Genomic DNA, 57,671 nt, shown 5'->3' on the forward strand with positions numbered 1-57,671 from the left:
GAATTGCTAAGCAAAACAGATATGCTCAAAGCAAGCCCCTTTCGACCATTGCAAACATTGGGAAAGAGTTTGACAAATTGGCTGACTGCTATAGCACGCATGTTCCGTTATTATAAAAGCAATGGAATTGTAGAAGGGTTTCATCGAAAAATGAAATTGATTCAGCGCAGAGCCTACGGATTCAGAAACTTTGAAAATTATCGGTTGCGGGTTAGAGTGTTGTGCGGTTAAAACAGAATAGAAATTTGATCGGTTTAAGTGGCGGGATATTTGTCCATCCCCTTTCTTTGGTGTAGACCCCCTTAATCTCAAGTCAAAAAAATAATCCCAACAACCTAAGTTATTGGGATTATTAATTTTGATGGTACCCGGGACGAGAATCGAACTCGTACAGGATTACTCCCGAGGGATTTTAAGTCCCTTGCGTCTACCAGTTCCGCCACCCGGGCTTGGATTTGCTATCTTAGTGATTCTTGACCATCTGTCAACTTTATTTTTTTATTTAACCGAGGGTCAGCCATTTTTATGGTTTTTCACAATCATCACCGATTCCCAACTTAGACAAACGATACCTGATGGAGCGAAAATTGATCCCTAATAGCTCTGCAGCGCGCTTTCTGACCCCACCAGCTTTTTCGAGGGCTTGCAACAGGATAGCTCTTTCCATATTTTCCAACCATTTTTCGAGATCGAACCCCTCTTCGGGAAGATCACCTAACGGTTCGCAGATATGATGTCGTTTATTTTTGATCTGATCGGGGAGGCAATCGATGGTCAATTTATCTGCTTCACCAAGAACGACACAACGCTCAACCAGGTTTTCCAACTCACGAACATTGCCTGGCCAATCATAATTGAGCAGGTACTCTAAAGCACGTTTTTCAATTGGATATCCATCTTTCCCTGTCAATCTTGCATAAAAACTCTGAATAAGCAGGGGGATATCGTCTGATCTGGTTCGCAGTGGTGGAAGTTCGATGGAGACGACATTTAAACGATAATAGAGATCTTCGCGAAACTCACCATCTTTGATCATGGCGGATAAGTCCTGATTCGTAGCCGCAACAAGACGGATATTCAGAGGAATGTTCTGCGTCCCGCCAACCCGACGAAACTCTCTTTCTTGAAGAACGCGCAGCAATTTAACCTGCATTCCCATAGGTAATTCGCCAATTTCATCAAGAAATAGAGTTCCATGGTCGGCAGATTCAAACAATCCTTCTTTACGTTTATCAGCACCGGTAAAAGCACCTTTTTCGTGTCCAAACAATTCACTTTCAAGTAAATTTTCCGGGATAGCACCACAGTTGATAGGGACAAAGGCATGCCCTTTGCGACCACTATTTAAATGCAATGCTTTGGCTACCAGTTCCTTCCCGGTACCACTTTCCCCGGTAATTAGAACATTGACCTGACTGGGTGCAATGCGTTCAAGCAAGGAGATTAACTTTAACATCGCCGGACTATGACCAATCAAACTTTGAAACGAAAAGCGTTGTCCAAGTTGCTGTTTAAGTTGTCGGTTCTCCTGTTGCAACTGCTCCCGTTCAAGGGCATTTTTTATGACCAGTCGAATTTCATCATTTTTAAACGGCTTGGTAATGTAATCATATGCCCCTAACTTCATAGCTTCAACCGCTTCTTCCGTCGAAGAGAAAGCCGTCATCATAATCATGGTGACATGATTGTCTTGTGATCGAAGCTGACGCAACAGCTCAATACCGGTCATCTTTGGCATCTGAATATCGGAAATAATAAGATCGTAACCGTTTTCTTGAGCCATAGAGAGAGCTGTGCTGCCATCAGCTGCCTGGTCAATCTGATACCCCTGCCGTTGCAATAAAATAGAAAGCATCTCCCGCAAGCTGTTTTCATCATCAACAACAAGAATATTGTATTTATTATTTTTAACGGACATATTCAATCTTCCCCCACAGCAAACCTCAACGTAAACCTGGCTCCTCCAGCAGTCCCTTTATCGACAGCGACAGAACCACCATGTGACTCGAGAACCGAGTAGACAGAAGCTAATCCCAAGCCAGTCCCCTTCTCCTTTGTCGAAAAAAATGGCTCAAAGATCCGCTCTATAATCTCATCTGCAATCCCAGGGCCACTGTCTTCAACAATAATAGCAGGAGCAGGCACAGTTGTGGTGTCAAAAACAAGCTTTCCTTCACCTTGCATCGCTTCAACAGCGTTGACGGCCAAATCCCATAAAGCCTGTAATATCTGACCTTGGTCCAGAGAGATGATACATTCTTCAGGATAGTTATGAACAATCTCTACTTTGTTAAATCGGGGATCGATCGCAAGCATCTCGGTCAGTTGATTCAACATCGAAGCCACATTGACTGGTTCTTTAACCAGCTTTTTAGGCCGTGCAAAGCCAAGGAAATCGGTCAATAAATGATTGAGTCGGTCTGCTTCTTTGACCACGATCTCCATAAGTTTGAGATCATCGAGCTGAACATTTTCAGCTTCCATAAGCAACTGGACCGAACCGCTAATTGAAGCTAGGGGGTTACGGATCTCATGTGCCATCCCTGCAGCCAAACGACCTACTGCAGCGAGGCGATCAGTCCGTTTCAATTCATCTTCAATTTTTTTAAAATCAGTTAAATCCTGAAATGTGACTAACACCCCGAGATCTTCGCCAAAATTTCCTTTCGCAGGGGTTGTAGCGTAACCGAGAATCAACCTTTCCCCGGTTTTTTTAATCACATATCCCTCCGACCGTCGCAGAGGTTTTGAATCAGCATTGGCTCTGACTGGCAACCCTGGAAACAGTTGCGCTGCATCCTGATCGTAGACATCCTGCAAGGTCAAACCAGTAATCATGGTGGCAGCCCGGTTGAAGGAACGAATCCGCCCTCGTGGATTAATCAACATAAGACCACTGGCAATATGAGCCAGAATCGTCTGGTTCATCTTTTCCAGTTCATCATAATCGATTGTTTTGCGCTGTAGCTGCTCTTCACTCTGACGCAATCTTTCAGCAAGAGTTCCGCTGAGTACAGCTATAATAAAAAAGGCGACAGCATGGACAAATAAAGCAGAAAAGAAGGTTCCATCTGAGGCAGAACGAACCAAATTAAGGAAATGGAGATAGTTAAAATATTGCAGATCAAGAATGCCGCCAAAGAGGATGACAGCGCAGGCGGCAGCAAGAACAGTCAGTCGTCGTGACAATAAGAAACTGGCGGATATAATCACGAGCAAATAAGCGAAAGAGAAAACACTTTCAACACCACCGGTAAGGACAATCAAAGCAGAGACAAACAACAGGTCCCAAACAACTTGAACCTGAGTGAAGAACTGAGTGTTGTCCATTTTTTGCAGCAGCAGTGCTGACACTAATGCTTCTGCATAAGAAACGCCGATCAGTAGAAATAATGGCGGAATAAGCGCACGATTAACACTTCCCTGCAGATATAAAATTGCAGCTCCGCCGAGCAGAAAAGTAATAACCGCAGTTCGACAGACTAAATACCATGTCAAACTGCGGTTATCGACGTTCAATTTTTGCTTTTTAAAAGGGTCGACTGTGGTCATTAACCGCCAACTGTTCCTGCCAACTTGAAGATTGGAAGATACATAGCGATAACCAACCCACCGACAGTTGTTCCCAAAAACAACATCAGCAAAGGCTCCATCATTGCGGTCAAATTGCCAACCGCATCATCAACCTCGTCATCATAAAAATCGGCAATTTTGCTCAACATCGTATCTAATGCACCCGCTTGTTCACCAACTTCAATCATCTGACAAACCATCGGCGGAAAGACACCTGAGGCCTTCAATGGCTCAGCAATTGTCTTACCTTCACTGATACTTGACCTGACTTGAGCTACCGCCTTTTCAACCGTGCGATTACCAGCTGTTTTCTGGACAATCTCAAGACCATCAAGAATGGGGACACCGCTGGAAATCATCGTCGACAGGGTGCGCGCAAACTTGGCAACAGCAACTTTACGAATTAAGATACCGAACACGGGAAGCTTTAATGCCCAATTGTCAATTTTATCCCGCCCCTTATTTGATGCATAGATCTTTTTGAAAGAAAAAATAAGTAAGACAATCAGCCCGATGATAACCAGAATATAATCCTGGATAAAATTACTGATATTAATGACTATCTGGGTCGGGGCAGGTAGAGCACCACCGAAATCGGCAAACATTTTTTCAAAAGCGGGGATAACAAAAACCAGAATAACGGCAATAACTACAAATGCGATACCAATGATCGTGGTCGGGTAGGTCATCGCACTCTTCACTTGCTTTTTCAGTTTCAACGCTTTTTCAATATAAACAGCTAAACGGTTGAGAATTGTATCAAGAATACCGCCAACCTCACCAGCTGCGACCAGATTGACATAAAGCTCATTAAATGCCTTTGGGTGTTTCTTCAAAGCATCGGCAAATGTCGATCCTGATTCCACATCGTCTTTAACTTTGAGTAAAATTTCTTTAAATGTCTTGTTTTCCTGCTGGTTAGAAAGGATATCCAAACACTGTACCAAGGGTAAGCCAGCATCAATCATGGTGGCAAACTGACGGGTAAAAACAACAATGTCCTTGGTTGTTATCTTAGGCTTAAGAAAGCTTATATTCAGTTCCGCATTAAGCCCTTTACCCGCCTCTTTTATTTTATTTGCTTGCACCCCCTGGCGGCGCAAATTTGCCTGAACTGCTGCTTCACTAGCAGCTTCCATGGTCCCTTTGGCGCTTTTACCGTCTCTTCCGCGCCCCGTCCAAGCGAATGTTGGCATGATTTACCCCTTTCCACTGACTCTATTCGTTAAATGTTTACTATCGTCCCTGCCCTGGATTGATGGTCTTTTTCCGACCGAGAATTGCACCAGGGTTGGCAAACATTTGTTTCAATTCATCCAAGTCATGAGAACGCATCATTGCATCCTCTTGAGTAATCTGTCGTGAGTGGGCCAGAAGGAATAAAGATTGGTTTAACGTCTGCATTGAAAATTTATCCTGCCCAACTTGCATCTGTGAATAGATCTGGTGAATTTTATCTTCTCGAATCAAGTTTCGGATGGCTGCGTTTGGCACCATGACTTCCAAAGCCATGACCCGTCCCTTGCCGTTAGCATGCGGCATCAGGCTCTGAGACAAGACCCCTTCCAAGACAAAAGAGAGTTGGGTCCGCACCTGAGATTGTTGCGTATCAGGGAAAACATCAATGATCCGATTCATGGTCTGGACACAAGAGTTCGTATGTAAGGTTGCAAAACAGAGGTGACCTGTTTCTGCAATGGTTAAGGCCGCTTCAATTGTTTCAATATCCCGTAACTCACCCAATAAAACCACATCGGGATCTTGGCGTAAGATATATTTTAAGGCTTTTTTAAACGATTGAGTATCGGCACCGACTTCACGTTGATTCACCAGACATTTTTTGTGCGGGTGTAAATACTCAATAGGATCCTCAATGGTAATAATATGTTCACTGCGCTCGCGGTTAATTGCATCAATGATTGCCGCGAGAGTAGTTGTCTTGCCGCTCCCTGTCGGACCGGTGACAAGAACCAATCCTCGCGGTTTTTTTGATAAGCTTCTGACAACGGGTGGCAAACCAAGATCGTCGAAAGTCTTAATTTCAAATGGGATAGCTCGAAATGCCCCGGAAACAGCGCCCCGCTGTACAAATATATTGCCACGAAAGCGAGATAACCCCTTAACACCAAAAGATAAATCCAACTCACTTTCTTCTTCGAACTTGCGCTTCTGAGCATCCGTCAACACACTATAGCAAAGCTGTTTGGTTTCCGCAGAAGTCAAATTGGCGCCGCTGGTAACGGTCATTTTCCCATCAATTCTGATCTGAGGAGCTGACCCTGTTGAGATATGCAAGTCTGAAGCACCCTGCTCAATCATTGTTTTGAGCAATTGATGCATATTAGCCATAAAGAGATCCTTTCAAAAAGTCCAAATATGCAGGTACGCAAAGAAGCACTGAGAATGACTTATTCTTAAACAACACGAGAAGATTAATCATCAGAGACTGTTGTTCGCAAAACTTCTTCCAGAGTCGTCATCCCTTCCATTAACTTGGTTATCGCCGACTGGCGCATAGTCTTAACTCCAAGCCGCATTGATTCCTGTTTGATTTCTGCTGTGTTTGCCCCTGACAAGATCATCTCTTTAATATCTTCGAACATCGGCATCACCTGATAAATACCGATTCGGCCTTTGTACCCGGTATCATTGCAAACACTACAACCACGCCCTTTGTAGGTTGTAAATTTACCGATTTGATTTTCCGGTACACCTGCAGCAATCAGTGCCTCTTTAGAGTGCTTTTCAGGCTCTTTACATTCAGAACAAACCCTCCGTCCCAGACGTTGAGCTGAGATCAGATTGACAGCCGATGCGACCAGAAAGGGTTCAATCCCCATATTCAAAAGACGATTGACAGTACTGGGAGCATCATTTGTATGCAACGTTGAGAGGACCATATGACCAGTCAAAGCAGCTTTGACACCAATCTCTGCGGTTTCAAAGTCACGGATTTCCCCAATCATGATAATGTCGGGATCCTGGCGCAGAAAAGCTCTAAGCGCTGCCGCAAAATTAAGGCCAATTTCTTCGTGCATTTGCACTTGGTTGATACCCGCAAAGTTAAACTCTACCGGATCCTCGGCCGTTGAAATATTTTCTGTCGTTCCATTCAACTCAGAAAGAGCCGAATAAAGAGAAACTGTTTTCCCGCTCCCCGTCGGCCCAGTCACCAGAACCATGCCAAAAGGCTTGTGGATTTCTTTTTTAAACCACTCCAGAGCTTTTTCTTCATACCCTAACTTGGTCATATCCAGTTGCAGATTGCTTTTATCCAGTAGCCGCAGAACGATCTTTTCACCAAAGAGGGTTGGTAAACAGTTGACGCGATAGTCCATTTCCTGATTACGGCCCATCTTGATCTTGATCCGACCATCTTGAGGCAGCCGTCTTTCGGCAATGTCCATCGTCGCCATAATTTTAATCCGCGAAGTAATGGCATTTTTCAATTTACGTGGCGGTTTCATCACCTCATACAGCACCCCGTCAATCCGGTAACGTACTCGAAATGCATGTTCATAAGGTTCGATATGAATATCTGAAGCTTTTTTCTTGATCGCATCCGTAAGAATCAGGTTGACCAGTTTAACAACAGGAGCGTCCTCACTGGCACGCTCCAGTTCGCTAACATCGTCATAACCGACGTCATCAACTAGTTCCAGATCATCAAAATCCTCAAGACCCTCCAAGGCATCTGCCATACTAGAACTTTGATCATAAAGTTTATCGATAGCGTCCTTGATGGCCGCTTCTGCAGCAACCACAACTTCCACGTTGAAGCCGGTCATGAACTTGATGTCATCGATAGCAAAGATATTTGAGGGATCGGCCATGGCAACAATCAATGTTGCTCCAGCTCGATTAATAGGGACGAGTTGGTATTTTTGTGCAACTTCAGCAGGAACTAAAGAGACAATCGCCGGATCAACGTCAAATTCGGCAAGATCAATAGAGGGGACACCATAGTGTTTCGATAAAAATGAAGCGAGATCGTGTTCCTGGACATAACCAAGTTTCACTAAAGCGGCACCCAAGCGAGTGCCTTCTTTCTTTTGTTCGGAAATGGCATTAGCCAACTGGGTATCAGAAATTAATTGGTTACGAACCAGCAACTCTCCAAGACGACTAGCACTCATCGAACAACAATCCCTTCCTATTTACATTTAATCTGCGGTGACACTGATTTAACAAATTTAGCCTGAGACCAATGTTTTCCGCATAAAACCAGATGGGGGGCGAATCCCGGTCCAAAGAAAAAAAGCATCTTCTCCTTGAGCGGCCAACATTCCCAGGCCATCGGCACAAAGATGCCCGGCCAAACGGGCGTTTTTAAGCAGCGGTGTTTCAGATGGGGAATATACCATATCAAATATTAATGCGCTACACTTAATGTTCTCCAATGGTAGAAAATTCACAGATTCACCGTGCAAACCAACCGATGTTGTATTCACGATTAAATCTGCAAGTGATAATGATTGGCGATAAAAAGGATCGAGATAGTCTGCGGCATAAAAGTCAACGGTGGGAAAATGGAGCTGTAGATCGTTGACAAGTTCCACAGCTCTGGACTTATGTCTGTTGGCAACGGTTATAGATTTCACTCCAGCGGAGACCAAGGCGACGACACATGCCCGACAAGCCCCACCGGCACCTAATACGACGACATTTCGACCAGTGGGACAAAACGTTAACTCCTGCTGGACCGCCTTGATAAAACCGCTGGCATCGGTATTGTAGCCGCTCAATATGCCATTTTTATTCACAACAGTGTTGACAGCCCCAATCAGTTGAGCAGCAGGATCTATACGGTCGAGAAGCGGTAGAATAGCTTCTTTATGCGGGATTGTGACATTAACACCAGCGATATCTAATGCACGTAACCCGGCAACAGCAGCGGGCAAATCATCAGGGGCAACATGAAAGGGGGTATAGACCGCATCAATTGCATGAAATTGAAAAGCATGATTTTGCATTAAAGGAGAAAGAGAGTGGGCAACAGGATCACCCAAAAGGCCATAAACACGACTTTTCCCAGAGATATCCATTGTATCCTTACTTCAAAGACAGATATTCACGGTATTGAATGATTTGCGTAGATTGCAGAATCTGCCGTGCTTGCAACACATCAGCTGCAATGGCGCTCACCAGCTCCTCAGAACTGGAAAACTTCACTTCTCCGCGCAACCGTTCGACAAAATAAATGCGCAAGGTCTGGCCATATAATTGCCCCGTATAGTCGAGTAAATGAACCTCAATGGTCGAAGTTTTACCACCAAAAGTCGGCCTATTCCCAAGACTAACAACCCCGCCGTACTCCTGCGAGCCGTTTCTAACCTTGACGACATAAACACCCGGAGCTGGCAACAGTTCTTTGTCAGTCTGCAAATTAGCAGTTGGATAGCCGAGCTCTCGCCCGCGCTGATCTCCTGGCACAACCTGACCTTCTAAATTATATTGCCGCCCAAGCAGTCCGACCACCCCAGCCATATCACCTGCAGCAACCAGGTTACGAATTCGGGTTGAACTGTATGCCAAGCCGTCCGCGCCAACGGGCTGGAGAACTTCAACCGAAAACCCATACTTGACTCCGCAAGCTTGCAGAAAATCAGCATTCCCACGCCGCCCCTTGCCAAAAGCGTAATCATACCCAACAACCAAGGCCTTAATGTGCAGCTTTGCCAACAAGATATCTTCGACAAATTGCTCTGGTGTCATCGCTGCAAACTCAGCAGTAAACGGGGTCTTAATCAGGTAATCAACATGGGATGCCGCAATGAGACGTTCTTTTTCCGCAGGGGTATTGAGTAACTTCGGAGCTCTGTCAGGAGCTAAAAATTTAAGGGGATGGGGGTCGAAGGTGTAAACAACAGCTGGACAATTCAATTGTCGAGCCGTCTTAACCAGATGACGAAACAACTCACGATGGCCAAGATGGACACCATCAAAATTACCTAGAGTTACTGCACAAGGGGCAATAGCATCAGGAAGATCGACAAGAGACTCTATAATTTGCATAACTGGCTAAATCCACTACGTACTAGGGTACTAAATTAATCAACAAGTTCAATAGTAGCGGAACACACGGTCAAGAAACAAGGGCAAAGAATCTTTCCTGGATTGCAAACATATCGGTCTAATGCAACTGCTGGAGACAATCCTGTTAGTAAACTTCATTCCCTGATTTTAACGCTTGACTGTCCTGATTCGTCCGGTAACAGCGATAATTATATCGATTTCTCTGTCACCAGAGTCAACAATGATGGTTCCGTTACCAACCCCGGGAAGAAAACCGTCAGCCCCATAGCTGATGCTATTACGGACATGAAAATTTCCCTCAATGGTAACATCTCCAGCAATACGATCAACGACACGTAACCTTTCTATAGTGCCATCTTCAGCTTCGTAATAGACCTTCCACCCTTGTTGCCACCCCGTTGAACTCAGATCACAGTTGATACCATCACCACTTTTGCATATTGTAACTTGAGTTGCACGACTCACAGCCTCATTCCGAGCATAGTTCAGATGAGAGATAAGGTTATTCACAGCACTAACCGCGCGTGAATTTTGTCTGAGAGATTGCAGTGATGGGATAGCAATGGTCATAAGGATACCGGCAAGAACCAAAGCTGTGATAAGTTCCAGTAGAGTGAAGCCAGCAGTTTTAGATGGATTTGAAGATAAATTGACGTGCAGATTTCGATTAGACATCGCCCCTCCCCGAGTCGAATTATCGATCCCTTGCCCCTGAATAGACATCAGGTTGTTTAGATGGTTTTATGGATTCTTGCCCATTATATCAATAAAAAAAACCTCAAAAACAGTGTAAAAGTGGGCTCAATAATCCATTGAACCCACCAGATTATCATTCAATTTCCCCGTCAATAATCACCAAGAGTCACAGTTCTCAGATGTTTTTGCTCCAGTCTGATCAATCTGCAACCAACCACACTTAGGTTCTGAAAAATTGGGAGTCGCTCTAAGAACAAAAGTGTCCATCGTCGGATCCCCAACCCAATTAAGGTTGTATTTCCCTCCTGGTGATGTCGCTGGTACGGTGTCACCATCATTAAGATTGCCAATAGTGGCATTTTCATAGCCGTCAGACTCTCGATTAAAGTGTCGTTCCATATTCTGTGCCGCTTCCACAAGAGTCGCTTGAGCTGCTGAACGTATGGCCGTTGCTTTATGAGACGTGTATGCAGGGATGGCAATTGCCGCCAAAATCCCCAGTATCGCCATGACCACCACAAGCTCAATCAGACTGAATCCCGCACAACTTTTAAATACCTTCTGCACCATCCTAAATCCTCATTTCTTAGCGTAGTTGGCGCCATGAACGCCGACCAAAATCTTCAGAGTCTCCCGCATCTTCAGTGACAACCTCAATACCACCATCTGAACCACCGAGGTACTTATATTCGAGTTCGCCCGCTCCAATAACAGCAGGAGTTTTAGTGATACCGACAGTTGATTGCACACCGCCGGTTGATTTAGGATCATCATCATCATCATCATCATCAATTGTCACTTTATCATCATCATCAATCTGACCATCTTCGTTGACATCAAATGGTGAATCCTCTAGGCGGCCACCGCTCATGGCATCAAGCTCCATGATCCAGCTGGTCCCCCCTGCGGAGCAAGGATCTTCCAGTGGGATGAGTGTCGTAAAAATCACCCGTTCATACCTTAACAGCGGCGCACTGACGACCCTTTCACCTGCAGCGTCACCATCATACACCAGATCCATATACCAACCATCAGCAGGATCAGCGGACAAATAATCAACAGGTTCATCAGAGATCACCCTATAGTTATCATCAGATTCAGCTAATTGTCCCTCCGCGATAATGGTTTGTTCCACTAAAGTACTCCGATCAGTCGTTGTAATCGCAGCTCCATTATCCCAGACACCATAAAAAGACTGAATTGATGGGGTGCCAGAAACATCATTATCTCCCACCTCAAAATACTGACCTGTTCCAAAATAGATCATCTTACCGCCATTGTCATGGCTGCCAACTTCCACCGGGGCGGTAATCGGCTGTACTTCACCTGAAGCATTACGGGCAGTAAACAAAGGTTGAGGGTTATCCGATCCATCCACATATGCTGAAACCCAATCACTGCTATCGCTACTACTTAGGTCAAATTTCCACAAATTGCCTTGCAGATCACCGGCATAAGCAGTCGTAATAGTACGTCTGCTATTAGCCAGCAATACTGGCGCAGAAAGTCCATTCGGGTTCCCAGAGCTACCGACTCCAGTCGGAATTTTCCGAATCAATGTCCCATCAATCGCATTGACAATATAGAGATAAGCCTGATCATTGTCGCTCTCTGGACCATTACCAAAAATGACGGCCCAGTCGCCATTCTGCATCCGTGCAATAACCGACTTACCCAGATTAAATCCAAGATCCGTATCCGTATACTCCCAGAGAACATCGCTCGCTTCAAAGTTATCCGGGTCGGTTATATCCAAAGCAAAAACACTCTGCCCACCAGCTCCCAAGGAACCCGCAAGAATTGTGCGCCAACCGGAAGAATAAATATCACCAACTGACGAAGAACCATCAACATAGTAACGATGAGTATAATCGGGATCAGACAAGTCTGCTAAATGGTCATAAACACCTGCAGGGACATAGGCAAAGCTCTCAACGCCACTCGACGCATTAAAAGCGTGTAGCATTCCGTCGTTAGCACCAATGTAAAGCATTCTCGGTCGAGAGGCTTGGCTCGCCCGATAAATTAGATAGTCTGTTCTCCCAGGGGTCCCGCTCGGTAAACGCTCATAACTGAAGTTAGGATTGCCAACAACGAGAGGATCAGAATTAACAACATCCCCCAAAAGAGAGGTTCGAGCCCTCAACGTACCGCCATCATTACCAACTTCTAAACTTTGGTCCCCACGCAACCATTCCAAACGATCGGTGTCAATTAAGTCCTCTTGCTGCTCTGTGGATAAGTTTCCCCACTGATCTGTAGTGAATTCGATACCTGTAGAAGCTCCCATAGTAAAAATGTTACGGGACCCATGATCGGGGATACTCCCAGTATCGTTCGTGTTCCACTGCACATCACCAACTGAACCATCACTCTCTATGAGGTAAGCCCGAATTTCACCGCTCCAATCACTACTATCAAAGCGTGCCTGAAAAATTAAAGATTCATCCACCAGTCGGGTTGAGTTCGTCGCTATAGCTGCTGCTGAAGACTCGGTCCGTGCGACAATATCCGATAAGGTATTTGAGAGTTCTGTCGCAAAAGTTTGTGGATCAGCTGCGCTGAAAAAGCCCCCGCGACTATTAACCGATGCATGGAGAAGATCATCCAGACGGGCGCCACATTCAGATCCGTTACAGTTTGTCGAGCCGGGATTCGTGTAAGGCCAAGAGATAGGACTGCCTGTCACAACAGCCGTCCAGGCATCGTCTGGATCGATGGTTCCAGAGACCCCAAGACCGATGCCAAAAGTCACCATATGTTGCCAAAAAGCTGGATTGGTTGCCGAGATGGGGACATTATTCTCAAGATCTGATTGCAGATCACGCTTCCAGTAATACATAGCGACATCGGCTAGCGTATTAGAACGGTTGTCTTGAAAGGGGTCTGTAGCTTCATATTGATAACTGTTAGTTGCTGAACTAATATTTGGACCATCAGAGCCATCAACATTATTACGTGCAGCAGATGTATCAGCATCGTATGAACTACCTCCGGACCAATAACCATCTGTCATCAAAATGGTATAGCTGTTCCGGCAGGAGTAATCAGAACCACCAGATTCTCCTGGGGCAGAACTCCATGGACCACGGCTTCCAGAATACTCATAATAACGTCCTGCTGCATCCAATGCCTTGCGCAAAGGGGTACCACCGCCGGGCATATCGCGAGTATACAATTCCTCATAGAATTCGGCTCTGTCATCTCCAGAGAAAGAGCGTACACCACGGATGATGCTGGGGAGACTTATTCCATCAGTCCAATTAGAACTAGCATTAATGGCACCATAGCCGACCCGAATATTCTCATCCTGTGAGGCAAAAGCCTGACCTATAGCTGCTCTGGAAGCAAGTATTCGCGACCGATAGTACGTATACCAGTTTGCAAAGTTCTGAATTTCTTCAGCATAGCTACAAGTCCCACTAGCAGCGTCAACACAATCCGTACGACTTTCCCGCCCATGCCCAGTATAACTTGACATTGAAGAGCGTATCTCCACCTGGGTATAGTCATCCCAAGACCAGCCATCCCCACCAATCTGCCAGTAATAAGTTGCCGGCCAGAATATTTTATTATCCGTAGAGGCAGAACAAGAATCAGAGCTATTACAATTAGTCCACCAGTTATTGTTATATCTATCATTATTTATTGTCAGGTTTCGCGCTAAATTATTAACATCACCAGTGGGGCAATTACCTGTATTTTCAGGATTGTGCCAAGCACATGTCGGCGAAGCCGCCGGATATAAAGTATTATCATATTTTGTCCAAGGGACATATGTGACTGAAGGATTATAATAGGTGGTATTAAACTGAGGAGAACGGGTTCTTGCTGTGTAGGCTTCCCCGTCCTCAACCGTTGTGACCCGAACCGTGCTTTGACCATAGTCTGTATCTCCATAGACATTATTAGCCCGAGGAAAAACATAACCATTCCAAGAAACAGCCAAGTCGTCCGGTGTCACCTCAAAAAACATTGACCCTGAATCATCAAGAATAAACATGATATTGGGATCGATTGAAGATGTTAGAAAAAGGGGCAACTGGGAAAGCTCAGCACGTACGGGCACACAAGTTATAGCTATCAACCCTAACGATAACAACAAGTAATTGGACATCAATAAAAAATACTCATATATTCTTTTTTGCATTTTATTCCTCCATCATCCCAACTATTTCTAATGCCAATTACCTATCCAACACAGCCAAATATTTGAGTGTTATCTCTCCTGAATCAGAAGTGTAAATATTAAAGATAACCTGCTTCCCCACCAAGTTTTTGTCCAGCAATAAGCTCACGGAAGTATCATTCTGTAGATATATTTTCGCATCATCAGCCAATTGATATCTGCTCTGATTTATAATCACAGAACGAATATCGGGATAGACTTCCTGAATAGTGCCACGCAAAACAACAAGAGAAAAAACATCCGTCGTGACAACAAAAAGTAACAACAATACAATTATTTTTTTCATCGCTTCCTCACAGTTGTCCTATCGAATATAGGTACTTTGCAAAATCACAGTACTCCGACCATTGGGGCTATCCCCTCGACTAGTAATCCGGTACATTCCGGGTAGATCTTCTGGTGCAGCGTCAAAGATCTCTGAATCATTTCCGGAGTTATCAACATCAGTCAAATACTCCAGATAATACACAGCCTCGACATCTTCTGCGCTGCCGATATCACCAATGTTTTGACTCCGTGTTTCATCATCCCACCAGTCATCATCATTCTGCCAGAGAGTTGAATCTACCAGGTAAAGGCCATTAGTATCAGCGAAAATAGGAACCGGAATCTGGCTATCCAGCCAGTTTTCCCCAATGCGCAAACCTGCTTCTGCAATTTGGAAAGCACTCCCCTGCTGCTCCATATTACCGACCATTTTTTCTTGTAACAGGGTGCTCTGCATGGCGGTGATGCCCAAAATGCTGAGGACAATGAGAATCAACAATCCTGTAATCAGCGCCGTCCCTTGTTGACTGTTTACACTATGGTTAAGAATCTTCTTCATTATAACCTCTCATCGTAGGCGATTGCGGAGCCCAATTGTGGTGCTCATGACCATGCGAAAACGGCGGTCATCACCAGGAGCATCAATATCGGTATCATCAACCCTATAAGTAGAATTATTGAATTCAGCATGGGTCATGTCATTAGGAGAACGCAATAGCAAACCAATGCGTACACTGACGACATCAGTCCAGTCCGAAACATCATTTGCTGCGTCATAATCATCGGCAGCACGGTCACCGTCGGTATCCACACCATAACGAACCTGCATATTTTCGACCCCTTCCACCAACTCTTCAGGATCTGCTGCATCCGTCACCCGACGATAAAGTGCCGGTTCACCAGCAGAATTAGTTCTAATATAGAACGAGGAGGTCCGTGGCAAATAGAGTTGTGCTCCCTCAGCGTATGCCTTCGACAGATCACCATCAGGATTAACAACTCCGGTTGCATCATCATAATGATCCACTCGGAACAATGTTGACGCTTCACAATCAGCGATTAACATCAGTTGGTCATCTTGCAACCCAAGGTCATCTTCTGTCGAGATATTGGCACTGGGTCCCCCCATATCTGCCGATAAATCAAATGCTTGACCTGTTATGACATGACGAACCGTTAAAATATCACTCCCTGTTAATGGATCAGTTAGATTAAATTCATCAATCGTCGCCGGATCAACAACCCCACCATCATCCTCCCAAGCACCATCGATCAATTCATCAGCAGTACCGGGATTATCTGGTACCCATTCTAAGCCCTGTATCGGCACCGCATAATTAATATGATAATCGTCTTCATCAGAGAGGATTGATGTATAATTTGCCGGCTCCTGTGAGCAACCGAGGAATCCGGCACCAACAACCGCTTCGCGAATAACATGCATGGCAAAGCGCCCATTCTCCTGCACTCGACTCAGGCTTTCATTGCGTGAATAGGCGTTGGTACTCGAGATAAAGACCTGATAGATGCCACCCAGCAAGATCATGGTGATAGTCATTGCCACCAGAAGTTCAATTAGCGACAAACCACGAGGCTGTTTCAGTATTATTTTCATAAGCGTGTCCCTACCACCACCGAATCAGCACCAAAAGAATCTTGCCATTGAACTGTTACGGTTACAATGTTATCAACGGTCGCTATTGATCCATCCCCTTGTGGGAGATTGGTCTGTAAAGCTGTTTTCCACTCATCTAAATCTGTCTCAACCATCCCCGTATAGGTTGGTGCTGCAGGAACAATGGTCAAAGCGACATCGTAATCACCATCCACTGCTGCTGCTCTATTGGCGCGCATCCGATCCATAATATCTTCACAGCTCTGGACCGCTTTAGAGTGCAACAAAGCATTATTGCCGCTGCGTAGACTGTTGGTTTGCAACCCGGCGACACCAAGCAATCCAATCGACAAAACCAGCAGGGCTACCAACGCCTCAACCAAAGAAAAACCATCGGCACCCAATCTTCTTTGAATTTTTTTAACCACGCTCTTCACCTCTTAGTTTCTCTCAGTACGCACTCTGCCAGTTTTAGCGAAAACGATATCCATTTGATTTGAATCCGATGTGACTTCAATCGTGCGGTCGGCAACATCGTCGTCGTTTAAGTCAAGGAAGCCGGTTCTTGCATAAGTCAAGAAGTCGTCGACAGTACCTCCACCGTCCATAGTCACGCCACCAATGGCAGCCTGGACCCTAAGAATAGTATCGTTACCAGCGGTAATAGCACCATCAGCATTCAGATCAACAAACACTATCCAACCTTGTTGCCAACCGGTTCCATTGGTCACACAAGCCGTGTTAAGAGCATTGCTTTTACATATTGTAACGGGTTCTGAGCGAGTGACCGCTTCACTGCGTGCGTAGTTACAGGTTGACACCAACTCATTCACCGCGCTGGTCACCCGCGAACTCCGATTCAAAGCAATATAACTTGGTATAGCAATTGTCGCCAGGATTCCAACAACAATCATAACGACAATCACTTCGATCAAAGTGAATCCACTGGAGTTATATTTACGACGACAACATTTCATCCGCATTGGTTTTTTCATATTCTCAATTCCTCACTTAAAGTAAAGAGACAGCAAAAAACAAGCCAATTCATAAATGCAGCAAAAACTTTTGATATTCAGAGTTTAAGTCCACAATCAGTAAATGGAACAATAATCATGTAAGTTTTGCACAACCACAACTATGTATTTTTTGCAGAGTTATACGGAAGCCACAATCGGTAGCGTGACAGTAAAAGTCGTTCCGACCCCAGTCGTGGAATCCACATTAATGTTTCCTCCCGCTTCTTCGATGATGCGCAAGCTGATCGTTAATCCTAGTCCAGTCCCTTGCCCTAAAGGTTTAGTTGTGAAAAATGGATCAAAAATCATCGCCAGCGACTCGCGTTTTATCCCATGTCCATTGTCAGAAATTGCAATTTGAATTTTATCCGTGAGTACAGTTGTGACAATCTCTATTTCACCACAGTCTGGACAGGCCTGAACCGCATTCAATAATAGATTTATAAATACTTGTCGCAATTTCTGCTGGCCGATTCTTACAAATGGCACACTGTCTGGCGACACCAGCTGAAGAGCCATGGTCTTCACGTGTCCCTGATTTTTAATCAGCTCAAGACAGTGTCTCATCTCATCTGAAACATTGACATCTATCGGCGGGTCATTACAGTCAGAGCGGGAAAAATCAAGCAGCTCGCGCACCAGAAAATCAATACGACTAGTTTCCGCCAGAGTCCGTTTCAAAATATCTTGTTGAGGATCATCTCTCAACGATTGTTTGAGAATTTCCAGATAACCAATCACTGCTGCTAGCGGATTGCCAAGCTCATGAGCGAGTCCGGCAGCAAGTTGCCCTATTGATGCCAGCTTTTCACTGCGGATTAATTCGTCACGCGTCTGTTGCAACTGTTTATTAGTTTCACAAAGGGCCTGAATGTGATGATTGGTTTGTTCCTGGCTCCATTGAAGTGCTGATGTCATCTGATTATATGCTGCAGCCAACTCAGCTATCTCTCTGGGGCCAGAAACTGTTAAGCGAACATCCAGTTGTCCTTTAACAATATTTTCTGTTGCTGCCAATAACAATTGAGCCGGTCTGATGACATTGCGGCGCAATAGATAATCACCAATCAGAATAAGAACCACACCATATAAAACAACAAAAACCAATAAAAATTTGATGGATTGTTGCAATTGTAGACGGATATCATCCAACGCAAAGTGAAATTCAACGAGTCCGTTGTTTGTATTATTTACCTTCACAGGTGCTATAAAATGAACTCTTGTTTCGATGTCATTATAGAGCATGAGCAGATTCGGAAACGAAATTATGCGAATACTCTCACCCGTCAAACGCACCTGCTGCAAACGAGAAGAAGTGGCCCATTCCCCATTCCCATGCTTAATTGATTCCAGAAGAGCGAGGTCTTTATCATAGAGTTGCCAACCTTGGCAGCTTGGATGAGCAGAACACAGGTCGGCAAGGAATTCAGCGACAGGAAACCTATTGTCTTGAACTTGTGCTGGGGCAAAGTTACCTGCGGAGCGCGTCGCTAGATTGACGAGACCATCAAGATTTCTCAGACGCTCTTCGAGGAGGGACTTTTCCATTAAACGGATCATCATTACCCCGCCTAACAACAAAGCAGCTCCAAGAAGAAGAGTGAGTGTTAACATGATTTCAGTTCTTAATCCGCTGGACTTTTTCACGCCAAAACTCCACGTTTATCGATCAGCCCTAATATCAATACCACTTGATAATGAGAAGGAATCAGACCTTTCGTATTAAACACCTACAAGTACGATTTAAATATCGTGTAGGGAGTCAATCGTCGACTCAAACTCTACCCAGTATTGAAATTTGTTTTTCCTAACTACCATGTCCCTTATAAAATAACTATAAATTTGTCAAATGGGGTCGGAATAGTAAATAATGGTCAGGTGTTTAAACTGTACACTATTTGATAATCATGAAAGGAAAACCTATGCCACGAATCCCTTACCTCGACCAAAGTGCTTGCATTGGTTGTGAAACCTGTACTCGCATCTGCCCCAAAGTCTTTACGATGGTCTCAGAACACTTAGCTGGAGTCCATGATCCGACCGGCGATACCGAAGAGAAAATTGAAGAGGCGATGGATAACTGTCCAGTTGCCTGTATTAACTGGGAAGATTAGCCGTGTTGCAACAACGTTGTCTTACGGCGTTACGTCAACTTTGCAGAATCCTGACTTGCGTTTGGTTGCCGCGTGTTGCAGACATACGACAGCGCCTGGCTGGACATTATTTTTGCTACGCCGTCATTATCTCTGTCCCCTTCGCCCTCTCAGGCTGCCAGTCATCGCTACTTGATAATGTGCACATGAATGAGTTTCGTGAACAACTCTACATTGATGCCAAATTGAACTTTGCGATTAAACATCCACAAAACTGGAAGCGGGTCATCGTACCGGTATCTTCGCCAAGCTACAGGGCTGACACAGTCAACTGGAGCGCAGACAACCCGCGCAAAGAAAATGATAATGGCGGACACATGCTGATCAGGAGTTTGCCCCGCGAAACGGCCTCTAATCTCCCTGACCTGCTCAGCAACTACCTGATAGATAAACCAGAGCTTAAAACCGGACAAGCTGCCCCCTTTGACCACCCTGCCGGCCCCGCTTTAAAATTTGTGGGACATGATCAAAATCATGGATTGCTGATAATTGCGGTCCTGGGGAAACAGCGTAATTTCATTATTTCGCTGGATTACCCATCCTCAAGGTTTGCTGAATTATTACCCATCTTCAAAGACATTGTTGCCAGTTTTACCGAAATTGTCCGCCCTGAGGACAGCTCTGAGGTTGCACCAGAATGAAACGGATTTGTCATCCCATCGAGATTATCAACAAATATTACGCAAAGAACCCGCAAGCGCGACAAATCCTCCTCGATCACAGTCGCCTCGTCACCCGCAGAGCCCTCAAGATTGGTCGTTATTTGCAGACACAAGGTGAACCTGTGGATTTGCAATTTCTGGCACAAGCGGCCATGTTGCACGATATCGGCATGATCAAGACCAACACACCTGAACTGGGATGTCATGGCAAAGCTCCCTACCTGCAACACGGGATAAGGGGCAAAGAGATTCTGGAAGAGGAAGGCCTTTTTCAACATGCAAGGGTGAGTGAACGCCATACTGGAGTCGGACTCACAGCCAAGGATATCAGCAAACAACATCTCCCCTTACCGGTCCAGGACATGCGTCCAGAGACACTGGAAGAGCAGATCATCTGCTACGCTGATCTATTTTATTCGAAAGGGGTAAAAAATCGCAATCGCGAGAAAACTCATCAACGAGTTCGTGATAAACTGATCAAGTACGGCAAGAGTAAAGTCAATATTTTTGATCAATGGCACAAAAAGTTTGAGCCGGAATAAGGTCGTCATGGAAAACTGGCTACAACAGTTTATCGAGTTTTTACCTACCGGGATTGCTTACCTCTCTTCTCTTTTCCTTGTCTGCTTCTTGGAATCATTACCCATCGTTGGATTACTTATCCCAGGAAGTACACTCGTTGTTTTGGCAGGGTTTCTCGTCTTGGTTGGCAAGTGCACATTTAGCTTAGTCGCGACATTGGCAATCGCTGGTGGTTTATTGGGAGATCTCTTCAGCTTCTGGCTAGGTTATTATTACGGTTCGAAATTTCTCAAGATGAGAGGCTTTCAAAGGCATCGCAATCTAGTACACCGATCAGAACGTTTCTTCGTTGATCATGGCGGTAAAAGTATCTTTTTTGCCCGGTTTCTTGGCCCAATTCGCGGCATTACCCCTTTTATTGCCGGTCTCTCCAGTTTCCCCGGAAAATCTTTTTGTGGCTACGCTTTGGTCAGCTCGATCTTATGGGGAATCTGTTACCCGGGGATTGGCTATTTAGGGGGAAGCAGCTGGCATCAGGCGCAAAGTTTAACAGCCAAGTTCGGACTCATTATTTTCGGGCTGTTATTGATCACCATTCTTAATGTTTGGATTCGGCGTAATTTCAAGAAAGCTAAAATAGATACTGAAGACCAGTAGTCAAGGCATAAGAATCCCACTCCACTTGATTTAAGCGTGCCTTGCCGACGCTGCCGTCAGCTAAATAGGTCGTGTCACAACCACTATCAGCGTTCCAATTCTGGATATTGCCGTTAAATACCCAGGACCATTTTTCATTGATGACATATTCACCTTGCAAGTCATAGACGACACCTGTTCCACGAGATTCATGCTCAAAACTGACGGGATGCATAAAATCCGAACGTAAATTCCAGTCGGCCTGAGCAAAATATTCAACCCAGTGATACTCAATCCCGAAGATAACTTTAAATTGATCATTGGCATGATAAGCGATATTCGCCCCCAACCAGGGGCCATACCAATATGCAGTATAGGTACTGTCCAGCCCCATCAACGGTCCAATCGCAGCGGGATAAGAACTCCCTTCAGGACGAAGTTCCGGCTTTGAGATCACCTGTTGTCCATTCGTCATTGTCAGTGCTTGGACATTAAAGGCGTAACCAACTAATGGCGTAATAGAAACCCCGCTGAGGGCATTGCACTCAAATATGGGCCCCAAGGCGGCAGATAAGTCAACCGTTAGACCATCATCAGCGTCACTCACAGACCGAGACCATTCGTCACTTCGGTTATCCGCAGCATAATCGGAATCCTGAACCTGACCAGCAACGATTTTACCAAAGGCAATGTTGGCGATTGCAAACGCATTTTTGTTGATTAGAGGAAGTTCTTCTGATTTAAACCACGTGTGGAGATGAAGTTGTACAATTTCAAGGTCATCCCAACTCAACTCAGAGATAATATCGGGTTGTTCAAGAGCAGTGACAGCAGAGATCCCCCAATTGAATTGGTCTGTGCGATAACCAATCCCGACACTGAAACCTGAAGATTCAATGTCCGCAAGATCAAATGCAAGTGCCGAACTCAGCAGCCATGGACTTAACAGCACAAAGAAGGATAATACATAAAGAAAACGGCACATTTGCTTAGCGTTCCTGACAGTTTTGTTAAAAAAGGCCACTCATTTCTGAGTGGCCTTAAAGATACAAACAACTAAAGATGGTGCAACTTAAATATCACAACGCTTATAAACGTTATCAAATTCACCCAACTCATCAAACTGCAGATAGTCGTACACTTCTTCCTTGAAGGGGGCAATTTTCTCTTTATAAATTGCAAGATACTCTTCTGGAGTCGGTAGTTTGCAGTTCAACGCTGTCACCGCGCCCAATTCGGCACTTCCAAGATAGACTTGAGCACCATTACCAATACGATCATCAAAGTTACGGGTACTGGTTGAGAACATGTTGACACCATCAGGAACACGTGCCTGATTCCCCATACACAAGGAGCAGCCAGGTGTTTCAATCCGGGCACCCACCTGATTGAAAATTGCAAAATAAGCTTCACTCTTCAATTTTGATTGGTCCATCCGCGTCGGTGGGCAGATCCAGACACGATCTTGAGGATTGAAGGTATGACCTTCCCAAATCTTAGCAGCGGCACGGAAATGACCAATATTGGTCATACATGAGCCGATAAAAATATCCTGAATCGGGGTTCCGGCAATTTCTGATAACAATTTCACATCATCAGGGTCATTCGGACATGCCAGAATCGGCTCAGTAATTTCAGCCAGATCAATTTCAATCACTGCGGCATATTCAGCGTTCGCATCCGCTTCAATCAGCTTAGGATCTTTCATCCACTCATTGACAGCATCAATACGGTTACGCAAGGTTTGAGCATCTTGGTAACCGTCTGCGATCATCTTTTCCATTAAAGCAACATTGGAGCGTAGATAAGTACAGACACTCTCTTCTGACAGCTTGATACAACCGGCAGCAGCGGAACGCTCAGCTGCAGCATCAGTCAACTCAAATGCTTGCTCTACTGAAAGGTTTGGCAAACCTTCCATCTCTAAAATTTTGCCGTTAAAGATATTGATTTTGTTCTTTTTCGGCACTGTCATCAACCCCTGCTTGATCGCCCAGAGAGGAATAGCGTTGACGGCATCACGAAGGGTAATCCCTTCATTGAACTCCCCTTTAAAGCGGACAAGAACGGATTCAGGCATATCCAGAGGCATAAAACCGAGGGCACCGGCAAAAGCAATCAGACCAGACCCTGCAGGGAAGCTGATACCAATAGGGAACCGGGTGTGAGAATCACCGCCAGTACCGACAGTATCGGGAACCAATAAGCGGTTAAGCCAACTATGAATAACCCCATCGCCGGGATTCAACGGAACACCAGCACGGTCAGAGATAAACTTTGGTAAAGTGTTATGCATCAAAACATCAGCAGGTTTTGGGTAAGCCGCGGTATGACAAAAAGATTGCATAAACATCGGGGACTGAAATTTAAGACAGGCTAGCTCTTTGAGTTCATCGGCAGTCATCGGACCTGTAGTATCTTGAGAACCAACTGTCGTCATTTTTGGCTCACAGGCTGTCCCTGGAAGAATACCGTCGACACCACAGGCGCGACCGACCATTTTCTGTGCTTGGGTGTAGCCTTGGTTCGGTTTTGGGGTCGGGTTATCTGCCGGGGTAAAAATATCAGGTTCTGCAACCCCAATCGCAGCACATGCCAGACTTGTAACCGAACGACCAATAATCAACGGGATCCGGCCACCAGCGCGATATTCATCAGGAACTGTATCCGGTTTTATCTCGAAGGTTGAAACAACATCACCAGCCTCATTGGTCACTTCACCTTTGGCCGTATTAATCGTAATGATGTCACCCATATTCATTTTTGTGACATCCATCTTCAATGGTAGCGCCCCGGAATCCTGGGCGGTATTAAAGAAAATTGGAGCGATAACACTGCCAATAATGACACCGCCACGACGTTTGTTTGGCACTGCGGGAATATCATCACCAATACACCAAAGAACGCTGTTACAAGCAGACTTACGGGAAGACCCAGTTCCAACAACATCACCAACAAAAGCGACCTGATGGCCCTCTTTACGCCATTTAGCAATCTCTTCAATACCACCGGGGAAGCGAGTTTTCCCCATGGCCAGAGCATGTAAAGGAATATCGGGACGACTCCATGCGTCTCCCGCCGGAGAGAAGTCATCAGTGTTAATTTCCCCTTCAACTTTAAACACTTTAACTTTAATAATTTCAGGCATTTCAGGTTTATTAGTAAACCACTCTGCCTTCGCCCAGCTATCGACAACCTGCTTTGCTGCGGCATTGCTTTTAGCCAACTCAATCACCTGTTCAGCAGCATCGTAGACATAAGTCATTGATGATAAAGCGGTCGCTGCAGTATCAGCTAAGTCTGCCACACTCAAGGCCGAGATCAATGGTTGAACATTGTATCCACCGATCATTGTGCCAAGAATCTTTACCGCTTTAACTTTATCAATAAGAGGTGAGGACTTGGTTCCGGCAACAATTTCTGCCAGGAAAGCAGCCTTAACTTCTGCAGCGGGATCAACTCCTGGAGACACTCGCTCGGTGAGCAAATTCATCAGGAATTCTTCTTTACCAGCAGGAGGGCTCTGAAGTAATTCACAGAGACCTGTCGTTTGTTCAGGGTTCAACGGTAAAGCAGGAATCCCTTGTGCATTCCGCTCTTCTTCCAATTTAAGATATGCTTCGATCATCTCTCTCCTCCAATTATCAGGTTCGCAGCATAAGCTGCACAATAAGCTGTTTGCCAGAATTAAATGCTGCTGACAATAATCATTTCAGTGTCAAATCTTGCATACTGTATACGATTTATCGCGCTTCTGTCAATCAAGTGATCACCTCAATCACCTCCAAACATAACACTATTTTGTTAGCCACAATTCGAAGCTAATGATTTTTCAATATGACTTAATATGTCACGTGGATGTCGTAGCTTCGAGCTAGCAAAAATCATATCATCAATCGGGAGAACATTAATGTTTGAAATACTACTTCTCTGTTCAATTATCCTCATCGTTGTTAGCCAACTTTTGCCAAATAAAGAGTCCAGACAATAAAAAAATCCTGTCAACAAATGCTGACAGGATCATATGCAAAATTTAAGGTGACAATGAAATAACAGATGGCAATCTATAATACTTTTAATAATTCAACATCAAAGATCAAGGTTGCATTTGGTGGAATCATCGGCGGTGCACCACGTTCAGCGTAAGCTAGCTTGGCAGGGATGACAAGTTGCCATTTAGCACCTTCTTTCATCAATTGCAAGGCTTCAGTCCATCCGGCAATAACTCCATTGACGGGGAAACTGGCCGGCTCACCACGAGAGTATGAACTGTCAAATTCGGTTCCATCCAATAACGTTCCCCGGTAGTGAACCTGAACCTTTGAATCGACTTTTGGAGAGGCACCATCTCCGGCCTCAATAACCTTATATTGCAAGCCACTCTCTAGGGTGACGACCCCCTCAAGTTTACTGTTTTTCTCTAGGTATTCTTGAGCAAGCTTCTCATTTTTAGCAGCTTCTGCTTGCATTTCGGCCATCTGTTTCATCTGCATCTCTTGTTGAAAAGCCGTGAGCACCTGGACCATCTCTTCGGAGGTCATAGCTGTTTCTTCCCCCTTGAATACAGCCGTCATTCCTGCTGCTAACTGGTCAATATCAATGTCGAGCTTTTGTCGCAACATATTGTTGGCGATATCCATCCCGATAGCATAACCAACTTTTTGTTGTTGGGTTTGAAGTGTCTCTTCGGCATAAACATGACCGCTTGCAAGGATTAACAGCATTAGGACAATAAGCAATTTATTCACATTTGTCTCCATCACAAATATCGCGTTAATGAAAATAAGCCCCGATTGTTAAAACAACCGGGGCTCGATGAAATTAGATCATTAATTTATGAATCAATTAAACAGTCCAAGTATGTCCAGACTGCATGATATCATCAATAGAACGACCACGCTTCTCTTTGACAGCGTCAACTTGCTCGTAAACCATATCATTGTAAGTTTTCTTGCGATCATCCGCATAAAGAATACCAAAAGCAATTGGCAAACCGTTATCAGGACGCATACCAGCAAGTATGGCGGCCATTTCTGCATTTTTTTCGTCGTGAACAAGAATATCAGCTTCGTCGGCTTTATCAATTCTAACAGCCTTAATGCCGAATCCATCCTGAACCAAGCAGTATTGGCTTGTCGCACCAAAGATCATTTTCTCCCCATGCTTGAGGATAATATGATAATCGGCACCATCTTCTTTATTGACCAATTTATCGTGAGCACCATCATTGTAGATAACGCAGTTGGCGAAGATTTCCATAAAGCTTAAGCCATTATGCATGGCGCCACGGACACAGATCTCTTCATTCAACTTCATTTTCTTGTCAATGCCGCGGGCGACAAAGGTTCCACCTAAACTGATAGCGACCTTGGCAGGAGTCATCGGGTAATCGATAACACCATAAGGGCTACTCTTAGAGATCTGACCCATTTCAGAGGTAGGAGAATATTGCCCTTTAGTCAAACCATAGATTTTATTGTTAATCAAAACATAGTTCAGGTTCATGTTACGGCGAACAACGTGCATAAAGTGGTTACCACCAATGGCTGTGGAATCACCATCGCCAGAAATAACCCAGACATCCAGTTTTGGATTCGCAACTTTCAAACCAGAAGCAATCGCTGCCGCACGGCCGTGAATGGTATGAAAACCATAAGTTTCCATGTAATAAGGGAACCGACTGGAGCAACCGATACCGGAAACAATTGCAACTTCGTCCCGTGGCTTACCGGCAGCAACCATACCGCTACGAACAGCATTCATAATGGCAAAATCGCCACAACCCGGACACCACTTTACCTCAGCATCTGAAGCAAAATCTTTTTTAGTTAGTTGAGTATCAGCCATGGTTTTATTCTCCTAACATTTCGTTAACTTTGTCGATAATCTCGTACTCACGGAAGGGGTCGCCTTGGACCTTAGAGAGAGATTCAACATCAACCAAGAACTTGGCGCGGAGCAGCAAGCTCAGTTGTCCCATATTAAGTTCAGGAACCAGAACTTTATCAAACTGGCTGATAACCTCACCCAGATTTGCAGGGAAAGGCCATACCCAACGCAAGTTAATACCTGAAACAGGTTTCCCGTCATCGATCATACGATCAACGGCACCCTTAACAGCACCATAAGTTCCACCCCAACTAATAACGAGTACTTTATTTGAGGTCTTACCGTTAACTTCAACATCAGGCAGAACCTTGGCCAAATTATCAACCTTAGCCTTACGGAACTCGGTCATCTGTTGATGAACCATCGGGTCATGACTTACAGCCCCGTTGATATCTTTTTCAAGTGTTCCGATGCGATGCTGGCAACCTTTAGTTCCTGGAATAGCCCAATCGCGAGCCAATGTTTCTGGATCACGCTTGTATGAGACATATTTTTCACCCGGATGAGCTTCGGGGACCCAGAAATTGACATACGGTCTCAGGTCTTCAAGCTCTGCCATTTTTGGCACCTTCCAAGGACAACTACCTTGGCCGATATAACCATCAGTCAGAACAATAACCGGGGTACGGTACTTCAAAGCAATTTTTGCTGCTTGATAGGTGGCATCAAAACAATCAGCAGGACTGTTTGCAGCAATAATCGGCATATAACTGTCACCGTTACGGCCAAACATTGCTTGCAACAGGTCTGATTGTTCGGTTTTTGTCGGCAAACCAGTACAAGGACCGCCACGTTGGACGTTCACAATAACCAGAGGGACTTCAAGAATCAAAGCCATACCAGCAGCTTCTGTTTTCAGCGCCAAACCTGGGCCAGAAGTTGTGGTAAACGCCAGATCCCCAGCACAAGCTGCACCAACTGCAGAACAGATACCTGCAATCTCGTCTTCCATCTGCATAGTAACGAGATTCACATCCTTCATCTCAGAAGCATAATGCAGCAAGTCTGTAGCTGGGGTAATAGGATATGAACCAATGAATGATTGCAGACCCGCTTTTTCTCCAGCCGCTGCGATAGCGAGGGCAGCAGCATCATTACCGGTAATGTTACGATACAGACCTTTTTCAATTTGCGCAGCGCCAAGGTCATAGCGCTCTTGGAACATAATGGCGGTTTCGCCATAGTTCAAGCCTGCTTTAAAAGCGAGGGTATTGGCTTGTGCAACTTTGAGCAGTGGTTTTTTGGCTTTTGGACCAAACTTTTCTTGGATAAAATCCAAAACCAATTGTTTGTCTTTGTTGAACAGCCAACATAAAACCCCCATGGTAAAGAAGTTTTTACAGCGATCTTTCGCTGCAATCGGTAGTTCCATTTCAGCGAGGGCTTCACGAACCAGAGTGAACATCGGGATCGCTTTGACATCATAGCCATTCAAGCTGTGGTCTTCGAGTGGGTTCGAAGTGTAACCGACCTTCTCCATTGACTTCTCTGTAAAAGAATCAGAGTTAGTAATGATCATCCCACCGGCTTTAACAAATTTGGAGCTGTGCTTCAATGCAGCTGGGTTAAAAGCAACCAGCACGTCTGGTGCGTCACCAGCGGTATAGATCTTATGATCACCGAGGCACATCTGGAAACCTGAAATACCTGCTACGGTACCGGCAGGGGCACGAATCTCTGCTGGATAATCAGGAAGCGAGTTAACGTCATTACCGTCTAGAGCAGCCAGAGCGGTGAGTTGATTTCCAATAAGCTGCATGCCATCACCGGAGTCTCCGGTAAACTTAATGACAATTTGCTCAGCACTTGTGAGTTTTGCATTCTCTGCCATACTGTCTCCTGTTAATAAAGAGATGTTTCAAGAAAAATGCTGTCAACGACAGCTATCAAACATCATTATCCAGATATACGCGAATTCATATAACACTGACTCTTGATATTAAGCAAGTCTATATGAACTAAATATGATGAGGACACAATGCTTATAAATTAAAGTCCATCAACTGACATACAACAAGGGCAATGGTAACATTGCCCTTGTTTGGTATACATCAGTGTATGTTTCTAATCAGATTAACTGTTCAGTACGTCTGCCAGGTCAGGTAGAATCGTGGGGAGCTCATCAATGAGCCCCTTTACTGCAGCGACTGACTTATCAAACAATGCCTGCTCTTGTTCGTCAAGTGAAAATTCAATAATTGACTCAACACCACCGGCACCAAGGACACATGGGACGCCAACATAATAGTTATCGACACCAAATTCACCTTGTAATAGGGCACAAGTTGGGAGGACACGTTTTTGATCACGCAGAATAGCTTCAGCCATGGCAATCGCTGAAGAAGCGGGGCTGTAAAATGCAGAACCATTACCCAACAATTTAACCACTTCACCACCGGCAGCTTTAGTACGCTCAACCATGGCGGTCATAACTTCATTAGCTTTCGCTTCGTCCCCATACTTACGGACCAATTGTTCCATTACAGGAACACCGTTCACGTTTGCATAACGGATAATTGGCACCATAGTATCACCATGACCACCAAGAACCATGGCGTTAACGTCGCGTACTGACACACCGAGTTCCCAAGCGATGAAAGAACAAAAACGGTTTGAATCAAGCACACCTGCTTGTCCCATAACACGCTCAGGTGGGAAACCTGTTACTTTTTGGCACAGGGTAACCATAGCGTCAAGCGGGTTAGATATAATGATTACAAATGCATCTGGAGCATATTCTTTAATACCCTCAGAAACCTGACTCATAATTTTGGCATTGACACCAAGCAGGTCATCACGGCTCATACCAGGCTTACGAGGTAGACCAGCCGTAACGATAACAACATTAGAACCAGCAATGTCCGCATAGCTGTTGGTACCTTTAAGATCTACATCAAATCCGTCAACACGGGCAACTTCAGCGATATCGAGCATCTTGCCCTGAGGCATCCCTTCGACGATGTCAAACAGAACAACATCACCCAGTTCGCGCAAAGCACAAAGTTGTGCTAAAACACCACCAATTTGTCCACCACCGATCAAAGAAATTTTAGGTCTCGCCATTGTCTCTCTCCTTATGTAGGAAAATTAAAATAGAACCGGGATAAGAAGTTATCCCGGTCCTGCCTAATACTTGAATGAATTACATTGAATCGATAATTGCGTTAAATGTTGCACTCGGACGCATAGCTGCTGCTGCTTTAGCTGTATCAGGGCGGAAGTAACCACCGATATCAACCGGAGATCCCTGGCAGTTGATGAACTCCGCATCAATTTTGTCGACGTTTTTCTCAATCTCAGCAGCTACTTTAGCAAAGCGTGCCTGCATGTCAACGTCTTTATCTTGAGCGGCAAGAGCTTGAGCCCAGTAAAGAGCCAAATAGAAGCTACCGCCACGGTTATCAATTTCTTTAACCTTACGTGAAGGAAGCTTTTGGTTCTCAAGATACTGGCCTATAGCCACGTCCAAAGTTTCGGCCAGAATAGCAGCTTTTGGATTATTGTCTGCAGAAGCAGCCTGTTCCAGAGATGGAACCAGGGCACAATATTCGCCCAGAGAATCCCAACGTAGATGACCTTCTCTGAGGAATTGCTCCACATGTTTCGGAGCTGAACCACCAGCGCCAGTCTCAAACAAACCACCGCCAGCTAATAAAGGTACAATCGAAAGCATCCGTGCAGATGTTCCAAGTTCAAGGATTGGGAAGAGGTCAGTTAAATAATCCCGCAAAACATTACCGGTAACTGAGATAGTATTCTCACCTTTCCGCACACGCTCAAGGGAGACTTTCATCGCTGAAACAGGGTCAAGAATGCGGATATCAAGACCTGTGGTGTCAAATTCAGGGAGATATTTTTTAACTTTTTTAATGATCTCTCTGTCGTGTCCACGGTTCTCATCAAGCCAGAAGATGGTTGGTTCACCAGAAGCCTTGGCACGGTTAACAGCGAGTTTGACCCAATCTTTAATGGGCAGATCTTTGGCCTGACAGGAGCGGTAAATATCACCAACAGCGACAGGTTGCTCAAGGAGCACGTCACCGGCGGCATTTACAACCTGAAACTTACCATCGCTGGGAGCCTCAAAAGTCTTATCATGGGAACCATACTCTTCAGCTTTTTGTGCCATCAAGCCAACGTTCGCAACACTACCCATGGTGGCAGGGTTGAACTGACCATTCTTGTTAGCGTCCTCGATGATCTCACGATAAATCGTTGCGTAGCAGCGATCAGGAACCATTGCAATGGTGTCTTGAAGCTCATCATTTTTGTTCCACATCCGGCCACCGTCACGAACAACATTTGGCATAGAAGCATCAACAATAACATCATTGGGAACATGGAGATTGGTGATGTTTTTACGCGAATCAACCATTGCCAGAGCAGGCATCTCAGCGTAGCAAGCATCAATATCGGCTTTAATTTCCGCCTGTTTGTCCGCTGGAAGCTTAGACAGCTTAGACAATACATCGCCAAGACCAAAATTAACATTTGCACCAATCTCTTTGAGAGCATCAGCATGTTTATCAAGGGCAGTGGCAAAATAGACTGAAACGGCGTGGCCAAACATGATCGGATCAGAAATTTTCATCATCGTGGCTTTGAGGTGCAGAGAAAGCAACACCCCTTTTTCTTTGGCCTCTTTGATAGTGGCGGCATAGAACTCACGCAGTGCAGCCACATGCATAACTGAACTGTCAAGAACTTCGCCTTCAAGCAAAGCCAAACCTTCTTTTTTAACCGTTACTTTTCCTGCACCGTCAACAAACTGAATCTTGACGGTGTCTGCTTTGTCCATAGTCACCGACGTTTCAGTACCATAAAAATCACCATGATCCATGTGGGCAACACGGCACTGAGAAGTCCCAGGAGTAGGCCATTCCTGCATCATCCGATGAGGATTTTTTTGGGCAAATCTCTTCACTGAAGCCGCTGCACGACGATCTGAGTTACCTTCACGCAGGACGGGATTAACCGCGGAACCAAGACATTTAGCATACCGAGCTTGCAACTCTTTTTCTGCATCAGTTGTTGCTTCTTCAGGGTAACTAGGGACATTGTAGCCCTTCTCCTGCAGCTCTGCAATTGCAGCGTGCAACTGTGGCACTGAAGCACTGATGTTCGGCAACTTAATAATATTTGCTTCAGGTTTTTGAACAAGCTCACCGAGTTCCGCAAGGTTGTCTGAAACCTTTTGATCTTCGGTCAGGTTTTCTGGGAAGTTTGCAAGAATACGCCCTGACAGCGAGATATCTTTGGTTTCAACCTCAACACCGTTCCCTTTGCAGAATGCCTGAACAATGGGCAGAAAAGCGTAAGACGCCAACGCCGGCGCCTCGTCAATTTGAGACCAGGTAATCTTTGCCATATTCCTTCTCCTTCAAATTTAATGCGAATATCACCAATTAAGTCAGGATATAACTACGTTATAAACCCAAATTTCACACTGTTTATCGTTGTATACAGTATACAAACAAAATAGGAGTGTCAAGAACCTTTGCGATTTAAAGTAAAATCATCTCAATCAATCAGAGACAACAGTTAAGTCACTAATCTTATTGATACTATTTTACAATGAAACTTTTTATAAAGTGTATAAAATATTCAATTTCAGGAGCTGACTTGTCACACAAACGACCGGCCTGGCGAACAAGACGCTGATCGCCAGACAAGATAACAGAATTCTAGTGGGGGTTTGATACTATTTTTCAGTCAGTGGCAAGAAAAGATTAAGCTCGCGTGCTTCCTGACGAGCGGCATCTGCTTCATCTCTGGTTTTGTCACGTGGAATCACTAAACTTTGTCCCTGATAAATTTCTTGAGGGTCTTTTATTTGGTCTCTATTGGCTTTGTAAATAAGTGGCCAAAGCAGTGCATCGCCATAAACATTTGCACGGGCCGCTATTGTTGCCAAGTTTTCACCCGCCTGAACCTCAACAATGTCAACAAGTACAGGTTCAATAACCGCGGGAGTACGAGGCGGAACAACAGGTTCTGTCTTTTTGCTATTCGCCTTAAGAATCTGCTGCTTGCGTTTCTGCTCCTGTTGCTGCTTAAGCTCTGCTTGACGCTCTATTTCACGTTGTTTCAATAACTCTAGGCGTCGCTTTTCTTCTTCTTTTTTTTTCTGCTCAGCTAACAGTTGCTGCTTACGCGCGATGGTCAGGTTAAGAGCTTCTTTTGCAAAACGCTGAGCAAGATCAAGGGTCCTTGCAGCGACCCGATGCTCCCCATCCTTGACCTGAAGTTCGGCAGCCTGTAACGCACTACTGGCAAGTTGATATTCACCGGGTGCATACTGTGAAGCGCCAACGGCATACGCTTGAGCAACAACCTCTCGAGCGCTCACCAAACTCTCAGTGGGTGGCTTAACGCATCCCGACACGGCGTACATTAGTGCAACAAAGACCAACAGACGGTAAAACATCTGCATGCTTATTTATCCTATATTTCAAGAAATACGATGATTTCCCTATAAAGTTTGGGTCAAGTCCTAACGCACTGAACTCATCTCCTTGTGAAATGAATTCAGCGCACCAGGGTAAGGTTGATAGAATTCTATTATTTTTGCTTTGTCCGCAAGCGAATACCCAGCTCCTGAAGTTGCTTATCGTCAACCTCATTGGGAGCGTCAGACAATAGGCATGTTGCTTTCTGAGTTTTAGGGAACGCAATAACATCACGGATAGAATCGGCTCCAGTCAAAATCATCATGAGTCGATCGAGACCAAATGCGATCCCACCGTGGGGTGGTGCACCAAAAGTGAGGGCATCCAATAAAAATCCAAATTTCTCTTGCGCTTCTTCTGCACCGATGCCAAGCAGATCAAACATCCTCGATTGCACCGATTGGTCATGGATACGAATACTCCCGCCACCGATTTCTGAACCATTGAGAACAAGGTCATATGCTTGTGCCCTTGCTTGAGTCGGATCGGTATCAAGCAGAGGGATATCTTCTTCTAAAGGAGCGGTAAAAGGGTGATGTACAGCGAGATGTCGATGCTGTTCGTCGTCCCACTCAAGCAAGGGGAAATCGGTGACCCAGGTAAACTGGAAATCATCTTTTCTAGCCAAACCAAGCTTTTGCCCAAGGTGACCGCGCAAACGCCCTAACGCTTCGTTTGCGATGGCTGGAGTGTCAGCCATAAATAACAGGAGATCACCAACTTCTGCCCCCATCTTCTCATTTAATGCCGACAATTCATCGGCAGTGAAGAATTTGGCAATAGGAGACTGCCAACCATCAGCGGTCACTTTGACCCACGCCATCCCTTTGGCACCATAAATCTTAGTGAAATCCGTGAGGTCGTCGAGTTCTTTACGAGAAAAGGTCGCACCCTCTTTGACATTCAAGGCTTTAACCAGACCACCTTCAGCCGCGACACTGGAAAAGACTTTAAACTGTGAGCCCGCAACCTGCTCAGTGATATCTATTAATTCCATGCCAAAACGCAAATCGGGGTTATCAACACCGAAGCGGTCCAAGGCTTCTGCGTAAGATAAGCGTGGCATCGGCAAGGTGAGGTCTATCCCTAAGGCGGCTTTAAACACCTTGGCAACCATCCCTTCCATAATATCCATAACCTGACCACGATTGATAAAGCTCATCTCACAATCAATCTGGGTAAATTCCGGCTGCCGATCTGCCCGCAAATCTTCATCCCGGAAACATTTGACAATTTGAAAGTAACGGTCAAAACCTGAAACCATCAACAACTGTTTAAACAATTGTGGAGACTGAGGAAGAGCATAAAAACGGCCAGTATTGACTCGACTGGGAACAAGATAATCTCTAGCCCCTTCAGGAGTGCTCTTGGTCAACACGGGCGTTTCAACTTCGATAAAGCCTTGTTGATCAAAATAGTTACGGACAGTTTTCGCGACCAAATGTCGCATAAGCATATTTTTTTGTAGCGCTGGTCTGCGTAAATCAAGGTAGCGATATTTTAAGCGAATATTCTCAGCGACTTCTGTAAACTCGTCGAGCATAAAAGGCGGGGTTTCAGAACGATTGAGGATTAACAACTCAGTAATTTCTATCTCAACCTCACCCGTCTTCATCTTTGGGTTAACAGTTCCCTCCGGCCGAGGAGAGACTTTCCCCCGGGCAGCCAACACGAATTCGCTCCGAACCTGTTCAGCCTTTTGATGTGAAGCGAGATCACGGTCTGGATCAAGAGCTAATTGAATCACCCCTTCACGATCACGTAAATCAATAAAAATCAGACCCCCATGATCACGACGCCTTTGTGCCCAACCCATCACACAAACATGTTCACCAATCTGTTCAGCGGTTAAATCTCCACAACGATGAGTTCTCTCCCAGCTTCCAAGTTTGTCGTTCACGACTCAATCCTCCAGAATAAGCTTTTCAGCTCTGATAAATGTATAGATCAATCAAGATTTTTTTTATAGTCCTGCCACCGATGAAGGTCAAGAAGAACTGGCGAGTTTAACCAAGTTTTTCCAACAAAGTGGCGACTAAACTTTCCAACATAACCGTTGTCTGGCTACTGTCAGACATATTTTTAAGCTGCGCTTGACCTGACTGCAACTCTTCTTCACCGAGGATAAGGGTATACTCAGCATTCAACTTGTTCGCCCGGCGCATCTGTGCTTTGAGACTTTTCCCGAGATAATCCATCTCCGTTCGCACTCCAGCAGCTTGTAATTGGGACATCAGCACAAATGCCTGCTCAGAAGCCTCTTGACCCATCGCGGCAATAAAGAGTTGCGGCGCTGCTGGAGCGACCTGCTGATCACCCTTCATCAAGACTAAGCGCTCGAGTCCGACGGCAAAACCAATTCCTGGGAGCGCTGGACCACCTAAACTTTCAACCAAGCCATCATATCGGCCTCCAGCAGCAACAGCATTCTGCGAACCCAACTGATCTGTCACCAGCTCGAAAGTCGTCCGCACGTAATAATCCAACCCTCGAACCATACGGGCATTCACAACAAATGGAATTTCCAGTGCTTGCAGATACTTTTTCACTTGACCAAAATGATCATGACAAGATGGGCACAAATGATCAAGCACAGAAGGGGCATCTGCAGTCGCAGTCTGACAGCCGGGAACTTTACAATCGAGGACACGCAGTGGGTTGGTCTGATAGCGACGTTGACACTCGCCACACAACATATCCAAGCGTGTTTCAAGGTAGGTGATCAATGCCTGACGATACCCAGGACGACATTGAGGACAGCCGAGTGAATTAACTTGCAACGAGACAGAAGTAATGCCGATGCGGACAAAATATTGGTGTAACATCGCCAGGACTTGAGCATCGATTTTTGCATCTTCAACCCCAACGACTTCAACTCCAAGCTGATGAAACTGACGATAACGACCTTTTTGTGGTCGTTCGTAACGAAACATCGGCCCCATATAATAAAGCTTAGAAACAGGGTCAAGGTTATTCAAACGGTTCTGGATAAAAGCCCGCATCACTGGCGCGGTCCCTTCCGGGCGTAAGGTCAACGAATTTTCGCTTTTATCACTAAAAGTATACATTTCCTTTTCAACGATATCAGTGGTTTCACCGATAGAGCGACAAAAAAGCTCGGTTTTTTCAGGGATGGGTGTCCGAATTTCGGAAAAGCCATAAAGACTAAAAACTTCACGGGCGCTTTGTTCTAAAAATTGCCAGGTTTCAACTTCACCTGGGAGGATGTCATTCATCCCTTTTATTGCAGTAATACTCACAATACGTACCTTTTCTTTCATCATTGTGTTGTCTGAACGGATAAATCCACTACAGACGCAAGAAGATACCCTATTTTGAGTCGATCCGAAAGAGTCAAAGTACCATTTATGGCATATTATTTTAGAAACATCGACAGGTCTTTGGGGTAAAAATTGACACAAACAGGTGGGTGACAAACTTATCTAACGTTCATCATCCGGGATATCATTAACGCCACAAATAACATTTCGCGTTGTCTTGCCGACGTACATGGCGCGGTCGGCCAGATCCAGAAGCTTTTCTTTATCTGTAGAATCGGTCGGGAAAGTCGCAAAGCCAGCGGTCACTGTGACATAACTTGGACTCTCGCGGTCTTGCAGAAAAGCATGCTCTTCTATCACTTTACGGATTCTTTCAGCCACAATTCTTGCCGTGGTGTCGTCGGTCTCGACCAGGATCGCGGCAAATTCATCTCCACCAAAGCGGAACAGCGTATCGACATCACGAACGCAATCAACCAAAAGGGAGCCGACTTCCTGCAGCGCAGCGCTCCCAGCCAGATGGCCATAGGCATCATTGATCTCTTTGAAGCGATCGAGATCCAAAAACAGCAGAGAAAATTTCAAGCCGTAACGATGAGCCCGCTTAATTTCACGATTCAATGAAATTTGCATATAACGATGGTTATAGAGTCCCGTCAGATCGTCGGTGTACATCAGTTCCTGTGCATCTTGATAACGGCATGCATTTGCGTACCCGAGGACAATTTGATCACACAAGTAACGCAGATCGCCAAAAGAGGCGTGCTTAACAAGAGGGTCAGGGACATCACATAAAACAATTCCGCCCTTCAACACCGTCCCATCACACAGAGGGAGCATCCAAATCTGTTTGCGACTGTACTGTAACTTCGTCAATTTAACTTCAAACTCTTCGCCGGGTTGTCCCAAGCCAGACAACTTATCCATTTGCGACAACAACACATTGACCAATTTTTCAGCGAACTCAACAGGAATATTTTTCACGGTCGAAACAACCGGAGTCACCCCATCTTTAAGTGAAAAAGCGCAACCGACAGTTGCGGTCATCTCACGCATCAAAACATCCAGGGCCTGTGGGATTAAAAGGTCTAGATCAATAACCGTTGATAAGGTTTGCCCGGTCTGGAAAAGCTGGATTTGTCTTTTTAAATGGTCATTCTCTGTCAATAATTCCCGTTGATCCAAACAGTTGCGCACCACATGTTTTAGTTCTTCAGGATTAAACGGTTTCACCAGATAGTCGCGCGCACCACTCTTCAACGCATCGATCGCCGACTCAAGACTGGCGTGCCCTGTCACCAAGATGACATCAGGTGGATTCGATAGAGCTTTAGCAACGCGAAGGACATCGAGGCCACTGCTGCCGGGCATAACCATATCGGTCAGAACAACATCGACTTGTCTCTGCTGCAACAAGGCAATCGCATCATCACCATTATCACAAATATCAACTCGATACCCTTCTTCCAGCAACAGATCTTGATATAGTTTGCGAAAGAAAAGCTCATCATCAACAATAAGAACATTTGATTGGGCGGAAGTCATAAGTCTCCTATAATAGAGAGTTTCTAACAAAATCTATGGCTTATTGTCAACGAAAAACCCTTGATTCAAATGCTTGACTTGCCATCCGTTTTCAGTGAGCGAGGCTTGAAGGGAACCGGATAAATCGGTTCGATAGAGAGGGATATCCTTATCCCGAAGATAATGAACCACCTGAGCGGCCGGCAAGTGATAGCGGTTCTGATAGCCAACTGATACCAGACAGAATTGAGGCATCAAATGGTCTACCAAACGATCCGTTGCGGAAAACTGACTGCCGTGATGCGGTAGCTTCAAAAGAGACACTGGAGCCGTAAGCCCTTCGTCCAACAACTTCAAGACCCCCTCTTGCCCAAGATCACCCGTCAACAACACACCGTCACGCTTATTGATATTCACCTGTAATACCAATGAAGAATCATTCTTGCTGCTTCCCACGGTCGAACCATTATATACGTCTAAAGTCCCGACTGACCATGCCGGAACTCGACTCCACCCAGTAGGGACAATCTTGACTGTTATCTGATTATCCAACAGTGCTTTCTGCAGACTGTCATGGAGTTCAGCAATCGGTATTCCAGTCCAGAATTCTCGCACCGGGAAATGATTCAAAACAAATATGAGGCCCTTACGATGATCTAAATCATCGTGGGTCAGAACCACAGCCATAAATTCAGCAATGCCAAGCGCTCCAAGAGCTGGAGCCAAGAGCCGCTCTCCTACATCAAAACGGTCGCTGTAGAAACCGCCACCATCAATCAATATAGACTGCCCAGCATTATTCCTCAACAACATAGATTCCCCTTGGCCGACACTAAACATGGTGAGTGAAATTGGCTCCGTCTGAGGCAGGGGAAATTGCCACAATAAAATGGCAGCCAAAAAACAGATAGGGGCGAGTCGAGACATCATTGACCGGGTCAATTGCGGGAAAACGAGCAACGGTAGAACCAAGGTGGCAACAGCGAGATACTGCCAGAAAGAAAGAAACCAGTAGCTCCCGCCCATACCAGGCAGAGCAGAAAGGGATTGAGCTAATAACAAGACAAATTCTAGCAAGAACCCGCATACCAGGAAAAGAGTCTCGGTCAACGGCAGAAAAACAGGGTAGAACAACAATCCCAGAAAACCGACAGGCAATGCCAACAACGTGATCAACGGGACACAAATAAGATTGGCAAAAACGCCGACAAATGAAAACAGATGAAAGTTCAACAACACCAACGGTAGCGTCGCTAGCATTGCTGCAGATGTCACAAAAAACAGTTGCACTGGATAGCGGATAAGAGAGATCCGGTTATTCCCCAGTTTCTGCCACAGCGGTTGCCAAAGGAGAATACCTGCGGCCCCCGCAAAAGAGAGTTGCCACCCGGCTTGCCAGAAAAGGAGCGGATTCACCAGCAGTGAGATGAAAGCCAGAGAGGCCAGCAGCGACAGTGGACGAACGTAATATCGCCAACACACAAAGATAGCCCCCAAAGACGCCAACGCAAAGGCACGACGGGTGGAAACGGCGTCGCCGGTCAGGAGCAAATAGAAAAGCAACAGAGGTAATAAAACCAGGGGGATGACCCGTTGAGGGGGGTTCCAATTCATCAAGCGTGGAAAGCGCCGGTAGATGCTCAACAAGAGTTGATATCCCAGTAACGCAATCATCCCCAGGTGTAAGCCGGAAATAGCAAACAAATGGCTGATGCCACTACTGGCGAGGGTTTTGCGGATATTCGCAGGGATAACCCGCCCCTCGCCTAGAACCAAGGCCCGGACCAGATAGGCTCGATCTTCTGGCATCAAGCTTTGTATCGTTGCAGCAACCCGACTGCGCCACTGCACCACAGTGCGACCGGGAAAGCGGTTGAGCCGCTCCAAAACTGTCATCCGATCGATATTTTTTACCCAACCGGTCATATCAACATGTTGACTGGTCAAATATCGCGGCCAATTAAACTCACCTGGGGTCCCAAACAGACGAGGCTTGCGCAGACGACTTTGACAACTGACAATATCGCCCGGCAACAACTGATCAGTCCCCTCATCCAGATAAAGTCTGACCCGCAGGGGGGATGCTAACGGCAGAGACTCCCCCTTCAGTGCAACCGAATGGATCAGGACTTCAACCCAACTCCGCCCTTCGGTTAGCTGTCTGAGGTCCGTCAACTCCCCGGTTATTTCAACTTTTTGAGCTAAAGCGTCAATAGCGATAACATCGTGGCGGACCGGAAACTGGTCATGGTAATGGAGGTTTGAAACGAGAAAAAAACACAGGAACAACAACGCCGCTGTAACCCTGCAGTGTTGCCGCAACAGCAAGGAACCAAAGCCCAAACAAAACACGAGCAACCAGCCCGGAAGAGTGGGAACAGTATAAATCGGTGCTAGGAACAACCCAACAACCGTTGCAAACAGAACGACAGGTACCGGCTGCATATCCCCCCCCCCTACTTTGCAGCTCCACAAAAATCAGACAAAAATAATCGCAGTTATTAAGATTTAACGTCTACTTCAAGCTCTGAACCTTGATCATTTTCCAGTCGACGGATGAAATCCTCAGCCATGGCGACATCATCTTTACAGCCGATGAACACTGGAGAGCGTTCGTGGATCTGTTTTGGCTGTAAATCAAGGATGGGCCTGTGCCCGTCAGAGGCGGCACCACCCGCTTGTTCAATCAAAAACGCCATCGGGCTCAATTCAAACAAGAGACGTAACTTCCCTAAAGGATGACCTTGCAAATGCGGATAAATGAAGATCCCCTGCCCTTTTAGCAGGATTTGATTGATATCAGGGACAAAACCACCACTATAACGCAGCTTAACTCCGCGACCTTCCAGTTTGGAGACAAATCCTTCAACTCCTGGAGTATAAAGATTTCTCTGTCCCCCCGGTGAGTAAAGATTCCCTTGCGGTTGCAGGGTCAGATTTTCCTTCAATAAAGTATATTCTCTGAGCATGTTCATACCAAACTCATGAACGCCCTTGCCAACGCTATAGACGAGCGTGGTACGAGGCCCATAGAGGATATAGACAGCAGCAACTTGTCGACGTCCAGGCTGCAACAGATCACAACCTTCAAAAATTGAGACAATAGTGCCGACAGCCAGATTGACATCAACCAGCGATGAGCCGTCCAACGGGTCAAAAGCAACAGAATATTTACCATCACAATCAGGTGAGACAGGGATAATTTCATCCATCTCTTCCGACATCATGTTGGCAACAACGCGAGAATGTTCAAGCCGTTTACGCAAGATACGATCAGCCAGGACATCGAGCGCCAACTGTTGTTCACCGTAAAGATTTGAAGTCCCGGCAACACCCAGATCACCAGTACTGATAGAGTGGATAATATATTTGGATGCTTCAGCGATCTCACAAATTAAATGCGTCAAGTTTTCATTAACGTAGTTCTCCCGTAAATGGCGACGCAAATCAATTTGGAATTTTGTTTTTCCGGCTTTACTTATCAAACTGAAGCCTCCCTGGGTTCAGCAAAACATGGACAGAGTTCAATCACGTTGAAATTGCGGCGTAGTTTAGACTAATTCAGTTCAGCCATCAACGATGTCCTGATATTAATTCGATTATTTATTTATCCATCACCGACAAAATCAAACCGGAGCATCATCTGGAGGAAAATCACACCACAGCAACGTCGCCCCGACCACGGCCAAAGGGATACAAAAAAACTGAATAAAAGGGATTGCCAGCATACAAAAAACCCCGCACGCATAACCCAGCATTAAAACCGGATGCCGGAATATATAGCGACGTTGCTCAGCGAAACTCAATTGCTTACGCATTAGCACAAAAGCCATATATTCAACAGCCAGAAAAAACAGAGTGAACGCAGGGGCAAGAATCGCATATAACACCGAGCCTATCACCGGGATAAAGTTGATCCCAAAGAGCAACACCATACAAAGGACTAATACCAGCATTTTTTTCATTTCCACCAGCATGGCATCCTTAGATTCTTTCAGGAATCGCCCCAGACTGAAAGGGGTGTCATCATGCACCCCGATGATCACCCCCTCGGTCCGTTCCGAGAGGAGTTCATTAAATGGAGAGGCAATCAAATTACCAATAACCGTGAAGGAAAAGAACACAACAACAATTGTCATCAACAATCCAAATGTCCACGCCAGATAATAAAGAAAGATTCCATACCAAACGTCAGTGCTCGGGGCATAAGCCTCCAGAAGTCCTTGAAAAAAATCCAGGCCGAAATACACAGTCACTGTAAACACCAATAAATTCACAAAGAAAGGGATCGCCAGATACTTTAACAAGCTGGGCTTTCGGCGAAAAAACTTAAAGGCACGCAACGGATAACTGAAACCACGGGTAAAACCAGCGATAGGCTTGACGATGACAGAGGCAGCGGCGTTCATTATGAAATTGTCCTACAGGCGAATAAACCTTTTTCCAGAGTCGGGTACTTAAGCTCAACCCCCAGAGTCTCAATGAGTTTACGGTTGGACATCCGCCGTGACTCTTTTAAAAACGAAAAGGTTAAAGGATTCATCCCCTTCTCTGCCTCACTCCAGCTCAGTTGTTTCGGTTGCGGCAGCTGATACATCTCAGCGACAGCCATAAAATAGTGACTCATACTACTTTCTTCACCGTCGCAGACATTGAAGATATCACCACCCTTCCCCCTCTCCATAGCTGCCAGACAGATTTGCACCAGATCCAGACTGTGAATGCGATTGGTCCTTGGTGCATCTTCCGGTCTTAACACTTCATGCCCTTTTTTCAACTGAGATAATGGCAATCGCCCAGGACCGTAAATCCCCGTCACCCGGAGGATAACCAGCTCAAAACCCAGTTTTTCAGCCTGTTCCTGTAACTGCTGTTCAGCACTGACCCGTCTTTTGGCCCGGCTAGTCTGCGGATTTACCGGCGTCTCCTCAGTGACCAAAGTATCGCCACAATCACCATAAACACCGCTGGTACTCATATAGACAATCTTGCTGGGGGAATTATCCGGTGTTAGTTGCTGACAAAAATTGAGCATCCTGTAATCACTTGAGCCTCCCCCTTGAGGAGGCATAAAATAAAAGAGCTTATGTCCATGCAGAGGTAAATCCGGAACATCCTCACGGTAGTCAAAATTAGCAATAATTGTCTCAATACCAACTGACTGAGGAACCTTAGTTCCCTCTTCATAATGGATTGTGGCTTGGACTTGATGGCCTTGTTGAAGCAGTTCCTTGGACACTCGAAAACCGATATCGCCACACCCAATCACCGTATACTTACTCACTTTTTTACTCCAATCCTTTAACTTAAACTCTTATTGATAATCTCATAGAGGTCACGAGACAACTCCAACTGCTGTAACCGGACGAGCACTGCTTTTAGCAGCTCACGCCGCCCAGATTCCAAACTTTTCCAACGTGTTAACGGAGCCGCCATCCGGGCAGCAACCTGTGGATTACGTTGATCAAGTTGCATAATTTGCTCTATCAACAACTGATATCCAGCACCGTCGGCACGATGAAAAGCCGACAGATTCTGATAAAAAGCTCCCAACAAAGCCCTGACGCGGTTCGGATTTTTCAGAGTGAAAGCCGGATGTTGCAATAAATCTCTGACCACCGAAAAGGTATCGGGACGATGAGATAAAGCCTGAAGACTAAACCATTTATCCAGCAGTAACGGGTGTTGCTGCCATTGCTGATAAAAATCATCAATGATCGCCTGACGCTCAGCCGCCGAACTGTCAACTAAAGCGGCAAACGCTGCCAAACGATCAGTCATATTGGTTGCGCTACGGTATTGTTGCAAACACAACTGCTGAATTTCTTGCCCGTTGAGGGCCATCAACATATCAAGGCAGAAATTGGCAAAGCTCCTTTGCCCCACTTGAGCCGGAGCAAGGGAATAGTCTGTATCGGTGACAAAACATTGCTGATAACATTGCAACAGCAAAGGTTCTGCACTTTGTGCCAACTGGATAATCGCCTGATCCCGCACCTCTCTGATGATCTGCGGATCATAGCCCTGTAGATGGTCAGCCAGATATTGTTCGCTCGGTAAAGTCAGTAACTGTGTCAGCAAACTCTTATCGACCTGACGATCCGTTAATGCCTCTTTCCAGGCGTCAACAAAGATCGGTTGTAGCGCAAAGCTTTGTCCTTGGCGATGGTCGTCGTACATCCGTAATAATTCATGCAACGCAAGAGTCTGCCCGGCTTCCCAGCGATTGAAAGAATCGCTGTCATGGGCCATCCGAAATGCCAGATCAGTATCGCTGACATCACAATGCAGCCGCACTGGAGCAGAGAAACCTCGCAAAGGCGACAGGATTGGCTGCTGATCGACGGCAACAAAAGTAAACTCCTGAACCGACTGCGTCAATTCCAGGATTCGGGTGGTTGCCGCAAGCTTTGCTTCGCCCCGTAATCGCAATGGCATATCTCTGCCCGTCGCATCAAGAAAACCGATGGCAACAGGGATGTGAAATGGCTCTTTTTGCGGCTGACCTGGCGTGGCTGCACATTCTTGTGAAATTTTCAGGGTCAAAGTTTGTTGCGCGGCATCGTAACTTTGTTCAATCCGTACCTGCGGGGTCCCCGCCTGCGAATACCAACGTTTGAAGGTCGTCAAATCAATATCGCCAGCATCTTCCATCGCCTTGACAAAATCATCACAGGTGACCGCTGAACCATCGTGGCGCTGCAGATACAGTTGCACCCCGGCAATGAATTTTTCCTCACCGATCAGGGTCTGCATCATGCGGATAACTTCTGCACCTTTGTTGTAAATGGTCGTCGTATAAAAGTTATTGATTTCCTGGTACGCAGCAGGGCGCACCGGATGGGCCATGGGACCAGCATCTTCAGGAAATTGAAACTGGCGCAGAATGCGCACATCATCAATGCGTTTGACTGCGGCAGAGTTCATATCAGCAGAAAATTGTTGATCGCGAAAGACTGTTAAACCTTCTTTCAAGCTCAACTGAAACCAGTCTCGGCAGGTCACCCGATTACCGGTCCAGTTATGGAAATATTCGTGACCGATGACCGACTCAACCCCCAGATAATCGTTGTCTGTTGCCGTATCGGGGTGGGCTAATACATATTTAGAGTTGAAAATATTCAACCCTTTATTCTCCATCGCCCCCATGTTGAAATCATCAACGGCGACGATCATAAAGCGGTCGAGATCATACTCAAGGCCAAAGGTCTCCTCATCCCACTGCATTGATTTTTTCAGCGATAACATGGCGTGATCGCAGTAGTTACTGTTGCGCTCTTCAACATAAATTTGCAACAGCACATCACGACCTGAAGCGGTTGTGTAATGATCTTCAAGACAGACCAGATCGCCCGCGACTAGAGCAAACAGATAGCAGGGTTTACGGAAAGGGTCTTCCCATACCGCATAGTGACGACCAGCGGCTAAATCACCTTGTTCCAGAAGATTTCCATTACTGAGCAAGACAGAATATTGCTTATCCGCCTCGATACGGACGCGAAACTTGGCAAGGACATCGGGACGATCGGGATAGTAGGTGATGCGCCGAAACCCTTGCGCTTCGCATTGGGTGCAAAAATTTCCACTGGTCAGATAGAGCCCCTCCAGAGCGGTATTATTAAGAGGGTCAATCTCCGTTGTGATCTCCAGAGTGAACGTCTCTGGCACCTTCGGAATCGCCAAGCTCACATCGCTTTGACAATATTGGTCGGTCGCCAGAACATTGCCATCCAGCTTCACTTCAAGCAATTGCAGCTGCTCTCCGTCCAAGACCAGAGGCTCCAAAACGCCCCCTCGATCAGGATTCAGGGACAAGTGCAACACGGAAGAAACTCGCGTTGCAGAATCGTAGAGATGAAAATCGAGTTCAACCTGATCAAGCAGATAGGCTGGAGTTTTATAATCTTTCAAATAGATAGTTTCAGGTGTGTTTTTAGACATATTTATCCATCAATAGAAGGAGAAGGGTTTATTTTAGATAACTCAGACTAATAATCTGAATAGATTATCATTTTTTTCACGGGACAGGAAATATTAGAAGAGAAAAAAGTCACTTGACACTGATCCCTTCATCCAAATATTTGATCAGTGGGTAGATAAAAAATTCAATGATGCGGCGTTTCCCGACCTTAATTTCGGCGCTGACACTCATCCCTGCAGAGAGTTTTGTCTTCACTCCATCAACGAGCAAGGTGTTTTTCTCTGGAGCAATATAAATTTCATAAACCAGCCCCAGATGTTCATCTTCAATACTGTCTTTGGCCACCTGAATGACCTTGCCATCGATAGTTCCGTACTTCTGGAAATTGAAGGTGTCGACTTTGATCGATGCATCCATGTCCTCAGTGACAAAGCCGGCATCTTTGCTGAGTAACGTTGCCTTAATTAACAATCGGGTATTTTCCGGGACAACATAGGCAAGCTTTTCTGCCGGAGTGACGACCCCACCGATCGTATGGAACAGCAGCCGAGAAACATAACCATCGACCGGGGACTTGATTTGCTGGCGTAAACTGCGAAACTCGGTTTGTTTAATCTGGGCACTCAAATAGAGTTGGCGCTGCTGCTTTTCAGCTAATTCCGCCAGCAACTGGCTACGATTGTCTTCTTTCAGAAAAGCAATCTCCTGCCGAGTCTGCTGCTTACGGGCAACAATTTCAGCGCGCTGATGAATCATTCCTGTCTGCTCAGCCTCGTTTTGGCGCAACTCACTTTCCGTCTGCTCATATTCATCACGACTGATGATATCTCTGACCTGCTCTAACCGTCTCAGACGTTCCCGCAAAATACCCGTTATATACTCAGCCTGTTTCGTGGAACTTTCCAGCACCGCCAATTGTTCATCAAGTTGCGTCAAAACCTCCATCCTGGCCTGTACCTGCTGTTCAAGTCCCTTCTTTTCAGCCAGATAGATCGCTTTTTGTACAGAGAGGTTTTTGGCATCAAAACTTTCTTCAGTCACACCAAAAGGGCGGTGTTCCAATAAAGCAGAAATCCGCAGGGCTTCGAGCTTAACCTGCTTTAAGTCAGCCTTTAACGATACTAATTCGGGATCGACATCGGAAGGGTCAATTTCCAGTAAGACCTGCCCCTTTTCAACATGATCGCCAGGCTGGACCAAAATGCTACGAACCACCCCGCTGTTGAGCGGCTGGATTGTTTTAACTTCGCCGCTTGGGATGACCTTGCCACGGGCAGTGACAACGACATCAACTTCGCCGAAGAACATCCACAGGCAGGTAAAGAGAATTGCGGCAATAACAATCCAAAATACCGCCCGCCCCAGTGGATTGAGAGGACGCTCTTCTATTTCGACCAGAAGCGGTTTGAATTCATGACGATCATCTGATGGCTTGATTTTGAACATAGGTGCCTCACACTATAAAATCGAGATGGCTAAGCAAAATTTTCGACCGGCAAGGCGCGGCGATTTTTCAGGGTCGAAGGCATACACAAGTCTGTCGAGGTCCTGAAAAAGCGTTGCAACACCGCAGGGCGGACTTTTTGCGACGTCATCAATTCTGTTGAGTCGAAAGATTATGGTAATAGCCGTGTTGCTGCAACAATTGCTCATGACTTCCAGATTCCACCAGTTTTCCTTTTTCGAGAACCAGAATCAGGTCACAATCCCTTATGGTTGCCAGACGATGGGCAATGAGGATGGTTGTCCGCCCTTTTTTGATTGCCAGCATGTTCTGTTGGATAATCTTTTCCGACTCATAGTCAAGTGCCGAGGTTGCTTCATCAAAGATCAACAAGCGAGGGTTGGTGATTAGCGCCCGAGCAATGGCAACCCTCTGCCGCTGCCCACCCGACAGCGAAGAACCGCGTTCACTGACTTCGGTATCATAGCCCTCTGGAAGTTGCGAAATAAACTCGTGAGCACCGGCAACTTGTGCCGCTTGCAGGATCAGCTCCATCGGCGCATCCGGTTTCGGCAAGGCGATATTGTCACGGATAGTACCGCTAAACAGGTAATTCTCCTGCAATACAACCCCGATATTGAAACGCAACCAGAACGGATTCAGGTGGCGGGCATCAATCTCATCAATGTAGATGGCTCCCTCGCTGGGGATATAGAGTCGTTGCAGCAATTTTGCCAGAGTACTCTTGCCGCTGCCGCTGCGACCGACAATCCCGACACTCATCCCCGGTTTGATCATCACCGAAACGCCATCTAGAACCATGGGCCCGGAAGGAGAATATTTAAACGACACATTGTCCAGTTTCAGCGTCCCTTGCAACTGCGGCAGAGTAATCGCTTTTTCCGTCGTCACTTCCTGGGGATGATTGAGGATATCTCCGATCCGATCCACCGACAGCAACGCCTGCTGGAATTCATTCCACAGGTTAACCAGACGTAGAACCGGACCGACAAACTGGCCAGAGAACATCTGAAAAGCAATCAATTGCCCGATGGTCAGATCACCCTGCAGAACCGCTTTGACGCCAAGGTAGAGGACCGAGATCGTCATCAACCGGCGCAAAGTTCCGGAAACCGCTCCAGAAATATTCGACATGTTGGCCAGATTGAAGCTGGAGCTGACATAGCGTCCCAGATGATCTTCCCAGCGGTTCTGCATCGTCCCTTCCACCGCCAGCGACTTGACCGTCTGCACCCCGGTCACCGATTCAACCAGATAGGAGTTAGAGGAAGCAGCCATCTGGAACTTACTCTCCAGCCGCCGCCGCAGTTCCGGGGTAATAATCAGATAGAGCAAGGCGATCACCGCGACAAAACCGAGGACGATCAGGGTCAATTTGACGCTGTAGAGCAGCATCACTGCAACAAAGACCAGCGAAAAGAACAGGTCGATAATCACACTGACCGCCTTGTTGGTGATGAACTCGCGGATCGTATCCAGCTCCCTGACCCGGGCGGCGATATTACCAACTTTACGCGCCTCAAAATAGCGGAAAGGCAAAGCCAGCAGATGCTTGAACAGTTTGGCGCCGAGTTTGGCATCCAGCTTGTGGGCGGTATGGATGAATATGTAGTTACGGGCGACATTCAACAACAGCTCAAAAACAGCGATAGCCAGAAAAGCCACAGCTAGGACGTCAAGGGTCGTCAGACTGTGATGGACAATGACTTTATCGAGGATCACCTGGGTGAACAGTGGCGTGACCAGACCAAACAACTGGACCACAAATGAACCAAGGAGAACTTCACCAATAATCCGCTTGAATTTGATAATTTCCTGAAGAAACCAACTAAAACCGAAGACCACTTGCGAATTGATTTTCTTGTGCTTCAGGATGATGAACTGCTCAAACTCAGCTTCAACCTCTTCAATGGTTTTTTCAACAGTTTGCTTCTCCACCGGATCGAACAGCAGACATTTGTCGGTCTCTTTGTCACTCTTCAACAACACGGCATAGAGACCAGCGGCACCAACGGCTATGGCTGGCAGAGGATAGGATTCGGTCAGTTTTTTAACCGGTTTTTTTTTCAGTTTTGCCTTGAAATCGTATTTTTGCGCAATCCGCAACAACTCTTCAGGGGTAACGATCTCCTGCAGGCTGAACTCACGGTCAATTGCGCGAATATCGACATCAATCCGATTGATTCGGGCAACCACATCAAAAGCAATCAGCGCGCTATTCATGATGAAGCCCCCTGCAAAAGGGTAAGAAGAGTTGCAGCAGCGGCTGAATCAACCTCCTGTAAATCATTTTCTAAATGATGTTGTTCGAGCTCAATCATCCGTTGGACGAAGGTCACCTGATCGGTCAGTTTTTGCTGGGATAAACGGTTGAAATCATCGACCTGCTGAACAATTTGTCGTTTCTGCTGGGAACGCTCTATGTTTAGATGTTGTAGTGAACAGAATGATCTCTGTGCAGCGCTCACCCTATTGCCCAGATCAGCCAAAGTCTTCTCTTTTTCAACCTTTAAGCGCAACATCTCATGCTGAAGTCGCTGTTTTTTTGCCTTTGCTGCAAAGCCATCGAATATCGGCATCACCAAGGAGAGGGTCACGTTGGCATCCCGTTGACTCATCTGCTCAAGCGAATCAGAGTAGCTGTTATCATTGCTCCCATACATACCGTAACTCCCAGTAAGAGTCAGTCGTGGAAATAATTCACGTCTTGCGATAGCTAGTTCGGTCTCTTTTCTTGCAATTTGTTCTTCCAAAATCCTGAGTTCAGGGAGTTTATCTGTGAGAATAGCGGTGTCTCCAATGCTTGCAGAAACCTCAAAATCAGCAAGATGGATTTTCTCAGCAGCATAGAATCTACGGGTGTAAAAGGAGATGTTATCCAGTATTGACTGTAGATCGACCCGTAGCTGGTCCAGATGTGACACGCTTTGAGCAAGCATAATAGCGGCATCACCAACATCCTGATGGCCATACTTTCCAGCGACCAGAAGTTGTTGTATCAGGTTAAAAATTCTTTTTCGACCGTTAAGGATGTTTTGTTGAACAGCAATCTGCTTTTGCAGTTTCAAAGCTTTGACATAAAGGGCAAGCAGGCTTTGGGAGTTTTCAAACCGGGACTGGTCATTTTGACTTTCAGCGATATTAACCTGCTGCTTCGCATAGTTCACACCAAGCTTACGGCGGCCAAAATCAAAAAGATTGTATTGAGCATAAAAAGACAAAGAGTGTTTATATTTTGAGATAGAGTCAGAATAAACCGTATCACCAACGGAAGCGACGGAACTATATTCATCGTAAACATGAACATATGCCTGGCCGAAGCGTAGGGATAACTGAGGATAGTAATCCGCTTTTGCTTCAATCACTGCAGCTCTGGAAGCATTGATATTCTCCGCGTTAATCCGGCTATCGAAACTATTTTCCAGTCCAGAGGCCAGAACTGCCTGAAACGACAGCGTTTCGATTGCCGCTACCGATGAAACTGAACAGGTTATTAGAAACAGGACAAACAACCCTGTTCTTCTCAAAGAATAAAACAAAGTCTTCCCCCTCCACACTATAACGAAATCAAATCAATTCACTTTTTCAACGCTGAGACGCTGAGACGCTGGGAAAACGCAAATTTTTCACATAAACCTGAAAAACAGATTATACCTCTCCAGACTCCGCGCCCTCTCCGTCTCAGCGTTAAAAGTTCACCAGTAATTTACGCCGCCTGCCAGCTATCAGCGATCATCGTCATCAACTCCTCGTTATTGCGCACGTTATCAAGACTGTCCAGAGAAATACCTTCAGTGCTTGCATAGGCGCTCATTTCCTGGATCAGCTGGTTGATATCAGCATCGGTCATCGTACTGCCGTCATTGAGGACAATTTCCTCGATCCGGTTACCGGTGGCTGAATCGCTGTAGCTATCCATGGTGATTTGGTCATCAAGACCGTAACCAATTTGCAGGGTGCCGCCGGTTTTGAGGAAAGCGAAACCATTGGCCGTAACTTCATCCCCGAAGACGATGCTGTCGTTGCCCGATTCATCAGAAATAATGTCACTACCATCACCGAGATTGAACAAATAACTGTCATCGCCGCTGCCGCCATACAGGGTGTCGTTACCATCGTCACCGCTAAGTTGATCATTACCGGCCAGACCAGAGAGTTGATCATCGCCATCATAGCCGTGCAACTGATCGGCGGTGGAACTGCCGGTCAAAGTATCACCACCGTCTGTTCCGGTCAGCAGAGCCTTAAATCCGCTGTCAGGACTTGTCGATAACATGCTTTCTATCGAGGCGGCTGAAATTCCATACTCTCCCGAGGGTTGGATATAGGAGAGTTTAAAGTCATCGCCGTCAAACCAATGCTTTACTGTAACCATTGTTGTTTCATTGCCATCAACCTTGACCTGCAGGTCATCACCGGCACGATGATAGCTGAGTCGATCCGCTGTAATGTCGTCGGTAAAGATCAGCCAGTCGGTTCCACCATCGCTGTTGTCGATGGTGTCCGCACCGCTGCCAGGACGATAGACATAGATATCATCGCCAGCGCCACCGATCAGAGTATCATTCCCTGCATCGCCGCCGAGTTGATCGTTACCCGCTTTGCCAAGCTGAACATCATCGCCAGCCCCGCCATCGAGATAATCGGCACCGTCTCCGGCAACCAGCCAATCGTCTCCTGAAAGCCCGAAGAGCTGGTCATCACCGGCCAATGCTTGCAACAGATCGGCTCCAGATGTCCCAACGACTTGCTCTGCTGAGTCCGTTCCGGTTACAACACTGTCAAAGTCACTTTCGGAAGGGATTTCACTGTCTCCGCCATCGCCGGATGACGCAAACAGGTCATTGATCTCGACAGCCGTAATAGCACTCTCTCCAGAGGGCTGAACATAGGAAAGTTGATTATCAGAGGAGACAAACCAGCCTTTTATTGTTACCTGGCTGGTTGCAGCATCGTCGATACGGATGATCAGGTCATCCCCGGATTGCAGGTAGGTCAGGCGATCGCTGGTAATATCATCGTTAAAAATCAGCCAGTCGGTGCCACCATCACTGTTGTCGATGGTATCGGCGCCACTGCCGGAACGATAGACGTAGATATCGTCACCGGTCCCACCGATCAACGTATCGTTACCGGCATCGCCGCCGAGCTGGTCATCACCGGCTCCGCCCGACTGAATGTCGTCTCCGGCACCGCCATCAAGGTAATCCGCGCCATCGCCGGCATTCAACTCATCGGCACCGTCCAGACCAAACAGCTGATCATCGCCAGCATAGCCATTGAGTTGATCTTTTCCTGCTGATCCTACCAATTGCTCGGCAGCGGCTGTTCCCTCAACAACCGTATCAAAATCCGTAGTGCCTCCCGAAAGCAGTGTTTCGATCTGCGCTGCCGGAATGCCATTTTCACCGTCCGGCTGAATATAGGCAATCTGGTAATCACTCCCGGTAAACCAATCGGTGACAGTGATTTGTGTCGTTTCGTCGCCATCCACCCGAATGATCAAGTCATCCCCATTTTGCAGATAGGTCAAGCGATCACTGGTCACTCCATCGGTAAAGAGCAGCCAATCCACACCGCCGCCACTGTTATTAATGGTGTCGGCACCGTTGCCTTCGCCATAGACATAAATGTCGTTTCCGGTTCCGCCAATCAGAGTATCATTTCCAGCGCCGCCGCCAAGCTGGTCATTACCTTCACCGCCGTAAAGAACATCGTTCCCGTCACCGCCTTCCAGATAATCGGTGTCCGAGCCGCCAAGCAACCAGTCATCACCGGCCAACCCGAACAGAGAGTCTTCGCCCTCATAAGTTCGAATCAAGTCGGCACCATCCGTTCCAACCAGCTGTTCACCGGTCTGCGTGCCATACCACAGCATGTCAAAGGAGCTACTGTCCGGCGTTACTATCCCATCCGCTTCAGGATTTTCAGGCGGGAACATTCGATTGATCGTCCAGGCACTGATGCCACTGGCATTGGCCGGTTGAATATAATCGATTTGATAATCTCCGCCCAGAAACCAGTTTGAAATAACCACTTGCGTCTCGGAATTTTCATCAATTCGCACGATCAGGTCATCAGCAGAACGGATAAAATCCAGTCTGTCTGAGGTCAGGTCATCGGTAAAGATCAGCCAGTCGGTACCACCATCGCTGTTGTCAATCGTGGTCAAGCCACCATCTGCTCCATAGACATAGGTATCGTCACCAAGACCGCCACGCAATAGATTGGTCCCAGCGCCACCGGCCAGCTGATCTGCGCCATCACCACCATACAGGGTATCGTTCCCGATTCCGCCACTCAGCAGATCGTCTCCGATTCCACCAACCAGTTCATCGTTACCTTCTGCACCAATGAGCTGGTCGTCGCCGGCGTTGCCATACAGGATATCGTTGCCTTCCCGGCCCCATAAATTATTGTCGGCAGCATTGCCCTGAATCAGGTTGTCGAGGTCATTGCCATTGCCACGATAAACGGTGCCAGCCAAGATCAGGTTTTCAACGTTGTCATCAAGAAGGTAAAGTGTTTCGTGACTTCGTATTTCTGTGTCAACACCGCTGTCAACATTTTCATCAATAGTGTCGGCTTCGGAATCGGTATAATAGCTATCATCGCCCGCACCACCTGCCATCCAATCGCCACCCAGGCCACCATCAAGGATATTGTTTGCGCTGTTGCCGGTCAGAACGTTATCAAGCGCATTGCCCGTGGCGTTGACGGTGGCATCTCCACGCAAAGTAACATTTTCCAAATTATCGCCAAGGACCACATCGTGGTTACTTTCGATGGTATCCGTTCCTTCGTCAGCGTATTCAACGATGACATCCTCACCATCGTCTATATAGGTATCATTACCACTGCCTCCGGCAAGGAGATCCACTCCCGCCCCTCCGTCGAAGACATCATCCCCAGCCAATCCCGTCAAGACATTGTCTTCATCATTCCCGATCAGCACGTTGTTCAGGTCGTTTCCGACACCCTGAACAATTCCGGCGGTCAGCCTCAATTCTTCGACATTCTGCGCCAGGCTTTCGCTGGATTCGTAGGAGCGTATTTCCGTATCAAATCCCGCATAGTCATTTTCAAGGATCTGATCACCAACGGTTTGCGTCAGATAGGTATCATCACCTGAACCACCCGCCAGGATGTCAGCCCCTGCGCCACCATCCAGAGTATTATTAAGGTCATTGCCTGTCAGCCTGTTGTCCAGATTATTTCCGGTTGCAGTTTCGGCGCTTCCCGTTAACACCAGGTTCTCAATATTGTCAATCAACGTGTAATTGACCGAACTTTCAACCGTATCGTTGCCTTCATCTGCCATCTCAACCAGGGTATCTTCGAGGCTGTCGATCACATAGGTGTCATCCCCGCCTTCACCGTACAGGGTATCGGACCCGATGCCACCGTTCAGAATATCAGCGCCGTCACCGCCGTAAAGTTCATCATTTCCGGCCGCACCGGACAATTGGTTATTGCCAGCATTACCGACCAGAATATTGGCGTAATCGTTCCCGCTACCTGAGATATCGGCATCACCGATCAGGGTCAGATTTTCAACATTCTCCAGCAGGGTGTAATCGATTGTGCTGTTAACGGTATCGGTACCTTCAGCGGCATTTTCAACGACCACATCACTCTGATAATCGACACTGTAAGTATCGTTACCTGTCCCACCGACCATATAGTCGGCCCCTGACCCACCGATCAGGATGTCATCACCGCTTTCACCGTACAGTTCATCAGCGCCGCCGGCACCGGATAACGTGTTATCCAACTCGTTACCATAAATCTTATTTGCCAGAATATTGCCGAAGCCTGAAACGGCAGCGGCTCCATAAAGAACAAGATTTTCAACATTGTCCGCCAATGTGTAGCTGACCGTGGCCGAAACTAGATCGGTTCCGGCGCCGCTATCTTCACTGATACTATCCAAGGCGTCATCGACAAAATATTGATCATCGCCGGCTCCGCCGATCAACGTATCTCCCCCAATTCCACCATCCAGGATGTCAGCGCCAGCACCACCGGAGAGCACATCAGCTCCGTCGAGTCCTAACAAGGTATTGTCCAGACTGTTCCCTTCGAGACAGTTATCGAGACTGTTTCCGGTCGCGCTCGCAGCAGTCGAAGCTTCGGCCAGTTGCAGATTTTCCAGATTGTCCCCAAGAACATAATCGATTTCGCTGATGACGAGGTCGGTCCCGGATTCAGTTTCTTCTGTTATTGAATCCGTGGCACTGTCAACATAGTAAGTGTCGTCACCTGTACCGCCTGCCATGACATCACCACCGGCACCACCATCCAGCACATCATGACCTGCGTCACCGGAAAGGACATCGTCACCAAGTTCGCCGTAAAGCTGGTCGTTATCATCACCGCCAAACAGGTTGTCGTTGTCGTCACCGCCATACAGCAGGTCGCCCCCTTCATTGCCGTACAAGGTGTCTACGCCAGCGTCGCCGCTGATAGTGTCGTCTCCAGCGCCAGCCATGACCGTATCAGCACCAGCACCGGCCACAACACTGTCGTTTCCGTCGCCGACATCAGCGCTATCGTCTCCATCACCAAGATCGATGATGTCATTGCCACCACCGCTATTGATCACATCGTCTCCACCCAAGGCATCGATATTATCACGCGCCGATGTCCCGGTGACAGTGTCGGCATCTTCCGTGGTCGCATAATCGATACCAACAGCCTCAATCACCTCGGCAGTTGTCAGCGTTTGCCCATCCGAGAATTCAATCACATCAATCGGGGACGTTTCTGCCAAGTTGTCATAATCCACCCCATCCAGATGCAGTTCGTCCCCGGAAACTCCGGAACTGATCATTAAAGATCCCAGCGAAAAAATGATCGAGTTCAACCTGATTCCTCCCTGAAGAATCAGACGATCATAACCGCCGCTATCCTGTAAGTGTTTGACCCCACTGCCGAGGGCAAAGTAATAGGTGTCATCGCCCTCACCGCCATCCATCATGTCGTTGCCATTACCCGGCATCAGAAAATCATCACCGTCCCCGCCAATCAAGATATCATCACCGTCGCCGCCCAGAAGCTGATCGTTCCCTGTTCCACCGTTCAGAATATCATCGCCATCCTGGCCGAAAAGAACATCATCGTCCGCGTCTCCGTAGAGAGTATCGTTCCCCTCGCCACCCTGAAGCTGATCATCACCATCTCCACCATACAAAGAATCACTTCCGGTACCTGTTCCATCTCCGTTGTCACCGATGAGAAGATCGTTTTCACCGCCTCCATACAGCGTGTCATTCCCTTCCCCGCCGATTAGTTGGTCGTCACCATCACCACCATCGAGAAGATCATCCCCAGCTTCACCAAAGAGAAGATCATTTCCGTCTTGACCATAAAGAATATCGTTATCATCGCCGCCCTGTAATTCATCTTCGCCGGTATCGCCAAAAAGCATGTCATTTCCAACACCACCGAAAAGAGTATCATTTCCAGCTTCACCATTAAGATAATCATCTCCTCCGACAACGGGATCAAGACCATCCCCGACTAAAATGTCATCACCAATGCCACCATAAAGGATATCCGAACCGCCATCCCCTTGGAGTGTGTCATTCCCGTCACCACCATCAAGGAAATCATCTCCATGGAGGGATTCTGAGATGGAACTGTCCCCAATGATTACGTCATCACCAATTCCTCCCAAAATAATGTCAGCTCCAGATCCACCCCAACCTTTATCATTACCACTTTCAAGATAAATCGTATCATCACCACTTCCACCTTTGACAACATCGTTACCGG

The 57,671-nt window shown here is 46.4% G+C and carries 41 protein-coding genes and 1 tRNA gene (1 of these 42 running past the window's edge); 5 read left to right on the plus strand and 37 right to left on the minus strand.

The features are described from left to right. A partial coding sequence (locus tag BLU87_RS16325; RefSeq protein WP_139167599.1) for a transposase occupies positions 1–231 on the plus strand: 231 nt, incomplete at its 5' end. A gap of 131 nt (positions 232–362) precedes the next feature. Here the strand turns inward: BLU87_RS16325 and BLU87_RS16330 are convergent. The 17 genes from BLU87_RS16330 to BLU87_RS16410 form a co-directional block, all read right to left on the minus strand. Then, positions 363–449, minus strand: a tRNA-Leu gene (locus BLU87_RS16330). 74 nt (positions 450–523) lie between these two features. Next, positions 524–1,918: a sigma-54-dependent transcriptional regulator gene (locus BLU87_RS16335; RefSeq protein ID WP_092350815.1), complete on the minus strand. Its 1,395-nt coding sequence runs from the start codon at positions 1,916–1,918 to the stop codon at positions 524–526. A gap of 2 nt (positions 1,919–1,920) precedes the next feature. Continuing rightward, positions 1,921–3,552: an ATP-binding protein gene (locus BLU87_RS16340; protein WP_092350817.1), complete on the minus strand. Its 1,632-nt coding sequence runs from the start codon at positions 3,550–3,552 to the stop codon at positions 1,921–1,923. After that, positions 3,552–4,769 carry a type II secretion system F family protein gene (locus tag BLU87_RS16345; protein ID WP_092350819.1) on the minus strand — a complete coding sequence of 406 codons (1,218 nt, stop codon included), beginning with the start codon at positions 4,767–4,769 and terminating at the stop codon, positions 3,552–3,554. Before BLU87_RS16345 ends, BLU87_RS16340 begins: the two co-directional genes overlap by 1 nt. Before the next feature lie 40 nt (positions 4,770–4,809). After that, a complete protein-coding gene (locus BLU87_RS16350) occupies positions 4,810–5,922 on the minus strand; it encodes a type IV pilus twitching motility protein PilT (RefSeq protein ID WP_092350821.1) in 1,113 nt (370 codons plus the stop codon). An 83-nt stretch (positions 5,923–6,005) separates the two neighbouring features. Next, the gene (pilB, locus tag BLU87_RS16355; RefSeq protein ID WP_092350822.1) at positions 6,006–7,709 is read right to left on the minus strand and encodes a type IV-A pilus assembly ATPase PilB; all 1,704 of its coding nucleotides are present in this window, start codon (positions 7,707–7,709) and stop codon (positions 6,006–6,008) included. A 57-nt stretch (positions 7,710–7,766) separates the two neighbouring features. Continuing rightward, positions 7,767–8,618: a shikimate dehydrogenase gene (locus BLU87_RS16360; RefSeq protein WP_092350824.1), complete on the minus strand. Its 852-nt coding sequence runs from the start codon at positions 8,616–8,618 to the stop codon at positions 7,767–7,769. 7 nt (positions 8,619–8,625) lie between these two features. Then, positions 8,626–9,588 carry a bifunctional riboflavin kinase/FAD synthetase gene (locus BLU87_RS16365; RefSeq protein WP_092350825.1) on the minus strand — a complete coding sequence of 321 codons (963 nt, stop codon included), beginning with the start codon at positions 9,586–9,588 and terminating at the stop codon, positions 8,626–8,628. 168 nt (positions 9,589–9,756) lie between these two features. After that, a complete protein-coding gene (locus tag BLU87_RS16370) occupies positions 9,757–10,284 on the minus strand; it encodes a GspH/FimT family pseudopilin (protein ID WP_175498439.1) in 528 nt (175 codons plus the stop codon). A gap of 177 nt (positions 10,285–10,461) precedes the next feature. Then, positions 10,462–10,875, minus strand: coding sequence for a type IV pilin protein (locus BLU87_RS16375; RefSeq protein ID WP_092350829.1), 414 nt, complete (start codon positions 10,873–10,875; stop codon positions 10,462–10,464). Between the two features lie 16 nt (positions 10,876–10,891). Continuing rightward, positions 10,892–14,455, minus strand: a complete 3,564-nt coding sequence (locus tag BLU87_RS16380) for a pilus assembly protein (RefSeq protein ID WP_092350831.1) — start codon at positions 14,453–14,455, stop codon at positions 10,892–10,894. 37 nt (positions 14,456–14,492) lie between these two features. After that, positions 14,493–14,780, minus strand: coding sequence for a hypothetical protein (locus BLU87_RS16385; protein ID WP_092350833.1), 288 nt, complete (start codon positions 14,778–14,780; stop codon positions 14,493–14,495). An 18-nt stretch (positions 14,781–14,798) separates the two neighbouring features. Continuing rightward, positions 14,799–15,320: a pilus assembly PilX family protein gene (locus tag BLU87_RS16390; protein WP_092350835.1), complete on the minus strand. Its 522-nt coding sequence runs from the start codon at positions 15,318–15,320 to the stop codon at positions 14,799–14,801. Positions 15,321–15,329: 9 nt separating this feature from the next. Continuing rightward, on the minus strand, positions 15,330–16,376 hold the full coding sequence (locus tag BLU87_RS16395) for a PilW family protein (protein WP_092350837.1): 1,047 nt from the start codon (positions 16,374–16,376) through the stop codon (positions 15,330–15,332). Further along, positions 16,373–16,804, minus strand: a complete 432-nt coding sequence (gene pilV, locus BLU87_RS16400; RefSeq protein WP_175498438.1) for a type IV pilus modification protein PilV — start codon at positions 16,802–16,804, stop codon at positions 16,373–16,375. The genes BLU87_RS16395 and pilV overlap by 4 nt, the downstream gene beginning before the upstream one ends. A 12-nt stretch (positions 16,805–16,816) precedes the next feature. Beyond that, positions 16,817–17,371 carry a GspH/FimT family pseudopilin gene (locus BLU87_RS16405; protein WP_092350841.1) on the minus strand — a complete coding sequence of 185 codons (555 nt, stop codon included), beginning with the start codon at positions 17,369–17,371 and terminating at the stop codon, positions 16,817–16,819. 159 nt (positions 17,372–17,530) lie between these two features. Next, complete coding sequence (locus BLU87_RS16410) at positions 17,531–19,039, minus strand: sensor histidine kinase (protein ID WP_092350843.1); 1,509 nt, start codon at positions 19,037–19,039, stop codon at positions 17,531–17,533. A gap of 275 nt (positions 19,040–19,314) precedes the next feature. Between BLU87_RS16410 and BLU87_RS16415 the strand changes: the two genes are divergently transcribed. The 4 genes from BLU87_RS16415 to BLU87_RS16430 are packed head-to-tail and all read left to right on the plus strand — an operon-like array spanning position 19,315 to position 21,386. Continuing rightward, complete coding sequence (locus BLU87_RS16415) at positions 19,315–19,506, plus strand: ferredoxin (protein ID WP_092350845.1); 192 nt, start codon at positions 19,315–19,317, stop codon at positions 19,504–19,506. A gap of 2 nt (positions 19,507–19,508) precedes the next feature. Next, positions 19,509–20,186 (plus strand): hypothetical protein, encoded by a 678-nt coding sequence (locus BLU87_RS16420; RefSeq protein ID WP_139167601.1) that lies wholly within the window; start codon positions 19,509–19,511, stop codon positions 20,184–20,186. Continuing rightward, complete coding sequence (locus tag BLU87_RS16425; RefSeq protein WP_092350849.1) at positions 20,183–20,749, plus strand: HD domain-containing protein; 567 nt, start codon at positions 20,183–20,185, stop codon at positions 20,747–20,749. Before BLU87_RS16420 ends, BLU87_RS16425 begins: the two co-directional genes overlap by 4 nt. A 7-nt stretch (positions 20,750–20,756) precedes the next feature. Beyond that, the gene (locus BLU87_RS16430; RefSeq protein WP_092350851.1) at positions 20,757–21,386 is read left to right on the plus strand and encodes a DedA family protein; all 630 of its coding nucleotides are present in this window, start codon (positions 20,757–20,759) and stop codon (positions 21,384–21,386) included. Here the strand turns inward: BLU87_RS16430 and BLU87_RS16435 are convergent. The 20 genes from BLU87_RS16435 to BLU87_RS16530 all read right to left on the minus strand — a co-directional run. Beyond that, complete coding sequence (locus BLU87_RS16435; RefSeq protein ID WP_092350853.1) at positions 21,361–22,350, minus strand: hypothetical protein; 990 nt, start codon at positions 22,348–22,350, stop codon at positions 21,361–21,363. The genes BLU87_RS16430 and BLU87_RS16435 overlap by 26 nt on opposite strands. Before the next feature lie 87 nt (positions 22,351–22,437). After that, positions 22,438–24,993, minus strand: coding sequence for a bifunctional aconitate hydratase 2/2-methylisocitrate dehydratase (locus BLU87_RS16440; RefSeq protein ID WP_092350855.1), 2,556 nt, complete (start codon positions 24,991–24,993; stop codon positions 22,438–22,440). Positions 24,994–25,429: 436 nt separating this feature from the next. Next, positions 25,430–26,113 (minus strand): BamJ family beta-barrel-assembly machinery protein, encoded by a 684-nt coding sequence (gene bamJ / locus BLU87_RS17835; RefSeq protein WP_342743686.1) that lies wholly within the window; start codon positions 26,111–26,113, stop codon positions 25,430–25,432. 97 nt (positions 26,114–26,210) lie between these two features. Then, positions 26,211–27,212 carry a 2-oxoacid:ferredoxin oxidoreductase subunit beta gene (locus tag BLU87_RS16450; RefSeq protein ID WP_092350859.1) on the minus strand — a complete coding sequence of 334 codons (1,002 nt, stop codon included), beginning with the start codon at positions 27,210–27,212 and terminating at the stop codon, positions 26,211–26,213. 4 nt (positions 27,213–27,216) lie between these two features. Continuing rightward, a complete protein-coding gene (locus BLU87_RS16455) occupies positions 27,217–29,085 on the minus strand; it encodes a 2-oxoacid:acceptor oxidoreductase subunit alpha (protein ID WP_092350861.1) in 1,869 nt (622 codons plus the stop codon). A gap of 242 nt (positions 29,086–29,327) precedes the next feature. After that, positions 29,328–30,317, minus strand: coding sequence for a malate dehydrogenase (mdh, locus tag BLU87_RS16460; protein ID WP_092350863.1), 990 nt, complete (start codon positions 30,315–30,317; stop codon positions 29,328–29,330). Positions 30,318–30,396: 79 nt separating this feature from the next. Continuing rightward, positions 30,397–32,622 (minus strand): NADP-dependent isocitrate dehydrogenase, encoded by a 2,226-nt coding sequence (locus tag BLU87_RS16465; RefSeq protein WP_092350865.1) that lies wholly within the window; start codon positions 32,620–32,622, stop codon positions 30,397–30,399. Positions 32,623–32,955: 333 nt separating this feature from the next. Beyond that, positions 32,956–33,687, minus strand: coding sequence for a LysM peptidoglycan-binding domain-containing protein (locus tag BLU87_RS16470; RefSeq protein WP_092350867.1), 732 nt, complete (start codon positions 33,685–33,687; stop codon positions 32,956–32,958). Positions 33,688–33,815: 128 nt separating this feature from the next. Beyond that, complete coding sequence (gene aspS / locus BLU87_RS16475) at positions 33,816–35,603, minus strand: aspartate--tRNA ligase (protein WP_092350869.1); 1,788 nt, start codon at positions 35,601–35,603, stop codon at positions 33,816–33,818. 106 nt (positions 35,604–35,709) lie between these two features. Further along, positions 35,710–36,984 (minus strand): histidine--tRNA ligase, encoded by a 1,275-nt coding sequence (gene hisS, locus BLU87_RS16480; protein WP_175498440.1) that lies wholly within the window; start codon positions 36,982–36,984, stop codon positions 35,710–35,712. Positions 36,985–37,146: 162 nt separating this feature from the next. After that, positions 37,147–38,529: a GGDEF domain-containing response regulator gene (locus BLU87_RS16485; protein ID WP_092350871.1), complete on the minus strand. Its 1,383-nt coding sequence runs from the start codon at positions 38,527–38,529 to the stop codon at positions 37,147–37,149. Between the two features lie 33 nt (positions 38,530–38,562). Then, entirely contained in the window at positions 38,563–40,953 is a 2,391-nt protein-coding gene (locus BLU87_RS16490) for a DNA internalization-related competence protein ComEC/Rec2 (protein ID WP_092350873.1), read from the minus strand. A 56-nt stretch (positions 40,954–41,009) separates the two neighbouring features. Beyond that, complete coding sequence (locus tag BLU87_RS16495; protein WP_092350875.1) at positions 41,010–41,993, minus strand: class 1 fructose-bisphosphatase; 984 nt, start codon at positions 41,991–41,993, stop codon at positions 41,010–41,012. A gap of 141 nt (positions 41,994–42,134) precedes the next feature. Beyond that, entirely contained in the window at positions 42,135–42,917 is a 783-nt protein-coding gene (locus BLU87_RS16500; protein WP_092350877.1) for an EI24 domain-containing protein, read from the minus strand. After that, a complete protein-coding gene (locus BLU87_RS16505; RefSeq protein ID WP_092350879.1) occupies positions 42,917–43,792 on the minus strand; it encodes an NAD-dependent epimerase/dehydratase family protein in 876 nt (291 codons plus the stop codon). The genes BLU87_RS16500 and BLU87_RS16505 overlap by 1 nt, the downstream gene beginning before the upstream one ends. A 17-nt stretch (positions 43,793–43,809) precedes the next feature. Beyond that, complete coding sequence (pepN, locus tag BLU87_RS16510) at positions 43,810–46,449, minus strand: aminopeptidase N (RefSeq protein ID WP_092350881.1); 2,640 nt, start codon at positions 46,447–46,449, stop codon at positions 43,810–43,812. 109 nt (positions 46,450–46,558) lie between these two features. Beyond that, the gene (locus BLU87_RS16515; protein ID WP_092350883.1) at positions 46,559–47,875 is read right to left on the minus strand and encodes an HlyD family type I secretion periplasmic adaptor subunit; all 1,317 of its coding nucleotides are present in this window, start codon (positions 47,873–47,875) and stop codon (positions 46,559–46,561) included. 148 nt (positions 47,876–48,023) lie between these two features. Then, positions 48,024–50,117: a peptidase domain-containing ABC transporter gene (locus tag BLU87_RS16520; RefSeq protein WP_092350885.1), complete on the minus strand. Its 2,094-nt coding sequence runs from the start codon at positions 50,115–50,117 to the stop codon at positions 48,024–48,026. Beyond that, on the minus strand, positions 50,114–51,433 hold the full coding sequence (locus BLU87_RS16525; RefSeq protein WP_139167603.1) for a TolC family protein: 1,320 nt from the start codon (positions 51,431–51,433) through the stop codon (positions 50,114–50,116). Before BLU87_RS16525 ends, BLU87_RS16520 begins: the two co-directional genes overlap by 4 nt. Before the next feature lie 167 nt (positions 51,434–51,600). Continuing rightward, positions 51,601–57,671, minus strand: the 3' portion of a protein-coding gene (locus tag BLU87_RS16530) for a hypothetical protein (RefSeq protein WP_092350889.1). It continues 3,343 nt past the right edge of the window; 6,071 of the gene's 9,414 nt are visible here — the last part of the coding sequence; its start codon lies beyond the right edge, outside the window; it ends in the stop codon at positions 51,601–51,603.

This window comes from Desulfuromusa kysingii (genome assembly GCF_900107645.1).
Lineage (GTDB): Bacteria > Desulfobacterota > Desulfuromonadia > Desulfuromonadales > Geopsychrobacteraceae > Desulfuromusa > Desulfuromusa kysingii.

Excerpts from the sequence above, each read along its gene's own strand:
- BLU87_RS16335 (WP_092350815.1), bottom strand. The coding sequence starts at position 1,918 with ATGTCCGTTAAAAATAATAAATACAATATTCTTGTTGTTGATGATGAA.
- BLU87_RS16340 (WP_092350817.1), bottom strand. The coding sequence starts at position 3,552 with ATGACCACAGTCGACCCTTTTAAAAAGCAAAAATTGAACGTCGATAAC.
- BLU87_RS16345 (WP_092350819.1), bottom strand. The coding sequence starts at position 4,769 with ATGCCAACATTCGCTTGGACGGGGCGCGGAAGAGACGGTAAAAGCGCC.
- BLU87_RS16350 (WP_092350821.1), bottom strand. The coding sequence starts at position 5,922 with ATGGCTAATATGCATCAATTGCTCAAAACAATGATTGAGCAGGGTGCT.
- pilB (WP_092350822.1), bottom strand. The coding sequence starts at position 7,709 with ATGAGTGCTAGTCGTCTTGGAGAGTTGCTGGTTCGTAACCAATTAATT.
- BLU87_RS16360 (WP_092350824.1), bottom strand. The coding sequence starts at position 8,618 with ATGGATATCTCTGGGAAAAGTCGTGTTTATGGCCTTTTGGGTGATCCT.
- BLU87_RS16365 (WP_092350825.1), bottom strand. The coding sequence starts at position 9,588 with ATGCAAATTATAGAGTCTCTTGTCGATCTTCCTGATGCTATTGCCCCT.
- BLU87_RS16370 (WP_175498439.1), bottom strand. The coding sequence starts at position 10,284 with ATGTCTAATCGAAATCTGCACGTCAATTTATCTTCAAATCCATCTAAA.
- BLU87_RS16375 (WP_092350829.1), bottom strand. The coding sequence starts at position 10,875 with ATGGTGCAGAAGGTATTTAAAAGTTGTGCGGGATTCAGTCTGATTGAG.
- BLU87_RS16380 (WP_092350831.1), bottom strand. The coding sequence starts at position 14,455 with ATGCAAAAAAGAATATATGAGTATTTTTTATTGATGTCCAATTACTTG.
- BLU87_RS16385 (WP_092350833.1), bottom strand. The coding sequence starts at position 14,780 with ATGAAAAAAATAATTGTATTGTTGTTACTTTTTGTTGTCACGACGGAT.
- BLU87_RS16390 (WP_092350835.1), bottom strand. The coding sequence starts at position 15,320 with ATGAAGAAGATTCTTAACCATAGTGTAAACAGTCAACAAGGGACGGCG.
- BLU87_RS16395 (WP_092350837.1), bottom strand. The coding sequence starts at position 16,376 with ATGAAAATAATACTGAAACAGCCTCGTGGTTTGTCGCTAATTGAACTT.
- BLU87_RS16405 (WP_092350841.1), bottom strand. The coding sequence starts at position 17,371 with ATGAAAAAACCAATGCGGATGAAATGTTGTCGTCGTAAATATAACTCC.
- BLU87_RS16415 (WP_092350845.1), top strand. The coding sequence starts at position 19,315 with ATGCCACGAATCCCTTACCTCGACCAAAGTGCTTGCATTGGTTGTGAA.
- BLU87_RS16425 (WP_092350849.1), top strand. The coding sequence starts at position 20,183 with ATGAAACGGATTTGTCATCCCATCGAGATTATCAACAAATATTACGCA.
- BLU87_RS16430 (WP_092350851.1), top strand. The coding sequence starts at position 20,757 with ATGGAAAACTGGCTACAACAGTTTATCGAGTTTTTACCTACCGGGATT.
- BLU87_RS16435 (WP_092350853.1), bottom strand. The coding sequence starts at position 22,350 with ATGTGCCGTTTTCTTTATGTATTATCCTTCTTTGTGCTGTTAAGTCCA.
- BLU87_RS16440 (WP_092350855.1), bottom strand. The coding sequence starts at position 24,993 with ATGATCGAAGCATATCTTAAATTGGAAGAAGAGCGGAATGCACAAGGG.
- BLU87_RS16450 (WP_092350859.1), bottom strand. The coding sequence starts at position 27,212 with ATGGCTGATACTCAACTAACTAAAAAAGATTTTGCTTCAGATGCTGAG.
- BLU87_RS16455 (WP_092350861.1), bottom strand. The coding sequence starts at position 29,085 with ATGGCAGAGAATGCAAAACTCACAAGTGCTGAGCAAATTGTCATTAAG.
- mdh (WP_092350863.1), bottom strand. The coding sequence starts at position 30,317 with ATGGCGAGACCTAAAATTTCTTTGATCGGTGGTGGACAAATTGGTGGT.
- BLU87_RS16465 (WP_092350865.1), bottom strand. The coding sequence starts at position 32,622 with ATGGCAAAGATTACCTGGTCTCAAATTGACGAGGCGCCGGCGTTGGCG.
- BLU87_RS16470 (WP_092350867.1), bottom strand. The coding sequence starts at position 33,687 with ATGCAGATGTTTTACCGTCTGTTGGTCTTTGTTGCACTAATGTACGCC.
- hisS (WP_175498440.1), bottom strand. The coding sequence starts at position 36,984 with ATGAAAGAAAAGGTACGTATTGTGAGTATTACTGCAATAAAAGGGATG.
- BLU87_RS16485 (WP_092350871.1), bottom strand. The coding sequence starts at position 38,529 with ATGACTTCCGCCCAATCAAATGTTCTTATTGTTGATGATGAGCTTTTC.
- BLU87_RS16490 (WP_092350873.1), bottom strand. The coding sequence starts at position 40,953 with ATGCAGCCGGTACCTGTCGTTCTGTTTGCAACGGTTGTTGGGTTGTTC.
- BLU87_RS16500 (WP_092350877.1), bottom strand. The coding sequence starts at position 42,917 with ATGAACGCCGCTGCCTCTGTCATCGTCAAGCCTATCGCTGGTTTTACC.
- pepN (WP_092350881.1), bottom strand. The coding sequence starts at position 46,449 with ATGTCTAAAAACACACCTGAAACTATCTATTTGAAAGATTATAAAACT.
- BLU87_RS16515 (WP_092350883.1), bottom strand. The coding sequence starts at position 47,875 with ATGTTCAAAATCAAGCCATCAGATGATCGTCATGAATTCAAACCGCTT.
- BLU87_RS16520 (WP_092350885.1), bottom strand. The coding sequence starts at position 50,117 with ATGAATAGCGCGCTGATTGCTTTTGATGTGGTTGCCCGAATCAATCGG.